The sequence below is a fragment of the Rufibacter ruber genome, from assembly GCF_001647275.1.
In the GTDB taxonomy this organism is placed as follows: domain Bacteria; phylum Bacteroidota; class Bacteroidia; order Cytophagales; family Hymenobacteraceae; genus Nibribacter; species Nibribacter ruber_C.
Genome location: NZ_LRMM01000031.1, coordinates 1 through 51594 on the forward strand (window position 1 = coordinate 1; position 51594 = coordinate 51594).

Consider the following 51594-nt stretch of genomic DNA (forward strand, 5'->3'; position numbering starts at 1 on the left):
GCTTATCGCTTCCATTGAGTTAGGGCTTGGTGAGAAATGTTGTCGCAAACACTTTTACCTCCCTAATTCTTTGGAAGTTATTAAACTCTAAACAGCTTCTTTGATAACAATGAGCAGAACTACTCGGTTGATGATATTGCTAAAGCGCTAAGTAGAAAAGTAATTGGTAAGTGGACCGTCTTTCAATTCACTGATGAGCTGGTTCAGCGGCATAAGGATGTAGGCAAAGTAGGTACTGCAGATGCTTTTCAAAATGCTAAACGCATAGTGTCGCGGTTCACTAAGGAGAAAGACATTACCTTTAAAGAGTTAGATTACATTTTCCTGACCCGATTAGAGGATGATCTTTTAAAGCGGAAGGTGACGGAGAATTCCATAGCGGTTTATATGCGTACCCTTCGCTCAATATATAATAAAGCTATTGCAGAGGGGCATGCTAGGGGAAATGATTACCCATTCAAAGCATATAAACTGACAAAGCTTAACACAAAGACAAAAAAGAGAGCGCTTACCAAGGAGCAGGTAAAGAGTATCGCAGACCATAAACTAGAGCTTGGCAGTAAGCTTTGGGTAGCAAGAAGTATTTTCCTTTTTTCTTACTATTGTAGAGGTGTCAATTTTATAGACGTTGCGCAACTTAAGTGGAGTAATGTGGAGAATGGAAGGGTGCATTATACAAGAGCAAAGACCGGCCATCAATTTAACATCGCATTGCTTCCACCGGCCTTAGAAATTTTAGAATACTATAATGCCCACCAGGATGAATCAGGTTATATTTTTCCTATCCTTGGAAATTACCATGACACGGAGCAGAAGATAAAGAATCGTGTGAAAAAGATTATGAAGGAAGTGAATAGTAATTTGCGGACTGTGGCAAAAGCGGTTAAGATAGATTTTAACATTACCACTTATGTGGCTAGGCACAGCTATGCTACAGTGCTCAAGAGACAAAACGTTTCCACTTCCCAAATCAGTGAGGCATTGGGCCATAGCAGTGAGAAAATAACACAGGTTTATCTAGACAGCTTTGAGAATACTGTTCTGGATGAAGCTGACAAGTTTCTACTGTAATTCTGAAAGATTTCTGCTATATATAAATATGGGTAATAATTTTATTGAATCAAATATTCAAGCAATAGAGAGGGTTGCGAGAAATAAGGATGTCCTTAAAGAGATAGCCTTAAGTAATTTTGAAATCAAGCGAAGAGAGCTTGTGGCAAAGTTGGAGGACAAAGAAAGTATCTATGAGCAATTAGAAGTGGTGCAATCTGAGCTTATAGCTACTAAGGCCATTATAGAGCTGCCTCTTTCACAGGAGTATATACAGTTTGGCTTAAACGAAGTCACGGAGGTGCATTTGCAGCAGTTAAGAGAGTATTACTTAAATGTATCTGAGGAAATTGAGAAACTAAAAATCCTGAGTGCTTATAAAACTTTTCTTGGGTTGTCTCGGGAACAAGGTATTAAGCATCTGGAGACTATAGTTGGTATGGGTGCTGACGCACATGCGGAGGAGCTCCAGCTTTTAATGATGAATGTGTGGACCTGGAAGTACTATTATGGGTGCTTAATAGAAGCAAGAAAATATTTAGGAGATCAACTACTAGCTCAAAATGATTCTGGATCTGAAAGCCCTATCCTTGAAAATACTAAAAGTATTGAGAGCAATGGCAACCTCCTCTCTAGCCCAAATAGCAAGAAACAGTACACAGCAATGCAACAAGCACTAGCCATATCCTTGCTTGATAAATTCACTAAAATAAATAGAAGTCAAGACAAAAAGAGTCTGACATCGTTTATCGGGGCTTTGACAAATTCTAGTGAAGGCGAGACTGGTAAGAAAGTAAGCCAGATTACAAATAGTAATTACGAACCTCACAAAACACCAAAACAAAATTTAATTGATTACCAAGCTATTGAGCCATTGTTTGAAGCTCTAGAACAAAGAAATATAAGTGAGTTTATCGCTCAGAAAATCAAGCAACTGCAAAAAATGAATAATAAGTAGAAAAAAGTTGGGTCCCCTAGTAGGGGACCCTCCGGTTTATCATTACTCTACATTTGGGTCAGAACTTAATAAATGATCCAAATGAATAACCCAACATTGTCAGACCTCCTAAATATTGCTTTAGGAGGCATAGTAAAACAGTCGCTTCTAGAGGTATTAGGAGATACCGGTTTATTAGCACCTACGTCAAATGCAGAGGAGCGCTACTTTGATGTCTCCCAAGCAGCTAAATTCCTAAAAATTCCAAAGTCAACGTTATACAGCTATACAAGCGGTAGACTTATTCCTCATTATAAGAGGGGCAAGCGGCTGGTATTTAAACAATCTGATCTGGAGCAATGGTTAACCGATAGCAAAAAGAAGACTATCTCTGAAATTGAGGCTGAGGTATACAGCTCTAGAAGCAAGAAGGGGGGCAAAAAATAATGATAATCCAATCAGAGGATGCCTGCTTTTATGCAACACAAGGTTTGCAACAGTTGGCAACAATTATCAACAAAGAACGCAACGTGCTTGTTGAGTATGCCGCCAAGCCAAGCCTCAACAAGATTCACCTTGAAAGAAGGAATATCTTTCTTCAATCCTTAGCCAATACATACAACACACTTTACAAGGAGCTGCAGGCGGCATCTAAACTGCGCATGATGGATACATGGGTATTATTGGAGCAGGAACTCAACCTGTTGTTGATGGATACAAACCTAAATGGTGTGTACATAATGCTGAGAGTCTCTGATGGTAACAATTATGGGTTTATTAAATTATAGAATTATGCTTGATTTTAAGCCTGTAGTGCCTCCAAGTATTAATAACCCTTTGCAACATCATCATGCAACAGAAAAGCAGCTGATGCAACAACATGTTGCGGCTGACAAGCAACTACATCAACAACACGTTGCAACAATAAAGCAACAGCTCAGCAACGCATTAGCAACAACAGAGCAACGCATGGCAACCTATGTTGCGAATAATATTTGGGCTGAAAAGTTTAAGCCAATAATAGATACCATCAATCAGAACTCATCTAAAAAGATAGTTAGAACACCTCCAATTGTTAAACTAAACGGGGAAGGATTGATATGGCAAAGAACAATAAATATTATTCAAGGTAAGTTCGGCTCACACAAGAGCAGGCTTGCCGAGTTGATTTGCAGTCTGCTAATAAGAAGTAATTATTGTACTACTGACTTTTGTGGACTTACAAAAGAAGAGTTCAAGGAGTTTTCCGTCGCCTATGTAGATACTGAGCGAAACACTACCGAACAGTTTCCTTTGGCCATCCAGCAAGTGAGGAAGCTTGCGGGGCGAGATCAGTACCAGCCATATGATCACCTTATTCCTTTTAGCCTTATACACTACAATAGAACGGAAAGGCTGCCTGCCATAAAAGAGTTTATTGAGCAACTGATGCACCAATGTGTCCGCCACAAATTTGTGTTGTTAGACGTGGTAACTGATTGCATCAAAGATTTCAATAACTCCTCCGAATCCCTGGAACTCTTCGATTTCTTAAACCAGTTAATCAACGACCATGATATTACGCTTTTACTCATAATACATGAGAACCCTGGTACAGATAAAGCGAGAGGGCATATAGGCACAGAGGCAGCAAACAAAGCCTCTACCATTATGCAGATTGGATTCGAAAAAGGCCCTAATAATAGAGATAGCGATGTGATTGCGATGAAGCTTCTAAAGCTAAGAAACGGTAAAAAACCAGATCCAACATATTTGTATTTTGATGCGGCTACTCATGCGTTAGCTCCTGCCAGTTTAGAAATGGTAGGTGAGATGATAGAAGATAGAAGAAAAAAGCTTGATGTTAGGTTGCTAACCGATTGCTTGGGAAATTACCTGTTGGAGCCAAAGCCGCAGCGAGAACTGATTTTAGAACTGACTGAGAAGTTTTCTACTCATGCCAATACTGTGAAGGGGCGGCTCAAGGAGATAGCAGCCAATGATTTGTTAATCTACAGTTGTGCTGGCTTGCCATGTTATTTAAGAATAAACAGTAGGCCAGGTATTACAACGACTTATGAGTTGTTAGAAGTTGAAAAAGCAAGTTGATTATATCCAAATAGAGAAAACACCCAAACACAAACAATCCACTATATATGGTAATGTTTGTGTTTGGGTGCCATTTACGGATTATTCAAAAAACACCAGCAAAGTCCATCAAGGCAAGTTCTCTTATAGTTGAAAGGAAATTACCATCCATAATGTGTAGATTTATTTTTTAAAGTTAGAGTGGTTTTGTCTACACCATTTAGTAAATCATCAATGCAGGGCATTGTGGGATCATACCAATCTGCCTTTTGATTTGCCCAGTTAATCCATTCAGTTAAGTCTACAGTATTATTTTTGTTGTTCATGGCGTGTGAGGCTCTGTCAGTGATAAACTCCCTTAAAATTTTAGCTTGTTTCCATTGTTGGGCCTGTTGCAAGAGGTTTTTGAAACGAAGTAACTCTTTTTCCTGTAACTGCTCATACTCTCTTTGAATTCTATCCCTCTCCTGCCTTTCCTTCTCTTTAAATTGCCTTTGTATCCTAGCCTCCTTCTCTTTCTGGCCCTTAAGCTCTAGGGTGGCAATAATGTCAGTAAGGTAATTCTCAAGCAGTTGTTTGCCATCTCTCCATTCCTTAGACCTATAGTTAGGTCCTATTTTAAAGATTAATATGCCACTTGGCGCATAACTATGACTGCCCCATCTAGTTGTTTTTTCTATTATTCTAGTAAGCTTTTCTCGCAGGCTAATCTCAAACTCTTCTCCTTCAACAACTGCAAGCGTAGAGTAACGTGTGATTCTGATTTGATAGCCTCTAAGTTTCAGGCTTTTTACCAAGGCATCCATAAAGCGCAAGGCCCTATTTATGTTTGCAGGTGATATTCTGATGTTTAGATATTCACCATAAATACTCAATAGGCCGTCACGTAGATAAGTATCCTTCTTTTCAAGTTGCACTTTTGCAGCTATTATTAGCTTATCTGGGTCGGTAAGTCTAGTCGGGACTTTTAACGCAGATTTGTGATCAGCCTCGGCTTCCTTTTGGATGGAGCTTATTAAGGATGCCTTTTGTTTTTTAAGAACTGGTTGTATGATGGTCTCGCTGGGCCCGGAGTAGTCAGTTGGTAAAGCTACCATAGGGCTTTCTTTGCCTGCACGTACTTTTGACCAATGCCCGGAACCAGGGAGGGGAATAGCCAACGCATCACAAATCTTCTTGAAATCATGATAAGGAATTCCGTAACGGAGTGCAAGTTGCGTTGCAGGTTCTTGCCATACCATGTGATATAGTTCTTCTCTATTAAGTATGTGAGAAAGCTGGTTTTCCATGTCGTAGCTTTAGCAAACCAGTAAGTTACCACTTTTGCCTTGAGCACCTACAATCTTAAAGCGCGTTTCTGCAAACAAGAATGAGGCAGAATATTATGTAGTTTGTGGGCGTTGTAACCAATTCGTCAATTCCTGGCCTATTACACTCTGCCATTCTTTAAGGGAATTTGCCGTGCATAAAGTAATAACAGAGCACTCTTTGTTAGTTGCTTTCCCTTCTTTTGGGTGCAAATACCAACCACTTAAACTAATTGACTTTTCTCCTGGATATACTAAGCCTACTTTGTTAGCAGTATAGTATTCGTTGTACACGTATAACTGCCGCAGGTCATCAGGGGAAGGGTTATAACCGTTCAGGTTTTTCCATTTGGTATCCAAAACCGCATAGTTCTCACCATCTCGTTTAATTAAAATATCAGGCCTGATGGCAGACCTGTTGCCTTTCTGAGGCTTCCAGAAGTATTTGGTTGTTTGGGCCGTGGCTGTAAAAGAAGGCTGATTTTTATAAAAATGTTTTTTAAGAGTAACGTAAATAAACGTTTCCCAAAGCAGATTCATATCAAAGAGGAGTGCCAATACATGGTTTTTGCCTCTGGCTACATCGGGGTGGTAGTTTAAAAGTAGCAGACGAGCAATTTCTATGGCTTTGCGGTAAGGCTCGGTCTTACGGTTATAGACTAGTTTATTAAATGTAGCCTCATTAACATTTAACTCTGGCGCTTCTGGGAAGTTCAATAGCAAGGTCCCAATTCTGCTGTGCAGGCTGACATTGTTGTTAATTTGCTCAAGTAACTTTATTGTCTTGTAAAGAATGGAATGCCATTGGTGTACTACATCATAGGTGGTATACTGCACATAAAACCGTTCTTGGTGCGTAAGGTTCTGCTGTAGGTGCTTGCCAAATTTGAGGTTGCCTTTCAGAGCGGTGGTGTTGCCTTCTACTTTTCTATATTTCTTAATCAAACCCCGGTGAAGGAGATACTCAACTTCTTTCAGGAAGAGCTCGAAATAGAGGTCTAGAATAGAATTGCTTTTCAAATTTAGGGAGGAGCTTGTAGGGGCAGATACCTCAAACATGCCCACAGCTTTTAGCATGTCTAAAAGCATTTTCCGCCAAAGATCTTGTGTGGTAGCACTTTCACTATTCTTCTTATCTGCTTTTGGTAAGATTTCAATGGTAGTATCCCCCACTTGAATGACCCCTACATGCTCATTAAACTTAACCCCTTGATGAATGAGTGAATAATAAGGCACACCCTGCTCTCCATAAAAGACTTGAAGTGCTTTCAGTTGAGTAGTAGTCAAAGATGAGCGGCCTTTGCCTACCCTCAAACTTTCATGTTCAAAGACAATGATAGGAGGAAGAGTAGCCATTTTACTTTCTTAATAAAGTGTTGATGGCAGTATTAAAATCATTATCTGAAAGTACGCAGACGTTTTTAAGCCTGTAGATTGGGCGGGTGCTGAAATCACTGCTTTGATAATCATCAAAATCAGCGAAAAGAGTATCTGTGTCTTGGTCCTGCAAACCTTCTTTTTCAAAGAACTCTTTTCCCAGCACTAGGCCAATCTTACCAAAGTCACCGAAGAAGTATTCTTGTAGTAGAGGGTTTATCTTATTTTGGAAAACTGCTTTAAGACCTGCTATATCAGCCACGCCCATAAAATAACTGTGCCCAATTAAATGGTCCTTGTTCAGTAGCTTTTCTATGCGATTATTGATAATGCTTAGAAGTTCTTCCAAATCAATGCCAGCTAAAAGGCCGCCTTCTGCACTTAACCTGCCTTCAGTTTTAATGAGTTCTGGACGAGGTGGCATTTCCTCAAAGCTAAACCTGCGGCGCAGGGCTGTGTCTAAAGCCTCAACGCTACGGTCTGCGGTGTTCATAGTGCCAAGGATGTAAAGGTTTGCAGGAACTCCAAATTTTTCTTTGCTGTAAGGTAAGGTTACCTCCAGTTGTTCTTCGCGGCCAAGGCGTTTGTCTTCTTCTATGAGCGTAATGAGTTCCCCAAAGATTTGAGATACGTTGCCGCGGTTTATTTCATCAATGATTAGAATATAGGGTTTCTGCTGGTCATCCCTTCTTTTTTCTAAGCCTCTATTCTGAACCAAGAAGGCGATTATCTCCCTTACGTAGGTGGTGTTGTACACACCTTCATACGAATTCGACTCAAATGCTTTTCTTATATGTAAAATATTGACGGGGTACCAAGGTTTATCCTTAGTGGTAATGTGCGGCTGTATATAAAAAACATTTGTGCCGCGGTAGGTGACATCAAAAGTAGTTGCCTTGGATTTTATAGTTATTGGTGTCTTCCCATCTGATTCTGATATCTCATTTTTAAATATTTCAATAACTTCCTCAAAGTTGCCAGTAGAAGGGCGAGCTTTATTGCAAATAGACTTAAAGATACCCTCCTCCACTTCGTAAATGATTTTTTCGTTAGAGGTTTTGGGCTTTATGCCTTCAATAAAATCTTCATAGCTCATGCTTTGATGGAAGGTGGTGAAGACAATTTGCCCTGCTGCTACTTTCTCATCAAACAAGGATTTCAATTCTTTACGTGGAATGCCTTCTGTGGCTTCTCCACAAATGTCTAGCGCCCGGTTAATGGTGTGATAGGTTTTACCAGTACCTGGCGGGCCAAAGAGGATTTGATTTAAAGGAGAAGACATAATTTTTTGGTAGGATACTTTTAGACTTGTATCAGAAATATTTTGGGAAGATTCAGTTCTTTGTGGAATTCTTGGTTCTGCTTTTAGAGGAGATATATTATCGTGAATAGGGGCGGATGCCTTATAAAATTTAAAAGAAGATACTGGGATAGGATTTACTTTTTCAAATGAATCCACGAGGAAAACAATCTTAGCACTTTTATTGTTATCTGAATATTGGTTAAAATCTGATTGAAAATATATAACTTTTTTAGAACTCCATTTCTTTTTATTATACTCATCAACTCCTTTGGCAAAGTCAACTATAGTAGCTTTATAATTCACATTTCCCCCTGAAGAATAATAAAAATTAAAATATCCTTTATCCCCAATAGCTTTTCTTAACTGCTCTAGTATAGCATTTCCTCCTGTTGGCGATTTGCTATTCCATGTTATAGAGAATTCGTAATTATTTCTTGCTTCTATGTGGTCATCTTGCCAACCAGTACCATCAGAAGCCATTAAGCCCACTACTTCCTCTTTCCATTCATCCTCCAGATCATAAACAATCCTTGATAAAAAATGGGTGTAATTATCTGCATCTAATGTAGTTAGATTGTACTTGCTAAAATATGATTGAAGCTCATCAACAAAGGCTTCTGATATATATGGTTTTGCGAATAAATTTTCAGAAACTAATTTTCTGTGGTTTAGACTAAGAATAGTGGCATTTTTTCGTGGGTCTAATAAATAATTGAAAGCATTCTTAGGAGATCCTTCTTGAACAGAAGTTGGTGATAATTTAAAATTAAGTAGTTTTTCAACCCAATGGTTCATTCTAACAGCAGCTTCTGCCAGTACCCTATTTGGGTTATATTTATTAAATTTAATTTTATCTTTAGCTTTAGTGTCACAATAAGAAATGATTTCAAACAAAAGTTCTAATATGCTTTTTAACTCTTGATTTGATTTGGCTTCTTCTTGCAACCTTACGTAATTGTTAGATAAGCTAGAAAGTATTTGCTTTACTGCCTCATCTAAATCCATTTCTAGCCACTTTTTTAAAGCATCCTGACCATGTTGGAAAAAGAATCCGTTCTCATTGGAGATTTCCTTTGCCCAATCTTTATTAAGGATAAATTGTAAATCTTTCATTGTTTAATCTTTACTTTTAAATTATACATTTCACTTTTAGTTATTTAAACATGACTATAAAGGTGATATAGATCTAGTCTATAGTATAAATTTGCTATATAATGTTGAGGTTTTGATTGAGAAGGTGTAGGTCGTCCAGTAAGTTAAAGTTTGTAATTAAGTTGGGTTCTGAAAGAGATCCTATTCTGGTAGGTTAAACCGTATATTGACAGCCACGAGTGAGAGAACAAGTAAATAAAGAGAAAAAATTAAAATTCTAGGGTTTCTTTTTAATATTTAAATTTCTATTGAATTTTAGAAATGCCTTATTTACAACTTTATCAACTGAAGCTAAATGCTTATTCTTAAAGGTAGAAATCTTTGATACGTCAAATCCTACCTCTGACATTATTTTTTCAGCACGGTTCGCATAGGTCAAAAAATTAGTCTTTTCTCTTCTTTTGAGAGTATACCCTTCAAATAGACGTCTTCTTATATAACCTTTTAAGGGAGGGTCATTTTTTTTCTTACATCCTTTTGCAATAGCAAATGCAGCTTTATTTAACTTGGTTGTGTACCTTCCAATGCTATTTCTGCGAATATTTACTTTTGTTCCGTCAAAAGTAAAGCCTAAATATTGAACTTTACTTTTAACTCCTGTAGCTAAGTTAGTACAATCTAACTCACTTAGATTGTTAGGGTTTGGATTGAAGCTTAACCTTTCTGTCTTGTCAGGATTTATTTTTAAATTTCTTTCGGCAATTAACTCATTTACCTTTTCCTCTACAGTACTTACTTGCTCTGGGTCGCAAACTACAAGTATATCATCACTATACCTCCTATATAGTATTTCCTTATCATTGCAAAAGTCTTTCATAGCTATATCAAATGGTAACATATAGATATTAGCTAAAACTGCACTAAGAGAAGAGCCTTGAGGTATGCCATATTCTTTGTTATTTCTTGAAAGGCATCTTTTTTTCCTAAGTGCTCGCAAATCCTCCGCACTACAAATTTGTTTTCCAGACCTTTCTGTGAAAGGCTGGGAATAAAATGATTTAAAGTTTTTCTTTAGTTGTCCTTCTGGAATGTAAGAGAATTTTGTTAAGGACTTATATATGTTGAACACATCTGGTCCCAATGTGTAATCACTGCTAGGGAAATTTTGAACTTGCCCCCATGTGCTTTTTAATTTTTCATGGTTTAAAGTGTCGAAGAATTTTTCAACATCGAAGAGTAGGGCTACACAATGTTGTTTTTGCTTTATAAAGCTAAACACATCTCTAGCATAATGAATATTGCAAAATCCTTTCTTTACTGGTCTATAAGCAATCACGCATTCTTGAATATCCTCTTTTTCTAACACTTTTTCATAGGGTTCTTTTAGCTTATAGGCATAGAAAGAGTAAATATGAGCGTCAGTGTGAGAGGCAAAGCAGATTGATCGCTTTTTGCGCTTGAGAATCCGCTTTTTACCAGATGCGTGGCCAACAGGAGCTTTCTTTCTTTTCCAAGTGACAACTTCTCGTTTGATAAGAGGTAAAAATTGTCTTTTGGCTACCCAATCAACGTTTTCTACTTGTCTTCTTATTTCGGCCTTAGCCCAATAAGAAGTATACTCTGAATCGAAATGAGGATAAAGCCTTGATCGTTGCCAGTCAGTTTCAAGAGAGGTGGGAGAACTGGGGGTTAGCATAAGTGGCTATATTTTAAAAGCTTACGTCAGGCTAAGGATTGCAGGTACCCTTGCTTTTAAAAGCCAACCTTGACGTGGACGCGTAAGCGAGTAACACCCTTACCTTCTACACGAGAAAGTAAGCAGCCCTGCAAAGGGTAACTTAGCCACCGAATCAACAGTTAAAGATATGATAACCTCATCGGAGAACCTCGTACTCTTCCTTCTGGAAGCAACCTGCCCATGGTACCTACCAGTAATCTTTCAGATTATTCTCTGGAGCATTGACTTGTTTCTTACAAAGAAAGAGCGTAACGCCCTTCCCCAGACAGCACGAACTTTTGGATAAAGCTCGTCTACTAGGCATTGCAATATATGAAGAAAAAAATATACTTCGTAAGAATTTATATAGGAATTATATATATACCTAATTAATTAAGGGCTTGTACTCATATAGATATTGAATATAAGGCCTTAAACATTCAAAAGTTTTGCACAACCCTGACAATGAACATTAGAATGGTCTACTTGAGATTAATACTAAAGTGTTGATTTTGTGATAGTAGGTTTTGTAAAGCTTTTTATCCAAAAGCTTACGTATCTATATTGCTTCTCTTTGTCAGTTTCATCCTCTAACTTGTAAGGTTTATTTGGTATCAAGTACTACAATACCTCTCATTACCCATCAGCAGCATGTCTGACAACAACAAGAAACAACTAGAACAACAACTCTGGAACATCGCCAATACGCTGAGAGGCAAAATGGACGCCGATGAGTTCCGGGACTATATCTTAGGCTTTATCTTCTACAAGTACCTGTCTGAGAAGATGGAGCTGTACGCAAACAAAATCCTGACCGAGGACGGCCTTACCTACCATGATATAGACGAGAGCACCGAAGAAGGGCAGGAGTACCTGGAGGCCATTAAGGAAGAGGCGGTGCATAGCCTGGGCTACTTCCTGAAGCCATCTGAGCTGTTCAGTGAAATGGCGAAAAAAGGCAACTCTGATAACAAAGAGGAAGGCACCAGCAACTTTATCCTGGACGAACTCACGCAGGTGCTCCAACACATTGAGCAGAGCACCATGGGCACCGAGAGCGAGGACGACTTCAACAAGCTGTTCGAGGATTTAGACCTGACCTCTACCAAACTGGGCCGTACCGAAGCTGCCAAGAATGACCTTATTGCCAAAGTGCTGGGTCACCTGGACAAGATTGACTTTAAGCTGGAAGACACCGAGGCCGATGTGCTGGGCGATGCCTATGAGTACCTGATAGGGCAGTTCGCGAGTGGGGCGGGCAAGAAGGCCGGGGAGTTCTACACGCCGCAGGAAGTGTCTAAGGTGCTGGCCAAGCTGGTGACCACGGGAAAGACCAAGCTGAAATCTGTGTATGACCCCACCTGCGGCTCGGGCTCGCTCTTGCTGCGCGTGGCCAAAGAGGTGCAGGAAGTTTCCAAGTTCTACGGACAGGAGCTGAACCGCACCACCTACAACCTGGCCCGCATGAACATGATTCTGCATGATGTGCACTTCCAGAAGTTCGACATTAGGCAGGACGATACGCTGGAGCACCCGCAGCACCTGGGGCAGGAGTTTGAAGCCATTGTGGCCAATCCGCCATTCTCGGCGCAATGGAGTGCCAACCCTTTGCACATGTCTGACGACCGCTTCAGCCAATACGGCAAGCTGGCACCTTCCTCTAAAGCAGATTTTGCCTTTGTGCAGCACATGGTGCACCACTTGGCTGAGAACGGATCCATGGCAGTGGTATTGCCACATGGCGTGCTGTTCAGGGGCGGGGCCGAAGGGCACATCCGGCAGTATCTCATTGAAGACCGCAACTACTTAGATGCTGTGATTGGCCTGCCTGCCAACATTTTCTATGGCACGTCTATTCCTACCTGTATTCTGGTGTTTAAGAAATGCCGCGAGCAGGCCGATAATATTCTTTTCATAGATGCCAGTCAGCAATACGGCAAGGAGAAAACGCAGAATTACTTGCGGACAGAGGATATTGAGAAGATTATCTCTACTTACCGTGAGCGCAAACCAGAACACAAGTACAGCTATGTGGCTCATTTGAGCGAGGTGAAGGAGAACGACTTTAATCTGAACATACCGCGATATGTGGACACCTTCACTGAAGAAGAGGCAATAGACTTGCAGGAAGTTTCATCCGCACTTATTGGGTTGGAAGAAGAAATGCATGAAACAGACATCGTTATTGCGGGTTTTTGTGAAGAGTTGAGAATTGCTAAACCTTTTTAACCCATGGAAGTGGAATTAGAAGAAATAACAACTGAGGTGAAGAATGTGCCTGCCTTGCGGTTTCCTGAGTTTGGAGGGGAGTGGCATGAAAAAAGGTTTGGCAACTTGTATTCTTTCAAAACAACGAATTCCTTGTCTAGAGATAAACTCAACTATGATAATGGGGAAGTAAAGAATATACATTACGGAGATATTCACACTAAATTCAAATCTAAATTTGATATTACTAAGGAAAATGTTCCTTTCATAAATTCGGATATTAATCTTCAAAAGACTAGTGAAGAATGTTATCTGAAAGAAGGTGATTTAGTTATAGCTGATGCATCTGAAGATTATAATGATATTGGGAAATGTATTGAGGTTGCCTACTTGAATGGAGAGAAAGTTCTAGCAGGTCTACACACATTTTTGGCTCGTAGGGAAGTTGACCTAGTGGCAGATGGCTTTGCTTCTTTATTGATGCAAAGTAGAAAGGTGCGATTAGGAATCATGTTAATAGCTCAAGGAACAAAGGTCTTGAGTATTTCTACTAAAAGATTAGCTGAAATTCCGGTGTTCCTTCCTAGTACAAAGGAACAAAAGAAAATAGCTTCTTTTCTTAATGCAATTGATGATAAAATTCAGCAGCTTACCAAGAAGATAGACCTGTTAGAAAGGTATAAAAAAGGAGTTATTCAGCAAATTTTTACTCATCGAATTCGGTTTAAAGGTGAAAATGGGCAGGAATACCCAGAATGGCAAGAGAAGAAGCTAGTCGAACTATTAACTGAGAGTAGAATAAAAGGAAGTACAGGAGATAAAGCAAAAAAGCTTACAGTTAAGCTCTGGGGCAATGGAGTTTTTGAAAAAAATGAAGCAATAAGTGGTAGTGCAAATACCCAGTACTATATCAGGAAATCTGGACAATTTATTTATAGTAAACTAGATTTTCTTAATTGCGCTTTTGGTATTATTCCTAACGAACTAGATGCCTTCGAGTCTACAGTTGATTTGCCTTGTTTTGATATTAGTACTAATCTTAATAGTAAATTTTTGCTTGAGTATGTAAAGCAGAAGAGCTTTTACAAAAAGTTTGGGGATACCGCTGATGGTAGCCGTAAAGCCAAAAGAATTCATGCAGATGTATTCTTGCAGCTTTCAATACAATTACCATCAATTGAGGAGCAAAACAAGATTTCATGCTTTCTAAAATCTATCGAAAACAAAATAAATCTTGTTACTAATCAACTTGAACAAACCAAGCAATTCAAAAAAGGCTTGCTGCAGCAGATGTTTGTTTAAAACGCCACAAAAATTTAATGGGAACACAACCGGAACAGGTACTGGAAGATAATTTAGTAAAGCAGTTGCAGGAACTGGGCTATGCCTTTGTCGCCATCAAAGACGAGGCTGCTTTACTGAAGAATCTGAAGAGTCAACTGGAGAAGCACAACCAGGTCACCCTCACCGAAAAGGAGTTCGGGCGTGTGCTCAACCACCTGAACAAGGGCGGTGTGTTTGACCGGGCCAAAATCCTGCGAGACAAGATGCAGCTCACCAAAGACAACGGCGAGAGCATCTACCTGGAGTTTATCCAGCAGGAGCACTGGTGCCAGAACCAGTTCCAGGTAACGCAGCAGGTAAGCATAGAGGGCACGTACAAAAACCGCTATGACGTTACGCTGCTGGTGAACGGCCTGCCTTTGGTGCAAATAGAGCTCAAGCGGCGAGGCCTGGAACTGAAGGAAGCATTTAACCAGATAAACCGCTACCAGCGGCACTCGTTCGGGTCTAGTCATGCCCTGTTCCAGTACGTGCAGCTGTTTGTCATCAGCAACGGAGTCAATACCAAGTACTACGCCAATAACAAGCACCAGACCTTTAAGCAGACCTTCTATTGGGCAGACAAAGAAAACAAGCTCATAACCCAGCTGGAGGCTTTCACCAAAGCCTTCCTGGAGCCTTGCCACCTGTCTAAGATGGTAACCAAGTACATTGTGCTCAACGAGACGCACAAGGTGCTCATGGTGCTCAGGCCGTACCAGTACTACGCCACCGAGGCCATCATTGACCGCGTGAAGAACACCGACAAGAACGGCTACATCTGGCATACCACCGGCTCCGGCAAAACCCTTACCTCGTTCAAGGCCAGCCAGATTCTCATGCAGCTGCCAAAGGTGCACAAGGTGGTGTTTGTGGTAGACCGCAAAGACCTGGATTTCCAGACCAGCAAGGAGTTCAACAGCTTCTCGGCGGGCAGCGTGGACGGCACAGATGACACCAAGGCGCTGGTGAACCAGCTTTCGGGCAACACCAAGCTCATTGTCACCACCATCCAGAAGCTCAACACAGCCATCAGCAAACTGCGGTTTTTGCCTAAAATGGAAAAACTACAGCAAGAACGCATCGTCTTCATCTTTGACGAGTGCCACCGCAGCCAGTTTGGGGAGACCCACAACCGCATCAAGAAGTTCTTCCCCAAAGCGCAGCTATTCGGGTTCACAGGCACGCCCATCTTCGCCGAGAACGCCGTCAAGAACGAGCTGGGCAAGCGCACCACCAAAGAGCTCTTTGACGAGTGCCTGCACAAGTACCTCATCACCGATGCCATCAAAGACGAGAACGTGCTCAAGTTCAGCGTAGAGTACATTGGCCGCTACAAAGAAAAGGAAGGCAGTAATACCAACCTTGACATTGAGGTAGAGGACATAGACACCAAAGAGCTGCTGGAAAGTGAGCAGCGCCTGCAGAAGATTGCGGACTACATTCTGGAGAACCACGCCCGCAAAACCCACAGCCGAAGCTTAACCGGTATGTTCTGCGTGAGCAGTGTAGACGTGCTCATCCGTTACTACGAACTCTTCAAAAAGCGCAAAGACGAAGGCAAACACAACCTCAAAATTGCCACCATCTTCAGCTTCACAGACAACGAGGAAGACAAAGGAGCCAACGGCATCTTACCTACCTATGAAGACGATGAACTGCTGGTAGCCGCCGAGCCAACAGTAGCCTATACTGCCAACAGCCACACCCGCGAGAAGCTGGACGCGTTCATTGCAGATTACAACGCCCTGTTCAATACCAAGTTCTCCACCAAAGACAGCCAGAGTTTCTACAACTACTACAATGACATCTCCAAGCGGGTAAAGAACAAAGAGATTGACATTCTGCTGGTGGTGAACATGTACCTGACCGGCTTTGACAGTCCGCCGCTCAACACGCTCTACGTAGACAAGAACCTGAAATACCACGGACTCATTCAGGCCTTCAGTCGTACCAACCGCCTGTACACCGAGCAGAAGTCGCAGGGAAATATTGTAGTGTTCCGTAACCTCAAGCAAGCCACCGATGACGCTATTGCGCTCTTCTCCAACAAAGAAGCCAAGGACATTATCATCATGGAACCCTATGAAGACTACGTGACCAAGTTCAATGAGGCTTGTATTGAATTGCAGAAGATAGCACCCACAGTGAAAAGCGTAGATTCCCTTGTAGATGAAGAACAGGAACTGGCCTTTGTGAAAGCCTTCAGGGAGCTCATGCGCCTCAAGAACGTGCTCACCACCTTCGCAGACTTCACCTTTGAAGACCTGTCCATGGCCGAGCAGCGCTTTGAAGACTACAAGAGCAAGTACCTTGATCTGTATGACAAAGTGAAGACCGGTACCGGCAAAGAGAAGGAATCCATCCTGAATGATGTTGACTTTGAGCTGGAACTCATTCACCGCGACGAGATCAACGTTTCCTACATTCTCAAGCTACTAGCTAAACTGAACGGCGCCACGCCTGAGGACCAGAAGAAACAGAAAAAAGTCATTCTTGATATGCTCACCGGAGAGGCCACCCTCCGCAGCAAACGTGAACTTATTGAGAAGTTTATAGAAGAGAACCTGCCCCATATAGATGATGCAGATGATGTACCTGAAGCCTTTGAGAACTTCTGGGCGCAGGAGCAGCAAAAGGCATTAGCCGCCATTAGTCAGGAAGAAAAGCTGGACCCTGTGAAGTTGCAAGCTCTATTAGGTAATTACCTCTTTACAGAGCGGAAACCGCTGCGGGATGAGGTGATTGATATGGTAGAGGTGAAGCCCAAGATTTTAGAGAGGAAGGCTGTTTATGAAAGAGTGGTTGACAAAGTAGTGGGATTTGTAGACACGTTCATCAATGGAATGGGAGCGAGGGTATAGTGCGAAATTTTTAATAGAGTGATTTACCTAGCGAAATTAACTTTTAGCTTCTCATAGTATTCAGGGTCATCTAATAGCATTTCTAAATTATTACAGCAATCAATGATTGCCTCTATAAAGTAATTGAGCCTTGGAACTAGAATAGTTGTTTCATCATCCGTATGTTCCGGGTTCGCATTGCCTAAACGAACTTGATTTTCTTTCACAAATCCCCCAAAGTCTTAAAATTCAATAGCAAGGTGATGATTATGACAGTGCAATCCTGTGACTTTGTGCTTGCACACAGAATTAATGTAATCAGAGATATCTTGCAAATTGTGATTTAAGGATAAGCTCATTGCAAAGTCCTTGCCCGCACTTTTTTTGCTCCTTAGTTCCTTAATCTTTCTGTGCAGGTCTATAAAGTCTTCAATAACTTCGGAAACAACAAGGAACAATCTCGTGTAAAATCTAAAGATTGCTTCAGCATCTAACAGAAGATCATTTTCTGCATCACATTCATCTAATCTTGTATCAGTTAGTATGTCAGTAATATTATTTAGCCATTCAGCTAGGTTACATAAAAAGCTAATATGGAAATCTTCTCCTTGTAATCTGCATAAGAACGTGTCATTGTAACAATCACTTAACGATGTAGCACTTCTAGATCGATTTGAGTTTTTGAACCAATAAGTAAGGGTATCTACCCTGATTTTCTTAAATTTCATGCGTATAAAGTAACTTGTTAGTTGAGATACCTCTATACTCCAAAAATACTTTACCTTATTTAAAGCAGATAAATCTTACCTAACTAAGAAGATTTATCTGCTTTGCTATTTTCAATATACTGCTACAACTATCCATGAACCGATTTTGTTCTTATCCTTAATTTTGCTCATCGGTGCTCTTGGCTAGCTTCACCAATTTATCTTCATTATCCAGGTCGACATTGCTAGCGTACCTCTCATTGTCTGAAAGTACCTTATACTCTTTTAATACAATTGTGAAATGCAGAAACTTAATTAGAGTTATCTGCTTCATAGATGGCAACATAGAGCGAAACTTATCTTCCTTCTAGGCTAGTTAGACAAAATGAAGAAGTCACATGGGAGAAATAGGTAGCATTGCCGAGGCATTGGAAGGAAGATAAAGGTTATCTCCCCTTTCAGTTAGCGGGGAAGGATTTGCTCAGAAACTTTTATTTGAACCTGGGTGAGATAGTATCCTACCTCGTCGATAGCCTCCAAAACATCTTTAGGAAGGACACCTGAAATTAGGCGGGGGTCACTTGTAGCTATGCTTATAGTATCTATATAAACCCATTTCCCCCTACAATACTCATTGGGTAAGTTCGCGCCAGTTTTATCCAAAGTCATTCCATATAAGGAGTTATCTGTTGAGCAGTTAAAGATGTGGACAGTTCTTTTCATAGGTATTCTAATTTTATTTGAAGTTTTATCTGAAGAACTAGTTTATATACTCCTAAGTTATTATCAAAAATGGTTTGATTATTACTTAGGTAAAAGATTGATATGGTAAGGCAGGGCTATATTTCCGGTTATCTAAAAACATCATCAAGCCTCCATAATAAATCCAAAGCTTCAGGCCAACCTGATTCTACATAGATGTTCAATAGATCCAGCAGTTGGCCGAACGGTTCTGGTTTACTCAATAAATCCTTATGATCTGCCAACAAGGCCTCTGTGAGTTTCACTGCCTCTAAGATAGATTGCCTGTCAAAGGTATAGCCGGTAGCAACAGACATCCTTGTGACTTGGCTTGTAGTATCTAAGGCATATTCTGTGTCTGCATACAGGACACTGCCCATTATTTCAATAAAGTAATGCGCTGTATGTGCCAATACCAATCCGCCGTGGATCTCCCTTGAAACAGCCAAAATTTGGGTAAGAACCGGTTTCACAAACCAATAAAACCTAAGCCTTTCGTCCTCGGGCAAAAATGTGCGGTTTCTGCGATTGGAGCTTTTCGGCTCATCTTCCACCTGAAGTGAAAAAAAGATCCTTTGAACGATATTGTCAAGAATAGAGAAAGTCTCCCTAGCTTCCTCATCAGATGTCATATCTATTTGCTTCAGCCGGTCAGCACTCTGAGCAATTATATTTTGGATAACCTGTAGTACCCTCTCGTATAGCCGTACCTGTGTCTGGTCAGAGTAATCCTTGAGCGATGGGTTGAGTATCTTAAACGTAGCAAATACTAATTCTCTTGCTGCCAAGGGATTCAATATGGAACTCTCTACCATGGCAGTTGCTTGAGCATTTCCTGTGGTTGCAGTGAACCAGAGTAGCAGGAGGTAAAAATTATCCAAAAAGGAATTCTTCCCGGTACTGGTGGCTACATTTTGAAAGGCAATTTCTAGACACTCTACTATTCTTTCCTCAGCCAATGAGAAATCCATGTAATTTAGATGAGATACTAAAATACCTGCGGTAAACCAATCTTTCTCTTTCGCAAGCCTGTCTTTGAGGATTGACCAGAAGGTTTCCTCTAAGTCGGGAAGTAGCAGGCCTAAATTCTTTATCACCCGGAACCTGATGACCGCATTTTTATCAGCACTAAGCCCATGAATTAAAGGAAGGATTTCTTCCTGCGTTTCTTTCTTTAATAAAAAAAACAACCCTTCCGCTGCACTCATCCTTGGGGTAGTAGAGTAGACACTGCTAGGGGAATAGTTCTCTTCCGCGTAGCGGTCATTTTCAGTATAGGTGCCCAGGCAGAAAAGCAGGATAGCCTTTACCCGGACGAACTCTTCTTGTTCCAAGCTGGACACATGACGGCAAACGATGGAACAGGTTTCAGCAATTTTGTTAAGCGCAGAGTCTATTACCTCGTCTGACAGGCCATGGCCGGGTATTGTAGTCGTGACAGTATCAAACAACTGAAGGGCAGTTTGGAGAGGTTCCATATATGCCTCTCTAGAAGGGACATTGTTGAGGAAGCTCCTATTAAATGACTCTAACTCATTCTGACTGTCCAGTACCTGACGGTTTGCAGGATGCTGAAGGTTAACGCCATTATCACTCAACCACATCTCCTCTGTATAAGCACTGGAATAGCTTGTAATTTCAAATGGAGGAGCATTATGAGGCACCGAACCTTTATCCAGAAGTTCCCTAGATCTATCCTCCAGCAGGTTTTCCCTCGGAATTAGGTTAAGAAATCTTCTAGAAGTGGCTTCATTGCCTTCTTCCGAATTGCTTGACAGGTCTAGAATTGCATTCTCAATGGCATGGAGTTGTTCAGAGGAATACAGCCCAGCGCTCTTCCCTAGAAATAAACCCGCCTCGTACATGGTATCTATATTCAAAAGGATTTTCTGGTTAGTAAGAAGGGGGAACATTATCTCATACATGGCCTGTGGGTAGTTCGAGGCAAATTCCAGCAATTTCTTCCAAGTATAGGCAACTTGGGCATGGGATAAATAGATACGAAGCAGGGATTCGAGCCGTTTAAAATCTTGTGCCAGGATTAAATTCTGGAAATAGTCGAATACACGCCTCAAGATCTTGCTGGCTGAGTCATCATTATGACCGCTGGCCCAAACTGAAGACATATCAGGAATATAGGTTGCGAGGATGTCTCCTATTTCCATGGTATTTTCCGCAAGAGGGATTGAGGATAAAACATCTTGTAGGCGTTCTTTCCCAAACACGAATTCATTTGTGATCTCTACCCCAAGCGATACGCCTAGATCTGGATTAGAGGCCAGAAAAGAATTGAAATGTTGTTCTAACCGATAATGGCACATATCAAAATCCTGCCGACGGTTACTTTTGAACTGGGTGATCACGGAAGGAAACATGATTGTTTCTTCTTGACTAGTCTCTTGATAGGCGTAGACGGATCGATATACCTTTGCTACGAATTCTGGATCATCTTCTAAAAAATGCTTCAGGTTCTCACAAAGGGAAGAAATATACCTTATTTCAAAATCTGGCGTTTGAAGGAATCCTAAAATAGTATCTAAGAGGGTACGTGAACCAACTTTATTTGTCCTATAGGTTCTAGCGACAAGATCTATACTTCTGGTGCTTCCTAAGAGGTCAAGGTTATTTTTTTGTTCACCGTCCCTGTGAAGGAGGATAAACTTAAGAAGGTTTCGGGCTGCAACACCACATTTATCCCAATACTCTGAAGAAATTTTAGCTGGCCCCACATGTATTGCCTGTTCTAGGAGTATGGCAAAGTCCCATAGCAGGAGCATCGAAAGGTTTTTAGAAATCTCGGTAAGAAAATCAATCAAATACTTTTCTGGCTGGGGAGGCTTTTTGAACCGGATCGCCTGAAGAATATTCTGTATTAGGTTTTCCCTTTGTCCAGAGGTCTGGATTGGCGTAAGGATCTGGGATGCATCATCAAACTCCTGGGCTATAACAGTTGAAGGAATCAATTTGGCAAAAAGGAGGATCTGCCTATCAGTGGCTTTCATCAATTCCTCCAAAATCGCCCAGAACCTTTGCGGCTCATAGTGCCAGAGCCTGGAAAAGAAATAAATGAAACTCGGCCGTAGAAAATAGGGACGGGATTGTTCTTCTGAAATAAACGCACTCAGTTCGGAAGGGCTTTCAGGTATTGCTAACTTGCTGACGGCGAAATCAAATAAAATATTATGGGAAAAGCTTATCTTATTTGACGAAATCCCACATTCGGATAGGATATTATCACTCAGCAAGAGATTGAAGGTGCTAATGTCTTGAATATGGCTTCCCTCAAATTTAGAAACCGCCAATGTTCTGGAAGTTACCATCCGTATAGCGATACCTTCTAGCAAATGCTCTCTCTGAAAGGATTCCTCCGTGTTGGAAATTTTTTGTCTCCAGAATAACTCTAAGAGTTCTATCTCAGACTTCAATCCTTTGAGAAACAAATGATCGTGCTCATTCCCTTTTACGATCGTCTCAAACAATTCCAGAAAGAAAGGAATCCGTAATACTTCCTGAAGCTTAAGGTCACTTTCGTAAAACAGTTTACCAATAACTGGCTCCGCTTGAAAATATAGGGAGAGGTCTGCATCACTTAAGACAGGAACCTGAAAATTTCGGCAATTTATGGGGTCTTGGTATACTTGAGTCTTGGGGAACAGGCTTATAAGCCTAGGGGATTTGGCTGCGTCAAATGTTCTTACGCTCACGATAACATTCCAAGAGTTCTTAAGCCTTTCTTTGGCTTTTGTTATGAGAGACAGAAATTTTTTCCTCAATTCCTCTTCCCGAGCTGCGTCATATGCGTCAAATATAAGGACGCCCTTCGTGCCAGCAGGAGGGGTAAGGCTCTCCAAGTAAGTTATCCAATCTCCCTCTACTCCAACTACGGTTTGTATTTCTAGATCAGACCCATCTATCATTTGATCGACACTGATGATGATGGATGGGATGGCATTGGAAATACAGGAATCTGACATTTGACTGAGGCTATGGCTTTTCCCCACGCCAGGCCTACCAATGACTACTCCGCTCCCCGCTTGGGTAAAAGCGAACAAATCTTGAATTAAACCGTCTCTATTGATCTTCATTACGGATTCTTTTGTTGATTGCTGTTGCTTTCTGGAAGAAATGACTAATAGATTGAGTTTGATTTACAGTGGGATGCTTTTCGGCTGTTCTAGGTGGTTCAGTGCTGACTTTGCTTTCCGGTCCAGGCTCAGGGAAAACAGTTGTTTCTGCTCCAAGGGCTGTCGCAAAGCGTCCAAACCCCGTATATGATTTATCATCGGGATAGAAAACAGTTTCAATGCCGTATTGAAATTTAAGCATTTCTGCATGCTCTAATTCTGTGGCTTTGTTCTCTTGTGTTATGCGCATGATGGCAAAATGGACGTCATCATTGTACGTGTTCAAATCCTCCCTCACCGTTTTAAGCATCCTGATGAAATATGGATCTGTTACGCTGAAGCCCATGAACACCACCCGCCTAGTCGCTAATATCGCCCACAGCAGTTTTCGGTGCATTGTCCATTCCAAACCAAACCTGAGTTTTATGTTTTCCAAATAGGCTTGGTCAATAACGGTTGCCGTGCGAAGTTCCTCCAGTAAAGTAAGCTCTGCAGCACTCAGTACAAACCCATACTTTGTCTGATACTCCCCTTCAGTAAGAATGATGCTACCTGGTGCCGTGTAAGAACCATGTAGGTGAAGCACCTTTCTCGCTGAAGTATTATCATTTAGGGATTTCAAAAACTGGAGAATCACCTTCTTGTTGATCGATTCATCAATAAATAGGGTAGGTGAGGACGAGCCTTTTGACATACTGAACATGGCATTCTCAAGAACATGATCATAATTCGTAGTGGTAAACCCTTTGAAAGGCATGTTTACAATCACTTTATGGAATTCTTCGTAAGCTTCGTCTCTGTCGTTGAACTCTTCATGAATCAAACCTTCGTAGTGGTCGCGTCCTATTTTAGCTTTCACCCGCTCAAAAAAAGCGAGAAAATCTTCGCCAGGTTGGTGTGGAAGAAAAGTATGGTCTAGCTGTAGAGCTCTTTTTTCAAATTTTGTGACCAGCTGAGGCCAAGTGCAATATAAATTGGCTGTTACACCAGCACCAGCCATGAGAATTGCTTCGCCAGATTTTATCAGATTGGTAAGCTTGGACTTATTGGTCTCATTGGTGCTAAACTCCGAACCTGTCAATATTGTCTTTTCTTCCATTTATACGGACTATGCTTATGCCGTTGAAGTTATTTGTGTTGCTTAATAATAGCTAAATAACCTGGATTTGTTTTTTGTTTCAGGCCTTCGCTTCTCTTATGATGTGTCTCTGCTACCGTTTTGTAGTACCTAGCATTCTCATCCAGATACAATGTAATTCCTGTAGAAGCAAATGCATTTTTATCTCACTGCCTTTTGGTTGAGGATTGGTTATCCCTGTTGGTTATAGCCAATTCCCTGAAACCTTATCAAAAACTACTTGTCACTATCAATAGTGACAATGTACTACTACAAGATTGCTTCTAAAGTAAGTGTAGGCACTTTATGTTTCAAAGAAGGGAAACCTCTAGCTTGTTACAATGATAATAATTGGTAGGTAGATGGGGAATTCTAATCTTTAGGTAGATTTTGAAATGTTTTAGATTATTTTGGATTAACTGAAATAAGTAGCTCTATACTCAATAGTTTAAACCATGTTTAAACCAAAAAGAAGAGGGACTTACGAATTAACGTAAGTCCCTCATTTAGAAGCTCCCCCTCTTGGGCTTGAACCAAGGACCCCATGATTAACAGTCATGTGCTCTAACCGACTGAGCTAAGGAGGAGTTTAGTATTCGCTGCCGTAGCGTTGAATAGTGATGCAAAAGTAAGGGGTGAACGGTGATTACGCAAGTGTTGGCGAAGAAAAATTTTATAGTTTTTGGTAACTGGCTGAAAATGACAAGGGAAATTTTTCTGTTTTCGCCTGATTTCTGAAAAACAGGCCGAAAACAGAAATACTTATGCCTTGCCGGAGTAGTCATAGAACCCTTTCCCAGATTTTCGGCCGTGGTGGCCGGCGTCAACCTTCTGCTGCTGCCAGCGGCTGGGCCTGAATTTGGGGTCTTGGTGAAAGGCTTCATACATGGCGCTGGTCACTGAAAAATTAGTGTCTACCCCAATCAGGTCCATGAGCTGGAAAGGCCCCATTTTAAAGCCGCTGGCCTGCAGCAGACGGTCTATGCCCTCGTGGCTGGCTACGTTTTCCTCCAGCAGTTTCAGGCTTTCTACATAGAAATGGCGCGCCACCCGGTTCACAATAAAGCCGGGGGCGTCTTGGGCCAGAACCGGGGTTTTGCCCAGCGTCACCGCCAGCTCTTGCATAAGCGCCACCACCTCAGGCGCCGTGGCGGCCCCGGAGATCACCTCTACCAGTTGCATGATGGTGGCGGGGTTAAAGAAATGCAGCCCCACCACGCGCTCCGGCCCCTGCACTTTGGCCGCAATGCGGGTAATGGGCAGCGACGAAGTATTGGAGGCTAACACTGTCTCGGGCCGGTTCTGGTCAGCCACCTCGTTCAAAATGCTCTGCTTCACGTCTAGGCGCTCCACCACGGCCTCAATCACCACATTGGCAATGACCTGCAGAATGTCTGCGGTGAAGGTGAGCCGGTGAAGGGTTTCCTCCTGGGTGTGCACTGAAATTTTGCCTTTCTCCACCAGCCTCTGAAGCGATGCCTGGGCGGCGGCCTGGGCGTTAGCCAGCACGGTGGCGTTGATGTCGTACAGGATGGTGGTAAAACCCGCTTGTGCACAGAGTTGGGCAATGCTCTGGCCCATGGTTCCGGCCCCAATCACCGCAATGGTTTTAATGTCTTGTAACGTCATGTGGTATAGCGTTGTGTGAAATACTTGTGAAGTCCCAGGTGATTCTCTCTCCAATCTTCGGGAGCCGCTCTCACGGGATCTGCGTAACCTTTGAGAACTCTACGGTGGTGACCTTTCTGTTCCCGTCTACCTGCTCTTCTGCGCGTAAAGTCAAGTGGCTCTGGGTGACAGAAAGTACTTTTATCTCACAGAGGCCAGATGTGATGATCACCGCTCCCTGATTCTCCGTCAGGGTAAAAGTACCTATAAAGGGATCCTGCAGAGGGAACCCCTGCAAGGTGGAAATTAGGTTGTCTGAGATATCTAAGGTGCCCTGTAAAGACGGTGCCCGCCCCGCCTGCAGGAGTTGCCCGTTCTGATTGTATAAGGGGGCCGTTGCCCTCTCCGGGTACCATTTCCCTTCCAGTTGGGTACGCGTCTCCTCCAGAAGCGTATTGGTTTCAGGCTCATGGGCGCAGGCAACCGCTGCAAATAAACAGAAGCAAAAGAATAGAAGATGGTAGAAGTTTTTCATGTACAGGGGGAAATCTAAAGTATCAGTGCCCCGTCATGCTTTATTGAAATACGTTCAGGGCTATAAACGTTTTCGGCCTGTTTTTCAGAAAACAGCAAAGGGAATCTATGTAGGCGGAACTTGGGGAGTAGGGGCAACCGTAGAAAATAACCTTTCCAACCATGGCACTCCCAGATGCTGGATCTTAAACTGATTCAAACTGCCGCAGGAAACGGGCGTCATTCTCAGTGAACAGGCGCAGGTCCTTGATCTGGTACTTGAGAATGGTGATGCGCTCAATGCCCATGCCAAACGCGAAGCCCGAGAACTCTTTGGTGTCAATGCCGCAGTTTTCCAGCACCTGCGGGTCTACCATGCCGCTGCCGCCAATCTCTACCCAGCCGCTGCCTTTGCAGATGTTGCAGCCTTGGCCTTTGCAGATGTGGCAGGTGATGTCAATCTCTGCGCTGGGCTCAGTGAACGGGAAGAACGACGGCCGGAACCGGATCTGGGTGTCTGGCCCAAACAATTCCTTCACGAAGTAGTACAGCGTATCTTTCAGGTCTTTGAAGCTCACCCCCCGGTCCACAAACAGGCCTTCCACCTGGTGGAAAACACAGTGTGCCCGCGCTGAAATAGCCTCGTTCCTAAACACCCGCCCCGGCGACAGCGTGCGGATGGGCGGCTTCTGGTGCTCCATCACCCGTACCTGCACGCTGCTGGTATGCGTGCGCAGCAGCATGTCTGGGTTCTTGCTCAGAAAGAAAGTGTCCTGCATGTCGCGCGCCGGGTGGTTCTCCGGAAAGTTCAGGGCCGAGAAGTTGTGCCAGTCATCCTCCATCTCCGGCCCCTCAGACACGTTGAACCCAATGCGTTCAAAAATCCTGATGATCTCTTCCCGCACCTTAGACAAGGGGTGACGGGTCCCTAATAAGTTGGGCACCGGCGGCAGGGTGAAGTCCAGGCCGGCTAGCGCGTCTGGCGTGGCGTTCTGCTCCAGCGCCTCCTGGGCGGCATCAAATTTCTGCTGGGCCAGCTGCTTGAGTTGGTTCAGTTCCTGGCCCACCTGTTTGCGCTGCTCCGGCGCCACCGTCTTCATTTCGTCAAAAAGCGCGGCAATCTGGCCTTTGCGGCTCACATAGGTGTTCTTGAAAGCCTCCAGCTGCTCCTTGTTGTCTATGGGATAAGACTCAACCTCCTGCGTCAGTCTCTTGATGTTCTCGAATAGCATACTGCAAAGATAAAGAAGTAAAGCTGATTGCGTAAGGATTTCTAAGGCTCCTTTTTCAGCTCCCCAATGAGCTGGTGAAACTTCTGTTTTCCGGCTAATTTCTGAAAAACAGGCCGAAAACAGAATAAGCCATGCCTGCACCAGCTGATTTCTGCTTCCCCTTCAGTCATTCTCTTTTGATATTTTGATCGAAAAGGAAGAGCAGCATCTTTCCATTTAAGGTGAACGAAGAAGTAAAGCCAGACGCCCGCAGGCCCCCGGATGGGATGGGTGTTGGGGCAGGCGGTACAGCGGCGGCAGGCGTACTGAAACCCACCCCTGCCCCACCCGGGAGGGGAGTGATCTGGCATGCGTGGGGCAGGTGCCAGATACCAGTACTTTGCAATGCGTGCTCTCCTGTGTTAACATCCCCCTTCGCCCCCTTCCAAGGGGGAGTATCGAAGTGAGTCCTGATTCCTGAGTCTTGAGTTCTTTCTTTTCATCTTAGACAATTCAGCACAGATGAAGTAGCAATGCATACTCGTACCTGTGCATGATAGGGGAAACAATTCGCAACAGGCAATCATCCATCAATTATTCCACCGACTGATGTGCGCAGCACGGGCTCGTCTCAGGCTAGCGGGGCAGCAGCAGCTACCTGCAGAGGCAGACATAACAGCACAAGCAGTTACAGGAGAGGAACCTGAACCAGTCGTGGGGGTGAGCGCCTCTGTTAATACGGTGCCGAAGGCAACGCCAAAGGCGTAGTTTTAACAGCAGTGCTCACCGCCACGACGGGGCCCCGCGGCCGTGAGCGCTTACCGGTAAAGATGAAACAACGCAGTGAGTAAGGCATTGCGTCAACCGCCAAAGCCAAGGGAACAGCAGACCACGCATTCCTAAATCAACGGCACTGCAGCAAACGGCACAGCCAAGGGAACAGCAGACCACACATTCCAGCATCTGCAAAAGCGGCAAAATGAAACAATTGCTCCATTGAGGCACAGCATCCAACTGCCCAGCCAACACACCCGTCAGTCATATAAAGCAACAGCAGTCTCCCTTAGAAATAGAGAAACCTGTTTTGGCTGTTTTTACAAAAACAGCCCCAAAACAGGTTTCTCCCTGCGTTCACCTACGCAAACCCGCCGTTTACCTACTTTTCTTCTGCTTAGCCTATTTCCCGTTGTACCGCGCGGCCAGACCTTCTACTTTTGGAACATCAACCAACACAGATATGGAAAACCAAGAGATAAATAAGACAGAAAACCTGACTGGCTGGGACAGGTCCCAGGGCCGGGGCGGTAGAATGCTGGGCGGCTTGCTGGTAGTAGCCGTGGGGGCGGTATTGCTGGCGTATCAACTAGACGTGCTGGTGCTGCCGCGGTGGGTGTTCTCCTGGGAGGTCATCCTGATTCTCATTGGGGTGTTCACCGGTATCCGGCACTCGTTCCGGAACCCGGGCTGGATCATTATGGTGCTCATTGGGGGCATTTTTCTGGCAGATGACATTGTGCCCAACGTTAACTTCAGGCCTTTCCTGTGGCCGGTGCTGATCATTATCTTCGGGTTGTTCATCATGTTCAAGCCCCGCCACCAGTGCAAGCACCAGTTCCGCCACAAAAAGCGGCCGGGAGGCGGCGTGCAGGGGCCGGGGCAGCCGCTGGAGGAGACAGAGCCCGGCGGGAGTGCCGGCACCAAAGAAGACTACATCAACGGCACGGCCGTATTTGGAGGCATAAAAAAAAACATCATTTCTAAAGACTTCAAAGGCGGGAGCATTGTGACGTTCTGCGGCGGCACCGAGTACAACCTGAGCCACGCAGACATGCACGGCGAGGTGGTCATTGAGGTAACCCAGATCTTTGGGGGCACCAGCCTGGTGATCCCGTCTAACTGGAAGGTGCGGTCTGAGGTGGCGGCCGTCTTTGGCGGGGTAGATGAGAAAAGGTCCTTCACAGAGGCCATGGCCAACACAGACAAAATATTGGTCCTGAAAGGCACGCTCCTGTTTGGGGGCATTGAAATCAAGAGTTATTAACCCGCTGCCGCACGTTACATGCCTCCTTTCAGAATCATAGCGCTATATGTAGGGTGGGGCCTGCTGTGGGCCGGGGTGCAGGGGTGGGTCCTGTGCACAACGGGCTTTCCGGTGAACCTGGCCTTTACAGACGCCCTGCTTACCAATGTACTGGTGATAACCGGAGGCTGTGCCATGTCTATCACCCTTCGGTTTTACCGGCCGGGGGTGCGGCAGGTGGTGTATTTGATGTGCTGGAGTCTGGGGCTGGCAGGGGTTTGCCTGTTGATGTATACCACCGCCATTGAGCAGCTGCTGAAGCCGGAGACTGACTACCTGGCCTTTATAGACCAGACGCTACCCGTGCGGCTGGCTTTTAACTGGCTCATGATTCTGTTCATTGTGCTGCAGAACTGGCTCTGGCTCTACATCAAAGAGAAGCAGCAGGCCGAGGAGCGCAAGGCCGCCACTGAAAAGCTGGCCCGGGAGGCCGAACTGTTCACCTTGCGCCAGCAGTTGCAGCCGCACTTTCTCTTTAACAGCCTCAATTCCATCAGTGCGCTGGTGAACACAAGGCCAGAGCAGGCCAGGAAGATGGTGCAACAGCTGTCAGAATTTCTGAGGGGCACGCTGCGCAGAGACAACCAGTCTATGGTGCCGCTGGCAGATGAGCTGCAGCACCTGCAGTTCTACCTGGAAATTGAGAAAGTACGGTTTGGGCACCGGTTGCAGACTGAGATTATCTGTGAAGAGGAGGCGCTGCCCCTGCAGTTGCCTTACCTGTTGCTGCAGCCTATTGTGGAGAATGCCATCAAGTTTGGCTTGTATGACACCCTGGATGATATTCTCATCAGAATCAGCGCCCATGTGCAGGATTCACTCCTGGTCATCTCTACCCAGAACCCGTTTGACGGAGAGCTGCTGCAGCACAAGCAGGGCACCGGTTTCGGGCTGGACTCGCTGAGGAGACGCCTCTATTTGTTATATGCCCGCCATGATCTGCTCACCACAGAACACCAGGGGCAGGTTTTTTCTACTACTGTTAAAATTCCGCAGAAGCTATGATCAAGTGTTTGGTAATTGATGATGAACCGCTGGCCCGCAGCATTGTCTGTGACTACCTGCAGCAGTACCCTCAGGTGCAGCTGGTGCAGGAGTGCAACAACGGCTTTGAAGGCGTGAAAGCCATTATGCAGCACCAGCCCGACCTCATTTTCCTGGACATCCAGATGCCCAAGATTAACGGTTTTGAGATGCTGGAACTGGTGGAGCAGGTGCCGGGCGTGATCTTTACCACCGCCTTTGACGAGTACGCCATCAAAGCCTTTGAGACCAACGCGGTAGACTACCTGCTCAAGCCCTTCACCCAGGAACGGTTTGACGCCGCCATGAAAAAGTGGCTGCAGAAGCAGGCGCAACCGGTGAAAGAAGCGCCCGCCAAAGCCCTGGAGCAAGTGCCCGCCAAGCAGCCTGAGGAGCAGGTGCGGGTGGTGGTGAAGGTGAACAATGACATCAGGATCATTCCTGTGCAGGACATCCTGTACCTGGAGGCCTATGATGACTACGTGAAGATCTATACCAGCACCGGCTGTTTCCTGAAGAAGAAGACCATGGGCTACTATGAGAAGACCCTGGAGGAAAAGCAGTTTGTGCGGGTGCACCGCTCGTACATCATTGCCCTGTCACAGCTCACCCGCATTGAGCCGCTGGAGAAAGAGACCCATGTGGCCCTGCTGAAGAACGGCACCAGAATTCCGCTGAGCAAAAGCGGCTACAGCAGATTGAAGGCGGTGCTGGGGATTTGACTGAACAAAGAAGCACCGCTTCCGCACCGCGGAACCTGGGATAGAAATTTCTGTTTTCGGCCTGTTTTGGCCAAAACAGCCCAAAAACAGAAAGCGGCTGCGCATGGGAAGTGCCTATTCAACCTGAGGTAACTGCCGTTGCCGGTAAAGATGCCTAATGGCTTTGCCGGTGCCTGTTTGTTGGCAAAGCCTTCAGGTGCACTATTTACGTTGATTGGAATTTGACGAGGAAAAATATTTACTTTTTCTAATGGAAACTTTGGGAACAAAAAAAAGTTTCCATTAGGTTTGTCGCCACAATCAACGGTAGGTATGGAGTTACGTGAAAGAATATTACAGACTGCTTTGGAGCTGTTTTTCCAGAAGGGGATCAAGGCCGTGTCAATGGATGATGTGGCTACGCGCCTGGCAGTGTCAAAGAAAACCATCTACAAATGCTTCACCAACAAAGACGAACTGGTGTTTGAGGCAATGAAGCCCTATATCAAAAGCCTTGAGCAAAGTTGCTTTACGTCTATTGAAAATTCTGAAAATGCCATGGAGGGGCTCTTTAGAATGGTGGAAATGGTGAAAGAGATTATGCGCCAGGTACACCCCAGCATTTTCTTTGATCTGCAAAAGTACCACCCCAGCGCCTGGAACCTCTGGGTGGAGCACAGGAACAGTTTTTTCCTGGCGCAGGTGAAGGAGAACATTCAGCGGGGAATTGAGGAGAAGCTGTTCAGGAAAGATATAGATGTGGAGATCATGAGCAGGCTGAGGCTGGCAGAGACAGAATTGGCCTTTAACTCAGACTTTTACCCTGCCACACAATTTGACCTTCAGAAAGTGCAGCTAACCCTGCTGGAGCACTACATGCTGGGGCTGTCTACTTTAAAAGGGCATCAACTGATTAATCAATACAAACAGATTACCGAAGAAGAATAAACACTATGAAAAAGTTTAAAAAAGTCAGCGGGAGTATGGCCGGCTGGCTTCTAATGGTGCTGCTCACCGCATTGCCCGCCTGGGCGCAAGAGCAGGCGTTCACGTTAAGGCAAGCCATTGACTATGCCTTACAGAACCGGGTGAGCCTAAAAGTGCTTCGCAACCAGGAGCAGATAGATAAAGCCAAAGTAGGAGAAATCAGGGCAGCTGGTTTGCCTCAGGTTAACGCGAATGTTGATGTGACCAACAACTTTGTTCAACAGAAATCAATTGTTGACTTCAGTAGCTTTGCCGGTAACGGGCCACTGCAAAATTTCACCATTACCAGAGAGCAGATTAACGGGACCGGTGACATTATACTCCAGCCAGCCTACGCGGCCCCTGAGGTGCCTCCAGGGCCACAGGCCATCTCCTTTGTGCAACCTTGGACAGGGTCAGGGGTTCTTTCTGCCTCACAGCTCCTCTTTGATGGGTCTTATTTGATTGGTCTGAAGGCAGCCGCTACTTACACAGAGTTATCCAGAAAAAATACGCAACAGGGTGAAATTGAGGTGGCTGAGCAGGTAAGCAAGGCTTATTATGGCGTGTTGGTAGCCAGTGAGCAAATTCAGCTGTTAGACCAGAATCTTACCAGATTAGACACCCTGCTGCGCCAAACCTCCATCATGAACCAGAACGGATTTGTAGAAAAATTAGACGTAGACCGGTTGAGGGTAAGCTTGAACAACCTGAAGATTGACCGTGACAAAGCTCAGCGTTTGCTGGAGCTAAGCGAGCAACTCCTCAAGTTTCAAATGGGTTTGCCACAAAATCAGCCAGTTATGTTAGTTGATAAGTTGAATGAGAGCGCACTGGCCAATGCAGACGCCCAGACAAATGCTAACGGTTTCAACTATGCTAACAGAGTGGAATATTCTATTCTAGAAACGCAGCGGGCCTTAGCTAATCTGAACCAGCGAAATATCAAAGCCGGCTATTTGCCAAGACTGGTGTTGACCGGCAACTATGGGTACAACGGGGCAACAAGAACTTTCTCTGAATTGGCAAAACTCAGAGCCAGTTCCAGTGATGGTTTTAATCAAAGGTGGTTCAACTTTGGAGCAGTGGGGGTGGGTTTGCAGATTCCTATTTTTGACGGCCTCCGCAAGAGCTATCAAGTGCAGCAGTCCAGAATTGAGCTGGAGAATGTACGGTTGGGCTTTGAGCAGCTGCAGCAGTCTATTGACCTGCAGCTCAGACAGTCTGACGCCACAGTGGCCAACACCTTAAGTGTCCTCCGCGCCCAGCGGCAGAACCTGGAACTGGCCGAAGAGATTGCCCGCGTGAGCCGCATAAAATATCAGGAGGGGGTAGGTTCTAACCTGGAGGTGATTACCGCTGAGACAGATCTCAGGGCCGCCCAGACCAATTATTACAGCGCCTTGTATGATGCGCTCATTGCCCAGGTAGAGGCAGACAGAGCCACCGGGGCCTTATTAGTTAAATAGTATTTAAAGAAAAGAACATACGTTCAGACATTCTATGAAAAAGCAAATACTCGCTTCTTTTTTAGCCATGGCTGTGGTTACAGCCTGTACCAACCAACCCCAAGACAAAGAAACCCAGTTAGCCAGCCTTAAAAAGCAGCAAGCTGAATTGACCAGCCAAATCACCAAGCTGGAAGGTGAACTGCAGAAAGAGGGCAAAGGCGCCAAAGTGGTGGCCGTTCCGGTTTCTGCGGTAACGGTGCAGCCAGAAACCTTCCGGCACTACCTGGAGGTGCAGGGCAGGGTAGATTTTGACCAGAACGTGATGGTGAGCGCAAAAGTACCGGGCGTGCTGACCAGTGTGCGGGTTAAACGTGGTGATCGCGTGAGCAAAGGCCAAGTGTTGGCTACCATTGACGCCGCCTTGGTAGACCAGCAGATTGCCGCCCTCCGGCCTAATTTAGACCTGGCCCGCACCGTGTTTCAGAAGCAGAAAAACCTCTGGGACCAGAAGATTGGTACCGAGATCCAGTATCTGCAAGCCAAAAACAATGTGGAGAGCCTGGAGCGCCAGATTGCTACTCTAAGGGAGACCAAAGCCCAGTATACCATCACCGCTCCCATTTCTGGGGAGGTAGATGAGGTGATCCCGAATTCCGGTGAGTCAGTGGCGCCTGGGGTGGGGATTATCAGGGTAGTGAACACCAGCGGTGGCAAGATCCTGGCCGAAGTCTCAGAAGCCTACGCCAGCAAAATCAAGAAAGGCGATGATGCGTTGGTGCTGATCCCAGACCTGAACCAGGAAATCATGACTACCGTGCGGGTAGTGGGCAGCAACATTAACCCTACCAACCGCTCCTTTACCGTGGAACTGGGCGTGAAGCCTTCTGAGCAGGGCAAAGTGCAGCTGCGCCCTAACATGGTGGCCGTGGTACGCATTCAGGACTACATAAAAGAGAATGCCTTGACCATTCCGTTAGAGGTGGTGCAGAAAGACGAGCAGGGCAACTTTGTGTATGTGGTGGAGCAGAAAGGCGGTCAGAAAATAGCTGCCAAACGCACTATCACCACCGGTACCTCTTATAACGGGAAAATTGAAGTGGTGGCAGGCTTAAAGGCCAACAACCAGGTGATCAGTGCCGGTGCCCAAAACCTGAATGAAGGCCAGGCGGTGCGTCTCTAATAAATCAAAAGGTGGGCTTCGCCCGATGAAGGAACAGTGCTAAAATCGGGCGGAGCCCTAACTTCCAAAGTATATGGAAAACTCAAATAACGTAAAAGAATTCAAGCCCACCAGCTGGTCTATAGATAACCGCACCAGTATCTATATCATCACCTTGCTGATCACCATTGCGGGTGTTCTGGCCTATAACCGGTTGCAGAAAGAAAACTTCCCAGACATTGTGATCCCTACCATGATTGTGACCACGGTGTACCCGGGTACGTCCCCGTCTGACATGGAGAACCTGATCACGCGGCCCATTGAAAAGCAGATCAAGTCATTGAACGGCGTGAAGAAGGTGACGTCTACCTCTATGCAGGACTTTGCCATGATCAACGTAGAGTTCAACACAGATGTAGACGTGGAGGTGGGCAAGCAGCGGGTGAAAGATGCCGTTGATAAAGCCAAAACCGACCTCCCCACTGACTTGGACCAAGCGCCTAACGTGCAGGAGATCAGTTTCTCTGAGATGCCCATCATGTACGTAAACCTCTCTGGTAATTTCAGCGCAGAGAAGCTCAAACAGTTTGCTGAGGACCTGCAGGACCGGATTGAGGCGCTGCCAGAGATCACCCGGGTAGACATTGTAGGGGCACTGGAGCAGGAGGTACAGGTAAACATTGACATGTACAAGATGCAGGTGGCCGGAGTCACCTTTGCTGATATTGAACGCGCCATTGCCACTGAGAACATGACCATCTCAGGCGGTACGGTGCGCGTGGGTGACATGAAAAGGGCCGTGCGCGTGGTAGGCCAGTACACAGACCCTACCGCCATTGGCGACATTGTGGTGAAATCCCTGAACGGAGGGAACATCTACCTGCGGGACATTGCCCAGGTCATTGACACCTTTGAAGAGCGGGAGAGCTTTGCGCGCTTAGAAAATGAGCCGGTGATTACCTTAAACGTGGTGAAACGGTCTGGCGAGAACCTGATTGAGGCCTCTGATAAAATTAATGCCATCATTAAAGAAGTACACGGGAAGCAGTTGCCTGAAACCTTGAAAATCACGGTAACCGGTGACCAGTCAACCCAGACCCGCCATACCCTGAATGACCTGATCAACACCATCATCATCGGGTTTATTCTGGTAACGTTGATCTTGATGTTCTTCATGGGTACCACCAACGCCTTGTTTGTGGGGCTGTCAGTGCCCATCTCTATGTGCATTGCGTTCCTGATCATGCCAATGCTGGGCTTCTCCCTGAACATGATTGTGCTGTTCGCGTTCCTGCTGGCGCTGGGGATTGTGGTAGATGATGCCATTGTGGTGATTGAGAACACCCACCGCATTTTCCATGACACCAACTACAGCGTCACCAAGGCGGCTAAACTAGCGGCAGGTGAAGTGTTCCTGCCTGTGTTGGCGGGTACGTTGACCACCGTGGCCCCGTTCATGCCGCTGGCTTTCTGGCCGGGTATTATTGGGGAGTTCATGTTCTACTTGCCCATAACGCTGATTCTCACGCTAATGGCGTCTTTGTTGGTGGCGTTCATCATCAACCCAGTGTTTGCGGTGTCTTTCATGGGTAAGGGCGGTGACCCTGCCAGAGGCCGTAAGAACTTCAGGCTCACCATGATCATCATGGCGGGGGTGGCTGTCTTGAGCTATCTGGCGGGCTGGTTCGGCCTGGGCAACCTGATTCTGGTGCTCATGGTGTTTGTGGCCCTGAACAAATTTGTATTCACCGGCTGGATCAACGGTTTCCAGAACAAAGTGCTGCCTGCCTTTATGCGCCGCTATGAGCGTATGCTGCGCTGGATGATGCTGGGCAAGAGGCCGTACGTGGTGCTGGGGTCTATTGTGGCCTTATTGTTCCTGTCTATCTTCGCCACGGCCTTGCGGTCACCCAAGGTGGTGCTGTTCCCAGAGGGGGATCCCAACTTTATCTATACCTACATTACCATGCCGGTGGGCACGGATCAAACCGTGACAGACTCTATCACGAAAGTAGTGGAGAAACGTGTCTACAGCGTGATAGGTGAAAATAACCCGAACGTGGAGTCTGTGATTTCAAATGTGGCGGTGGGTGCGGGAGATCCGCAATCAGGCAGCCAGCAGGCCGAGTCAAACAAAGGCCGCGTCACAGTGGCGTTTGTGGAGTACCAGTACCGCGAGTCAGGCCTGAGTACCGCCACCTACAAAGACAAGATCCGCGAAGCGGTGAAAGGAATCCCCGGTGCTGAAATTACCGTGGAGCAGGAGCAGAACGGTCCGCCAACCGGTAAACCCATCCTGGTGGAGATTGCCGGGGAGGATTTTGATGGCCTGGTGCGGCTTTCTAAGCAGGTGCAACGGTACCTTGACTCGGCCCAGATTGCCGGGGTTGAAGATTTGCGTACTGATCTGGAAGACCAGAACCCGGAGATCACCGTTGAGATTGACCGCGTGCGGGCCAACCGTGAAGGGCTTAGTACCGCCCAGATAGGTTCTGAGCTGCGTACGGCCATCTTCGGGAAAGAGGCCTCTAAGTTTAAGCAGGACGAGGAGGAGTACCCTATCCAGATACGGCTGGCCGAGCAGTACCGCAAGAACATTGACCAGCTCATGGGCATGGTACTCACGTTCAGAGACCCGTCTGGGCAGGTGCGGCAGGTTCCGGTTTCGGCGGTGGCAAATATCAAGTACTCTACCACCTACGGCGGCATCAAGCGCAAGAACCTGAAACGGGTGGTCTCCCTTTCCTCAAACGTGTTGGGCGGCTATAACCCTAACGAGGTGGTGGGCAACATCCAGACCGTGTTGGAGCGTTTCCCTACCCCAGAGGGCTATGAGATCAGAATGGGCGGTGAGCAGGAAGATATCAAAGAGACCATGGATTTTCTTTCTCTGGCGGCGGTGGCTTCTATTAGCCTGATTTTCTTGATCTTAGTGATTCAGTTCAACTCGGTTTCCAAGACGTTGATAATTTTATCAGAAGTTTTATTTTCCATCATAGGGGTATTGATCGGGTTCACTGTCTTTAATATGGACATGTCTATTGTGATGACCGGAATTGGGATCATTGCTTTGGCAGGGATTGTGGTGAAGAACGGGATCTTGATTGTGGAGTTCACAGATGTACTCTACGAGAAAGAGGGAATGGAACTAAGGGAAGCCATCATCATAGCCGGGAAAACACGTTTGAGCCCGGTATTGCTGACCGCTACGGCAACCATCTTAGGTTTGATTCCGCTGGCCATAGGCCTGAACCTGGACTTCTTCACGCTCTTCACCGAGTTGGACCCGCACTTTTTCCTGGGCGGTGAAAACGTGACGTTCTGGGGCCCGCTGGCCTGGACCATCATCTTTGGGTTGAGCTTTGCCACCTTCCTGACCCTGGTAGTGGTGCCCATGATGTACCTGATCAATGAGAAGATCAAAGACAGGGTGTTGCCTGCCCGCAGGCAGAAGAAGGAATATGTATTAGTGAGCTAGAACCCGAAAAAACAGATTTATAGTCTTTACCCATATGATGACCGCACAAGTACCCTCTATCACCCGCGAGGTTGTTAAAATTATCAGTAAAACCAAGGAGATCAAGCCTTCCCGGCTACGGGTGTCTTCTAACCTGAGCAAAGAGTTTGGGTTTGATACCGTAGACGTGGTAGATATCATTCTGGAGCTGGAGAAAAGCTTTCAAATTGTGATTCCAGATGAGGTGCCGTTGAACACCGTTGGTGATTTTGTTGATTTTGTGTCTGCGCATACCCTAAAGCAGGCCAGCTAATATTTAAGTTGCTCATTTTTGACCTGGAAAGGCGGGGGAATTTTTCCTTCGCCTTTCTTTTTTGCCTGTTTGGGAAGTTGTTTTAGGCTTGTTTTCTGGAAAACAGGTCAAAAACAGACGTGCTTCAGGGCATTTGACTGTACTGGGGTACCGCCCAATATAGCTGAGAATCTATTGGAGATGAATGTGGGTGCAGCTATGCGTGGTCTGCCATTGCTGGAATGCGTGATTTTTGTTCCCTTGGCTTGGCCGTTTGCTGGAATGTGTAGTTCGCTGTTGCCATGGCTGGGGTGGTTGACAACGGAATGTGTAGTCTGTAGTTGCTGTTGGCTAGCTGCTGCTGGAATGTGTTGCCTGCTGCTGCTGCAGTTGCGGCAGGAATGCGTAGTCTGCTGTTCCCTTGGCTCTCCCGTTTGCTCCAGTGCTTCACTTATTAAGTTGTTTCATCTTTTCCGGTAAGCGCTCACCGCCAGGACTGGTTTAGGTTCCTCTCCTGATCAGCTTCCCTTGTTTTGTCTGCCTCTGCAGGTAACCGCTGCTGATCCGCTAGCCTGAGATGAGCCCGTGCTGCGCACATCAGCCAGGGGCAGAAGTGTTGTTTATTTATTGCTGCTTGTTTGCCGCTTTCTCTGGTTCAAGTTTCCAACTTGGACCTATAATGGCGGAAGCTTTCAGCTTCCATGAGGCGGCAGCCTCACATTACCTCTGCCCTCTATAGCTTCTTCTTCTGCCCTTTATGGCTCGGAAGTTACTTCCGTGCCTTCTAACGCCAGCTGATACTCCCGCTGATACTCCGCTGGCGCGGGTCCCCAGACTCGTGCCTACTGATGACGGGCGGTCTCTGGCTGCCCCCGCGGTGCGGCTGCGAGACCAGGCATTGCTACTTCGTTCGTACTGAATTGCCTAAGGAAAAGAGGAAGGACTCAAGACTCAAGACTCAGGACTCAGGACTCACTCTGATACTCCCCCTTTGAAGGGGGCAAGGGGGATGTTTACATGTACAGATCCACGCATGGCAGATGAAGGGGCATGCATCTCATACTTGCCCCACGCATGCCAGATAACTACCCTCCCGGGAGGGGCAGGGGTGGGTTCAGGTACGCTTCTTGAAACACGCTCCCGCTGACCAGGGCATGTCTTGGTGCTACCAAAGGCTCGGTGCTTAGGGGCGTTTCTGGGCTGTTTTTCTGAAAACAGGCGTAAAACAGGAAGCGTCTCCTGCGTAGTACCTGCTACCATGTGCAGTGCCAAAGATGCTTTTCTGCCATAGGTGGGGCTGGCGGGCAGCGTGGCGAATGAACGCACTTTCGCCCTACCTAAAAGAAACCAACCGCCAGGGAATCAAGTAAAAAGAAACGCAAAAGAAAATACCACCGGCAGAAGGAGCACTCACCCTGGTTCCTGCTCCCGCACCACCAACCCCACCCACATGGCAACTACCAAGAAGAGCACAAAAAAGAAGCAAGACACCTTGCGCGACATTGTGGTGATAGGCGCCTCGGCGGGGGGCATTCTGGCGTTGCCGGAAATAACCAAGCACCTGCCGGCCAATTTCCCGGGAAGCATCTTTGTGGTGCAGCACCTGGGCCCGTACTCTGAAAGCGTTTTGCCCCAGATCATCAATTTAAACAGTGCGTTGCCCGCCCAGTTTGCCAAAGACGGGGAGAAGTTCCTGCCCGGAAACATCTATGTGGCACCGCCAGACCACCACCTGATCCTGGAGAAGGGCACCATGGTGGTGTCTAAAGGGCCGAAGGAAAACCGGTTCAGGCCGTCTATTGACGCGCTGTTCCGGTCGGCGGCGTATGTGTACGGGAACCGGGTGGTGGGGGTGGTGCTCACCGGGTACCTGGACGATGGCACCTCGGGCCTGTGGTCCGTGCAGCGGCTGGGCGGCGTGACGGTGGTGCAGGACCCCTCTGATGCGGCCGTGCCCGACATGCCCGCCAACGCCCTGCAGTTTGTGGAGGCCGACCACGTGGTGCCGCTCGCGCAGCTGGCGTCTTTACTCACCCACCTCACCACCGAAGAGGCCCCCGCCCCGCCCAAGGTCCCGCAGGACGACCTGAACCGGCTGGAAATTGAAATTGCCATTGCCCGCCATGACAATGCCTTTGAGATGGGCATCATAGACAAAGGCGAACTCACGGCCTTTACCTGCCCAGACTGCCACGGCGCGCTCACCAAGCTCATCGAGGGCAACCTCATCCGGTTCCGGTGCCATACCGGCCACGCCTACACCATCAGTTCGCTCTTAGCCGAGGTCACCGAGTCGGTGGAGAGTCTGCTCTACCAGGCCATGCGCGGGCTGGAGGAAACCAAGATGCTGCTGGAGAACATGGGCACGTACTTCACCCAGACCAAACAACCCGACGTGGCCGCCCTGTTCCAGCAGAAAGCCGAGGAGACAGGCCAGCAGGCCCGCGTGGTGCATGACTCTATCTTTGTGCACGAGAAGCTGAGCGGCGATTTGCAGTTCCAGAAAAAGAAACTCCGGTAAGCGTGGGGTACGCAGGGCGTTTTCGGGCTGTTTTTCAGAAAAAAGGCCGAAAACGCCTTTGAGGTTTGGGCTGGTCCGCTTCCTCCGGGGCCGTCACCAGGCCCTGAGTTTCCCGCCGGGGAAGACAGGCAAGAGGTTGTCTGTGCAGTTCGCTGCCCCTTCCTTTCAAGGCATGTTTCCCCGCACTTGCTGGTCCGGCTCCGCCGAGGGGAAGAACTGTTTCTTTTTGGGCGCTGCCCCAGCGATAGAACGGGAAACTCCTCTGTGTTCTTATCTTGCCGCCCAATTTACCGGTACCCAAACCGCCCGTTTTTACACACTACCCAACCCCTTATGAAACTACTCCTGACCCTGGAAGACCTGGCCAAACTGGCCGCCGCGTATCTGTGCACCCTGTACCTGGGCTATAGCTGGTGGACCTTCTTCGCGCTGCTGCTCCTGCCCGATGTGAGCATGCTGGGCTACCTGGCGGGCCCTCGGGTAGGAGCCTATGCCTATAACCTGTTCCACCACCAGGGCCTAGCGCTGCTCACGGGCGCGGCTGGGTTTGCGTTAGGGCAGCCCGAACTGCAACTGGCCGGGCTGGTGCTCTTCGGGCATAGCGCCATGGACCGCGCCCTGGGTTATGGTTTGAAGTTCTCTGACAGTTTCCAGCACACGCATTTGGGGTGGATTGGTAAGAGAAAGCTAGATAACTGATTTAGTTGAAGTTGATGGAGTAAGTGTCTGCTTAAAGCAAAGGAAGAATGGGTTTTTGACCTATTCACTGAAAGGAGGTCATAAATGAATAAGTTTTAGTTTAAGATTCAAATGTAAATTTTGCTTTATGTTATGTTTTAGTATATTTAAAATCTCTAATATTAAATTGGTTATCTCATAATTAACTTCAAAAGTAATACCATGTCAGGAGAAGCTTCAGTTCGGTCAGGGAACGATGGTCAAAAGATTTGTAGAGAAATCCTAAATTTAATTGGTTGGAAAAGCCCAGCAGAAAATTTTGATTTCGATTGTGCTCTTAGAGCTAAGCATAAAAAGAAAGATGCAGCAGGAAACAGAGAATCACATGGGGTAGATTTTTTGTACTATTATGAAAGTCCACTTATTCATCAACGACAAGATGTTGTAATTTCTTCTGCAAAGCATTCACAGAAAAAGTATCCTGCTGCTTTAAAAAGTACCTTATACTCTTACCTTAAAGATTTAGCCCAAGATATAGAATGCTCACATAGAAGTGATGATATTTATGAAAGGGCTCCGACTCCAACAGGATTTAAGAACTCTTATAAAGGTATTTTATTCTGGTTAGGCTCTGAAGAAGTTAAAGATTATGACATTATTGAAAGATTAGAAATTGACCTTGACCTAAAAGGAATCAACTTTGATGAAATCTATATAGTCGATAATAGGAAAGCTACATTTCTAGTTAGTTGTATAAATACCGCTAAAGCATATAGGCCTGAACAAAAGGTGAAGTTTCTTTATCCTCATACAGGTAGAAATATGGGATTGGAGGATTTACTCGTGACTGGTGAAATATTGCCTATTCAATTAATTAATTCAGAGTTAATTCCTATTATTAAAGAAAGTTCTGAAAAAGTTACATGTTTCTTCTTTTGTGCAAATCCATTTTCAAAAGAAAATTTATCAAGGTTGATTTGGCTATCCCACAAAATGAGTGGGCTTGTTAATGAGATTAGGATATATTTTCCTGATTATGATAGTACGAACCTGCATGTTGTTAATTCAGTTAAACAAACATTTAAAGATGAAAATTTAACTAGTAAAGTATCTGTACATAGATTAGGGATTTCTGATTTTGTTTCTTTAAAGGAAGAACAAGACACTAATGTTACAGACCTTAGTATGGTCTTACCTGATAAAAGAGAAATTAAAAAATCTTTATTATCAACTATTCCTGATGATATTGATAAGATTTTGCCATATGGAGAAATGCTTTTGCCTAAACTAAGGTCTGCAAATTTGCTATCAGAGTTTAATCTTAGAAATTTCTTGTTACTGAAAGGCATTGTCACAAATAGAGAGACAAAAGATGACTTATTACCTATTTTCGCTACTTTACTACTTAGTCCTAAGGAATTAGATTTCTTGAAGAATATTTATAGAGAAAAAGAAGATAAACCAAAAGCAATTAAAAGGAAGGTAAAGTGGGATAACGAAAACTACTCATTATGGGAAGCAATAAATGAAATGCCAGATTTAATAAGCTTGGAGAGTATTTCTTTACCTAAGAACTGCACTATTATTAACAATCCTAGAATATCTAGAGTTAATTCTAATCCAAACCATCTTGAAGTTTCTTATCAAATTGAAAAGGAAAATACTTCTAAGGACTTTCTAACTGGTAAGACTTACCATCCTTCTAAAATTGAAATTTTAATGAAGGATGCCCAATTAGAATTTAGAATGGAGCATACATCTGGTGATACTTATAAAACTAATGTAAAATATTTTGATAAATTTGAAAAGCAAGCTAGAGTAAAAAAGTTTATCTCAGAGGATTTTCAGATAATAAAATTTAAGTATTTTACAAATAGGGGTAGAATTCAATTTCTTTTGAACTTTTTCGATTTACGGAATTCACAATCAATCAAGATTTATGATGCAGACTTAGAGGGTATTAAATTTAAACCTGATGATAATTGCGAAGACCTTCCTGAAGATTTAGAATCTATGAAAGGGAAAGTAAGCAATTTGAATCTTAATGGGAAAGAACTTAATGATACTGTTTATATCTCACAAGAAAAGTATAAAAATGCCATTCTTTGTGAAAAAATGAAATTTAAATTAAAATTTGATTATATGAATAGTAAGGGTATGTGCTTTGTGGAATTATCCTTTCCAAATGCGACTTATTCTTCTCTATATAATCCTGAACTTCAAATCTCTATTACTCCCTATAGTAAGAATAATTTATCTGTTTCTTTTAATACTATTAAAACCAAGATTGAGGCTGAAGTTGAGAAACTGAAGGATACTAATTATTCTAAATTCAAAACTCTGATTAGTGATTAATCTACTTCATGGATTAGCAGTAAATGTCTATCAAAGATAGATATTTACTGTTTCCCGCCTCTTTTCCCAAAAACAGCCCAAAAACCCACCTCACCCCAACAACGCCAGCAACTCCTGCTTGCTCATGGCCTTCAGCATGCCACCGTCAGTCTTGACCAAATCGTTGACCAATTCCTTTTTGCTGGCCTGTAGTTTCTGCATCTTTTCTTCCACGGTGTTGGGGCAGATGAGCCGAACCGCCACCACGTGCTTGTCCTGCCCGATACGGTAGGTGCGGTCAATGGCCTGGTTTTCCACGGCGGGGTTCCACCACGGGTCTACCAGGTACACATAGTCGGCGCGGGTGAGGTTGAGGCCGGTGCCGCCCGCCTTGAGGCTGATGAGGAACACCCGCACGTTTTCCTGCTCCTGGAACCGCGCCACCGCACCCTGCCGGTCTTTGGTTTGGCCAGTGAGCAGGGCGTAGTCAATGCCGCGGGCTTTGAGTGCCTGTTCAATAAGCTGCAGCATAGACACAAACTGGCTGAACACCAGAATTTTGTGGTGCGGTGCCTTGCTTTCAATCTGCTCCAGCAGCACCTCCAACTTGGCCGAGGGTTCGCCCACGCCCGCATCGTCGGGCAGCAGGGCGGGGGAGTTGCAGATTTGCCGCAGGCGCGTTAGGCCGCGCAGCACGTGCATGGGGTGTTTCTGCATTTCCTCTTCGGCCTGGGCCGAGATAAACTCCCTGATTTCGCGCTCATGCGCCGCATAAAGTTCCCGCTGCGCCGCGCCCATCTCGCAGTACAGCACCATCTCGGTCTTGGGCGGAAGCTCCTGCGCTACCTGCTCTTTGGTGCGCCTGAGCAGAAACGGACTGATTTTGCGCTGTAGTTCTTTGGCCCGCCTGAAGTCTTTGAACTGGTCAATGGGTTTGGCGTAAATGTCCCGGAAATAGCGCTGGTTGCCCAGCAATCCGGGGCACGCGAAACTCAGCTGCCCGTACAGGTCATAGGTGTTGTTTTCCAGCGGCGTGCCCGTGAGCACCAGTCGGTTGCGGGCCTGCAAGAGCCGCACGGCGCGGTACCGTTGGCTCTGCGGGTTCTTGATGTTCTGGCTCTCGTCCAGCACCACGTAGTTGAAGCGGTAGTTCTTGAGCAGGGCAATGTCTGAGAGCAGCGTGCCGTAGGTGGTGAGCACCAGTTCATAACTATTTAGCTGCGGCAGGTGCTGCACCCGTTGGTTCCCGTAGAGCGTGAGCACCCTCAGGCTGGGCGCGAATTTGGCCACCTCATTTTGCCAGTTGAACAGCAGCGAGGTGGGCACTACCACCAGATTGGTGTTGCGGTCTACTTTGCCGCGCTGCCCCAGCAGGAACGCCAGCACCTGCACCGTCTTGCCAAGCCCCATGTCATCTGCCAGGCAGCCCCCGAAGTTGAATTGGTCCAGGAAGTTCAGCCAGTTGAGGCCCTGCCGCTGGTACGGCCTGAGGGTGGCCCGCAGTTCTTCGGGCACGGGTACTTCCTCAATGGCTTCAAAGTGGGTGAGTTTCTGGCGGTAGAGCGCTAGTTCGCCGCGCACCTCCTGGCTCAGCACCTCTTCCTCGAAGAGTTCCTCAATGAGGGGGAAGTTCATCTTGGGCGTGCGCAGGCGTTCGCCCGCCACCTCGCCCGCGCTGAAGTAGCGTTGCAGCCGCTCCAGCCACTCCTGCGGCAGAATGCCCTGGCTGCCATCGTCCAGCGTCACGAACCGCTGCTTGTTACGAAGGGCTTTGTGCAGCGCCTTGAGCCCTGCCTTCTGCTGCCCGAACTGCACATCTACAGAGGTGTCAAACCAGTTGATGCCGCTGGTCACCAGAATAGAAATTTTGGCTTTGTATGGGTTCAGTTTCAGGCTTTGCAGTTCCTTGAAGCCTAGCAGCGTGATGCCCTGCCCGCGCCAACTCTCAAACGCCTCCAGAAACCAATCGTCCAGCAGAAAACGGCTTTTGTGCAGGTAAAAACTATCCAGGTGCAGCTGTTCGTTGAACAGCGGGTGTTCCCGCAGTACCTGTGAGGTGAATGTATGTTCGGCTTCGCGGTCGCGCACCACGGTAAAGCTCTGGCCCAGCGCGTCTTTGGCGTAAATCTGCTTCTGCGTGAACACCGGCACCTCCACGTGCCCGTACCGCATCACGGGCGTAAACAAAATGAAATCCTGCGACTCTGAAAGGTACAGCAGCCGCTCCAGGTCCAAATCGAAGCCCTGTTCTTCCAGCTGCTGCGGCGTGGCTGGTTTTAAAAAGGAATAGGAGATTTTGAGCCGCGTCTCCAGGTTGGCCAGAATGGTCTCCCGGAACTCGTCAAACTTAGAGGCGTGAATGAGCAGCCGCTGCCCCCGCTTCCGGAAGAACTCCACCACCCGCCGCAAATCTGGGTTATACAGCAGGTACAGCTTTTTCTGCACCTCCAGAAAATGCCCGTACCGCAACGGCAACTGGTGCAGGGGGTACGGCTGTCCGTCAATGGTGAACTGGGGCAGCACGAAGTAGAAATTCTCCTGCGCCTGCACTTCCAGCGTCAAATCCAGCGGCGCGTTTCTCAGCTCCACGGGCTCCAGCGCGTTGGCGCTCAGTTTTCCCTGGTTTTCAGATTTCTGGGCGAAAAACGGAAGCCCCAGCGGGTTCTGCACCAGCGCCTTGAGCGCCTCTAAATCGGCGGCCGTGGTCTCGTTGTCATAGTTGTTCTGGAAACGGGAGAGGCCCGTGTAGAACTTGAGCACCTCGGGGGCATTGCTCTGCCAGATAAAGTCCAGCGGGTTCAGTTGCTTGAGCGGGTTCTTGATGTTGCCCGTCTGCGCCACCGCCGCCTCCAGCAGCTCTATGTGCAGGTGCTTGTAATATTTGTGCTCGCCCAGCACCACTAGGCGCTGCGTGTTCTGGTTCGGCTGCGCCGAAGTGGGCGTGGTTTGAAATGGCAGTTTAGGTTGCTCCGGCGCCAGCTTCTCCTTCAAAAACGCCTGCGTCTCGGGGGTGATGGGCAGCAGTTCCGGCAGCTTCGGTTTTATCTGCAGCCCCTGGGGTGTGTACTCCAGCGCGAAGTATTTGTCTAAGTCGGGTTCCTCCTCCAGCCCGTATTCCTCGGCCTTGGCCTGGAGCTTTTGCCTTCTGAGCTGCGCATCAAAGAACACCCGCCACTCCGGCCGGTGCTGGAGCGCCTGCACCACCTGCACCATGTGCCCGCACAGCTGCTTCTTGGGCGTCTCGCACCCGCACGACAGCAGTAACGAGTCTGCCTGCTGCACCACCGCTACCCCCGGGAACTGCCCGTATAGGTAGGTGCCCTCAAACGAAGCCGCATTCAGTTCTAGCTGTATCGGCTGAATCTGGAACCCCGGCGTCTTGCCGTTCAAAACTTCCGCCGGCGCATGCCGCGCCAGCACCGCGTACGTCAGCGTAGCAATGGTCTCGGGCAGGCGGTAGTCGGTGGGGTGCACAGGTTTGGCAGGGTTTGATGTTTGGTGCGGGACGTTCATGGTGTTGGGAGGGTGAAGGTACGGAAAAAAGGGAGACCTCACCCCCGGCCCCTCTCCCACGGAGAGGGGGGATTTTTGCTTTTCTGTTTTGGGGCTGTTTTCGTGAAAACGGCGCCAAAAACGCAATTCACCTTTTCTTACTTCCTTTACATAAGGAGATACTCCCCCTTGAAGGGGGCGGAGGCGGATGTTGACACCTGCCGGTTTACGCATTTCAGATATTCCTCCTGTAGAGACCAGGCACTACCTGGTCTCTGACGCATTGCCGATATTCCCCTCCCTGGAGGGGTAGGAGTGGGTTCAGGAGGGCCCACAATGCTTCTTTGCTTGAACGTAAGTAACAGAGTGTTTGGCGGCAGCTATTGGCACAGACACTCGCAGGTCTGGGAGACACTGCGAGGTCATAGGGGCAGGTGGTGGCTTAGGGCTTTCAGGCTTACAGGATAGGCTCCCACTGGGGAATGGATATGAGCTATGCGTAGGAGACAAGGCGATGCCGGGTCTCTACAGGTGGCTTTAAAAGACTGCTTTGCCTAAAACTTCCCGTTTCCCTTTTTCTTTATACCTTACTCCTTCAAACCTTTCAAAAACTACTACTTCCATGAAGAAATGGCACTCCCTCTGCCTGGCCGCTGTCCTTACCGTTGGCTTTGGTGCCATCACTGGCTTGGCGCAGGCGCAGAAGAAGACTGCGCAACCAACCGCTGGCAACCCCATCTTTTCCGGTTGGTACGCTGACCCCGAGGGCATCATTTACGGCAAGCAGTACTGGGTTTTCCCCACGTATTCAGACCGGTACCAGAAGCAGGTTTTCTTTGACGCGTTCTCTTCAAAAGACCTCACCAGCTGGACCAAACATAGCCGTATTCTGGATACGGCTGCGGTGAAATGGGCCAAGAAAGCCATGTGGGCGCCGGCGGTGATTCAGAAAGGGAAGCAGTATTTCCTGTTCTTCGGGGCGAATGATATCCAGAGCGACCAGGAACTGGGCGGCATTGGCGTGGCCGTGGCCGATAAACCAGAAGGGCCTTACAAAGATTACCTGGGCAAGCCGCTGGTTGACAAGTTCCATAACGGCGCCCAACCCATTGACCAGTTTGTGTTCAAAGACAAAGACGGCCAGTACTACCTGATCTACGGCGGCTGGCGGCACTGCAACATTGCCAGACTTAAAGATGATTTTACCGGTTTTGTTCCGTTTGCAGACGGCACCACCTTCAAGGAAATCACCCCCCAGAACTATGTGGAAGGCCCCATGATGTTCATCCGGAACGGGAAGTACTATTTTATGTGGTCAGAAGGCGGCTGGACCGGACCAGATTATTCGGTGGCCTACGCCGTGGCCGACTCTCCGTTTGGGCCGTTTGAGCGGGTGGGCAAGGTTCTGCAGCAGGACCCCAACATCGCCACTGGCGCGGGGCACCACTCGGTGATGCAGGTGCCGGGCAAGGACCAGTGGTACATTGTCTACCACCGCCGCCCACTGGGAGAAACCGACCGCGACCACCGCGTGACCTGCATAGAGGAAATGCACTTTGATGAGAAGGGCATGATCAAGCCCGTCAAATTGACGCATGAAGGGGTGAAGCGGAGCAAGCTGTAAATCTTATATTCTCTTACTGATATTATTACCTGTTTTCAGCCTGTTTTGAGAAAAATAGGTAGAAAATGCAGAAACTATACTTCTACTCGTGCAGATACTCCCCTCCTTGGGGGGATAGGTGAATGTGCCTGCCACCGCTTCACCGCTTCCTCAAAAGGCCTTGTAGCGTCTGCAAGACCTGCGAGCGTCTGTGCCAACGAAATCCTTTCACGCAATAATTTCTTACCTTAGAGGTTCTAACAAACAACCGTTTCTGTAAAAGAAACGAACTTGAAGTATATTATCTATGACCAAAAAAAAGAAGATAAAGGCTAAAAAGCCTTCTTTGCTTTTCCTATTGGCGGTGATGGGCTGTACGTCTACCCAGCCGCAGCAGCCTGCCTCAACTGAATCTGCCACGCCTCCACCAACTGCCCAGATGAAACTTCCCGCGTTTGACAATTACCTCCTCAAAGAGTGGCTGGGGCCGTACGGCGGCGTGCCGGCCTTTGACAAAATGGACCTGGCGCTCCTGAAACCGGCCATGGAGCGGGGCATGGAACTGCAGTTGGCTGAGATTGACCGCATCACCAACAACCCCGAAGCGCCCACCTTTGAGAATACCATTGAAGCGTATGAGCAGGCGGGCTCGGCGCTGGGCCGGGCCATGACCTATTACAGCATCTGGAGCAGCAATTTGTCCACGCCCGAGTTCCGGAAGATTCAGGCCGAGCTGGCACCGAAGCTGTCTGAGTTCCGGTCTAAGATTTCGCAGAACCCTAAGCTGTTTGCCCGCATCAAGGCCGTGTATGACCAGTCGCAGAAAACGCCGTTGCCCGCAGACCAGCAGCGGGTGGTGCAGCTCATTTATGAAGACTTCGCCATGGAAGGCGCGGGGTTGAGCGCAGAGGCGAAGCAACGGTATGCCGCTATCAACAAAGAACTGTCCAGCCTGTACACCTCGTTTGCGAACAATACGCTGGCCGATGAGGAGAAATACGTGACCTACTTCACCAAAGACCAGCTGGGCGGTTTGCCCGAAAGTTTTGTGAAGGCCGCCGCCAAAGCCGCCGCTGACCGCGGAAAACCGGGCCAGTACGCCGTCACCAACACCCGCTCCAGCATGGACCAGTTCCTGACGTATTCAGACAACCGCGCCCTGCGCGAAAAAGTCTGGAACACCTACTACTCCCGCGGCGACAACGGCGATGCTACAGACAACAACCAGAACATCACCAAGATTCTGCAACTACGTGACGAGCGGGTAAAACTGCTGGGCTATGACACCTACGCCGATTGGCGCTTGCAGAACCGCATGGCCAAGAACCCCAAGAACGCCATGGCCCTGATGGAGGCCGTATGGCCCGCTGCCCTGGCCCGCGTAAAAGAGGAAGTGCGGGATATGCAGGCCGTCGCCAACAAAACCGGCGCAAAGATTACCATTGCCCCCTGGGATTACCGCTACTACGCTGAGAAAGTGCGCAAACAGAAATATGACCTGGATTCTGAGGAAGTGAAGCAGTACCTGGAGCTGGGCAACCTCACACAAGCCATTTTCTATACCGCCGGCGAGCTGTTCAATTACAACTTCACTCCGGTGCCCGAAGGATCGGTGCCGGTGTTCCATGAAGACGTGAAGGTCTGGGAAGTCACTGATAAAACCACCGGCGAGCATATTGGCCTCTGGTATCTGGACCCGTTCGCGCGGCCGGGCAAGCGGTCGGGGGCGTGGGCCTCGCCGTACCGCAGCCACACCACCTACAAGGGCAAAGAGACTGTGCTGGCATCTAACAACTCCAACTTCGTGAAACCCGCACCCGGTGACCCGGTGCTAGTTTCCTGGGATGATGCTACCACGTTTTTCCATGAGTTCGGCCACGCGCTGCACTTCCTGTCTTCTAACGTGAAATACCCCACCCTGAACGGTGGCGTGCGCGACTATACCGAGTTCCAGAGCCAGCTGCTGGAGCGTTGGTTGTCTACAGATAGGGTGATTAACCAGTTCCTGAAGCACCACAAAACCGGGCAGGTGATGCCCCCGGCGCTGGTGGCCAAAATCAAGAAAGCGTCCACCTTCAACCAGGGCTTCGCGACCACTGAGTTCCTGGCTTCGGCGCTGATGGACCTGAAGTACCACACGCTGTCTGACCCCACTGGCCTGGACCCAGATAAATTTGAGCGCGAAACCTTGGCGGCCCTGAACATGCCCAAAGAAATTGTGATGCGCCACCGTTCGCCGCACTTCACGCACGTATTCTCCGGGGAAGGCTACGCCGCCGGTTACTACGGCTACCTTTGGGCAGACGTGCTCACTTCAGATGCCGCCGAGGCCTTTGCCGAAGCGCCGGGCGGGTTCTATGACAAAGACGTGGCCGCCAAACTGGTGAAATACCTCTTCGCGCCGCGCAACTCCATGGATCCCGCAGAGGCCTACCGCCTGTTCAGGGGCCGTGACGCCAGGATAGACGCCCTCATGCGTGACCGCGGCTTTCCGGTGCCAGGCGAGAAGGCGAAGAAAAAGTAAGTAGATTTCTGGCTTCGCCTGATGTTTTACTGCTGCGTCGCTGTTTTCTCAAAACATGGCCGAAAAAC

The 51594-nt window shown here is 46.9% G+C and carries 32 protein-coding genes and 1 tRNA gene; 21 read left to right on the top strand and 12 right to left on the bottom strand.

Annotation, left to right across the window (positions count from 1 at the left end):
- Nucleotides 1–162: 162 nt before the first annotated feature.
- The 5 genes from A8O25_RS12930 (at nucleotide 163) to A8O25_RS12950 (ending at nucleotide 4075) form a co-directional block, all read left to right on the top strand.
- Entirely contained in the window at nucleotides 163–1071 is a 909-nt protein-coding gene (locus A8O25_RS12930; RefSeq protein WP_277620015.1) for a tyrosine-type recombinase/integrase, read from the top strand.
- Nucleotides 1072–1099: 28 nt separating this feature from the next.
- Nucleotides 1100–2008, top strand: a complete 909-nt coding sequence (locus tag A8O25_RS12935) for a hypothetical protein (protein ID WP_153042736.1) — start codon at nucleotides 1100–1102, stop codon at nucleotides 2006–2008.
- Nucleotides 2009–2080: 72 nt separating this feature from the next.
- Nucleotides 2081–2434 (top strand): helix-turn-helix domain-containing protein, encoded by a 354-nt coding sequence (locus A8O25_RS12940; protein WP_066835534.1) that lies wholly within the window; start codon nucleotides 2081–2083, stop codon nucleotides 2432–2434.
- Entirely contained in the window at nucleotides 2434–2775 is a 342-nt protein-coding gene (locus tag A8O25_RS12945; RefSeq protein WP_066835536.1) for a hypothetical protein, read from the top strand. Before A8O25_RS12940 ends, A8O25_RS12945 begins: the two co-directional genes overlap by 1 nt.
- The gene (locus A8O25_RS12950; RefSeq protein ID WP_153042737.1) at nucleotides 2756–4075 is read left to right on the top strand and encodes a hypothetical protein; all 1320 of its coding nucleotides are present in this window, start codon (nucleotides 2756–2758) and stop codon (nucleotides 4073–4075) included. Before A8O25_RS12945 ends, A8O25_RS12950 begins: the two co-directional genes overlap by 20 nt.
- Before the next feature lie 140 nt (nucleotides 4076–4215).
- Here A8O25_RS12950 and A8O25_RS12955 read toward each other — a convergent pair whose 3' ends face one another.
- The 4 genes from A8O25_RS12955 to A8O25_RS12975 form a co-directional block, all read right to left on the bottom strand.
- Nucleotides 4216–5343, bottom strand: a complete 1128-nt coding sequence (locus A8O25_RS12955) for a hypothetical protein (protein WP_153042738.1) — start codon at nucleotides 5341–5343, stop codon at nucleotides 4216–4218.
- 93 nt (nucleotides 5344–5436) lie between these two features.
- Entirely contained in the window at nucleotides 5437–6717 is a 1281-nt protein-coding gene (locus tag A8O25_RS12965) for an McrC family protein (RefSeq protein WP_066835543.1), read from the bottom strand.
- A 1-nt stretch (nucleotide 6718) separates the two neighbouring features.
- The gene (locus A8O25_RS23835) at nucleotides 6719–9154 is read right to left on the bottom strand and encodes an McrB family protein (protein WP_066835544.1); all 2436 of its coding nucleotides are present in this window, start codon (nucleotides 9152–9154) and stop codon (nucleotides 6719–6721) included.
- A 256-nt stretch (nucleotides 9155–9410) separates the two neighbouring features.
- Nucleotides 9411–10829, bottom strand: coding sequence for a reverse transcriptase domain-containing protein (locus A8O25_RS12975; protein WP_066835545.1), 1419 nt, complete (start codon nucleotides 10827–10829; stop codon nucleotides 9411–9413).
- A 672-nt stretch (nucleotides 10830–11501) separates the two neighbouring features.
- On the opposite strand from A8O25_RS12975, the gene A8O25_RS12980 reads away from it, so the two are divergent.
- Genes A8O25_RS12980 through A8O25_RS12990 form a run of 3 tightly spaced genes read left to right on the top strand, consistent with a single transcriptional unit; the run spans nucleotide 11502 to nucleotide 17245 of the window.
- Entirely contained in the window at nucleotides 11502–13079 is a 1578-nt protein-coding gene (locus tag A8O25_RS12980) for a type I restriction-modification system subunit M (protein WP_066835546.1), read from the top strand.
- Nucleotides 13080–13082: 3 nt separating this feature from the next.
- Complete coding sequence (locus A8O25_RS12985) at nucleotides 13083–14360, top strand: restriction endonuclease subunit S (RefSeq protein WP_066835547.1); 1278 nt, start codon at nucleotides 13083–13085, stop codon at nucleotides 14358–14360.
- A 17-nt stretch (nucleotides 14361–14377) separates the two neighbouring features.
- Nucleotides 14378–17245: a type I restriction endonuclease subunit R gene (locus tag A8O25_RS12990; RefSeq protein WP_066835548.1), complete on the top strand. Its 2868-nt coding sequence runs from the start codon at nucleotides 14378–14380 to the stop codon at nucleotides 17243–17245.
- A gap of 221 nt (nucleotides 17246–17466) precedes the next feature.
- Here A8O25_RS12990 and A8O25_RS12995 read toward each other — a convergent pair whose 3' ends face one another.
- From A8O25_RS12995 to pheS, 7 genes are all read right to left on the bottom strand, one after another.
- Nucleotides 17467–17952, bottom strand: coding sequence for a hypothetical protein (locus A8O25_RS12995; RefSeq protein WP_066835549.1), 486 nt, complete (start codon nucleotides 17950–17952; stop codon nucleotides 17467–17469).
- 830 nt (nucleotides 17953–18782) lie between these two features.
- Entirely contained in the window at nucleotides 18783–22757 is a 3975-nt protein-coding gene (locus A8O25_RS13000) for an NACHT domain-containing protein (RefSeq protein WP_066835551.1), read from the bottom strand.
- Nucleotides 22744–23895, bottom strand: coding sequence for an SIR2 family protein (locus A8O25_RS13005; protein ID WP_066835552.1), 1152 nt, complete (start codon nucleotides 23893–23895; stop codon nucleotides 22744–22746). Before A8O25_RS13005 ends, A8O25_RS13000 begins: the two co-directional genes overlap by 14 nt.
- Nucleotides 23896–24426: 531 nt before the next feature.
- Nucleotides 24427–24500, bottom strand: a tRNA-Asn gene (locus tag A8O25_RS13010).
- 175 nt (nucleotides 24501–24675) lie between these two features.
- The gene (locus tag A8O25_RS13015; protein WP_066835553.1) at nucleotides 24676–25542 is read right to left on the bottom strand and encodes a 3-hydroxyacyl-CoA dehydrogenase NAD-binding domain-containing protein; all 867 of its coding nucleotides are present in this window, start codon (nucleotides 25540–25542) and stop codon (nucleotides 24676–24678) included.
- Nucleotides 25543–25612: 70 nt separating this feature from the next.
- Nucleotides 25613–26056, bottom strand: coding sequence for a hypothetical protein (locus A8O25_RS13020; protein WP_066835554.1), 444 nt, complete (start codon nucleotides 26054–26056; stop codon nucleotides 25613–25615).
- Nucleotides 26057–26240: 184 nt separating this feature from the next.
- Nucleotides 26241–27266, bottom strand: a complete 1026-nt coding sequence (pheS, locus tag A8O25_RS13025) for a phenylalanine--tRNA ligase subunit alpha (protein WP_066835555.1) — start codon at nucleotides 27264–27266, stop codon at nucleotides 26241–26243.
- Nucleotides 27267–28482: 1216 nt separating this feature from the next.
- Between pheS and A8O25_RS13030 the strand changes: the two genes are divergently transcribed.
- The 11 genes from A8O25_RS13030 to A8O25_RS13085 all read left to right on the top strand — a co-directional run bounded on the left by A8O25_RS13030 (nucleotide 28483) and on the right by A8O25_RS13085 (nucleotide 43928).
- Nucleotides 28483–29286, top strand: coding sequence for a LiaF transmembrane domain-containing protein (locus A8O25_RS13030; protein ID WP_066835556.1), 804 nt, complete (start codon nucleotides 28483–28485; stop codon nucleotides 29284–29286).
- An 18-nt stretch (nucleotides 29287–29304) separates the two neighbouring features.
- Nucleotides 29305–30330 carry a sensor histidine kinase gene (locus A8O25_RS13035; RefSeq protein ID WP_066835558.1) on the top strand — a complete coding sequence of 342 codons (1026 nt, stop codon included), beginning with the start codon at nucleotides 29305–29307 and terminating at the stop codon, nucleotides 30328–30330.
- Complete coding sequence (locus A8O25_RS13040; protein WP_066835560.1) at nucleotides 30327–31070, top strand: LytR/AlgR family response regulator transcription factor; 744 nt, start codon at nucleotides 30327–30329, stop codon at nucleotides 31068–31070. Before A8O25_RS13035 ends, A8O25_RS13040 begins: the two co-directional genes overlap by 4 nt.
- 312 nt (nucleotides 31071–31382) lie before the next feature.
- Entirely contained in the window at nucleotides 31383–31997 is a 615-nt protein-coding gene (locus A8O25_RS13045; RefSeq protein WP_066835562.1) for a TetR/AcrR family transcriptional regulator, read from the top strand.
- Nucleotides 31998–32002: 5 nt separating this feature from the next.
- On the top strand, nucleotides 32003–33484 hold the full coding sequence (locus tag A8O25_RS13050; RefSeq protein ID WP_082893619.1) for a TolC family protein: 1482 nt from the start codon (nucleotides 32003–32005) through the stop codon (nucleotides 33482–33484).
- Between the two features lie 34 nt (nucleotides 33485–33518).
- Nucleotides 33519–34646: an efflux RND transporter periplasmic adaptor subunit gene (locus tag A8O25_RS13055; protein ID WP_066835564.1), complete on the top strand. Its 1128-nt coding sequence runs from the start codon at nucleotides 33519–33521 to the stop codon at nucleotides 34644–34646.
- Nucleotides 34647–34719: 73 nt separating this feature from the next.
- Nucleotides 34720–38103: an efflux RND transporter permease subunit gene (locus tag A8O25_RS13060; protein WP_066835566.1), complete on the top strand. Its 3384-nt coding sequence runs from the start codon at nucleotides 34720–34722 to the stop codon at nucleotides 38101–38103.
- Between the two features lie 34 nt (nucleotides 38104–38137).
- Complete coding sequence (locus tag A8O25_RS13065; protein WP_066835568.1) at nucleotides 38138–38395, top strand: acyl carrier protein; 258 nt, start codon at nucleotides 38138–38140, stop codon at nucleotides 38393–38395.
- Between the two features lie 1429 nt (nucleotides 38396–39824).
- Nucleotides 39825–40895: a chemotaxis protein CheB gene (locus A8O25_RS13070; protein ID WP_066835580.1), complete on the top strand. Its 1071-nt coding sequence runs from the start codon at nucleotides 39825–39827 to the stop codon at nucleotides 40893–40895.
- 333 nt (nucleotides 40896–41228) lie between these two features.
- Nucleotides 41229–41594, top strand: coding sequence for a DUF4260 domain-containing protein (locus A8O25_RS13080; RefSeq protein ID WP_066835572.1), 366 nt, complete (start codon nucleotides 41229–41231; stop codon nucleotides 41592–41594).
- Between the two features lie 201 nt (nucleotides 41595–41795).
- On the top strand, nucleotides 41796–43928 hold the full coding sequence (locus A8O25_RS13085) for a PD-(D/E)XK nuclease domain-containing protein (RefSeq protein WP_066835574.1): 2133 nt from the start codon (nucleotides 41796–41798) through the stop codon (nucleotides 43926–43928).
- Nucleotides 43929–44018: 90 nt separating this feature from the next.
- On the opposite strand, the gene A8O25_RS13090 is transcribed toward A8O25_RS13085, so the two are convergent.
- Entirely contained in the window at nucleotides 44019–47420 is a 3402-nt protein-coding gene (locus A8O25_RS13090; protein ID WP_066835582.1) for a DEAD/DEAH box helicase, read from the bottom strand.
- A 601-nt stretch (nucleotides 47421–48021) separates the two neighbouring features.
- Between A8O25_RS13090 and A8O25_RS13095 the strand changes: the two genes are divergently transcribed.
- Nucleotides 48022–49023 carry a glycoside hydrolase family 43 protein gene (locus A8O25_RS13095; protein ID WP_082893620.1) on the top strand — a complete coding sequence of 334 codons (1002 nt, stop codon included), beginning with the start codon at nucleotides 48022–48024 and terminating at the stop codon, nucleotides 49021–49023.
- 286 nt (nucleotides 49024–49309) lie between these two features.
- A complete protein-coding gene (locus A8O25_RS13100; RefSeq protein WP_066835576.1) occupies nucleotides 49310–51526 on the top strand; it encodes a M3 family metallopeptidase in 2217 nt (738 codons plus the stop codon).
- Nucleotides 51527–51594: the final 68 nt, after the last annotated feature.

Bases quoted from the DNA above. Each gene is read 5' to 3' on its own strand.
- A8O25_RS12980 (WP_066835546.1), top strand. From the start codon at position 11,502: ATGTCTGACAACAACAAGAAACAACTAGAACAACAACTCTGGAACATC.
- A8O25_RS13050 (WP_082893619.1), top strand. From the start codon at position 32,003: ATGAAAAAGTTTAAAAAAGTCAGCGGGAGTATGGCCGGCTGGCTTCTA.
- A8O25_RS13000 (WP_066835551.1), bottom strand. From the start codon at position 22,757: ATGAAGATCAATAGAGACGGTTTAATTCAAGATTTGTTCGCTTTTACC.
- A8O25_RS13020 (WP_066835554.1), bottom strand. From the start codon at position 26,056: ATGAAAAACTTCTACCATCTTCTATTCTTTTGCTTCTGTTTATTTGCA.
- A8O25_RS13060 (WP_066835566.1), top strand. From the start codon at position 34,720: ATGGAAAACTCAAATAACGTAAAAGAATTCAAGCCCACCAGCTGGTCT.
- A8O25_RS12955 (WP_153042738.1), bottom strand. From the start codon at position 5,343: ATGGAAAACCAGCTTTCTCACATACTTAATAGAGAAGAACTATATCAC.
- A8O25_RS12965 (WP_066835543.1), bottom strand. From the start codon at position 6,717: ATGGCTACTCTTCCTCCTATCATTGTCTTTGAACATGAAAGTTTGAGG.
- A8O25_RS12985 (WP_066835547.1), top strand. From the start codon at position 13,083: ATGGAAGTGGAATTAGAAGAAATAACAACTGAGGTGAAGAATGTGCCT.
- A8O25_RS12940 (WP_066835534.1), top strand. From the start codon at position 2,081: ATGATCCAAATGAATAACCCAACATTGTCAGACCTCCTAAATATTGCT.
- pheS (WP_066835555.1), bottom strand. From the start codon at position 27,266: ATGCTATTCGAGAACATCAAGAGACTGACGCAGGAGGTTGAGTCTTAT.
- A8O25_RS13095 (WP_082893620.1), top strand. From the start codon at position 48,022: ATGAAGAAATGGCACTCCCTCTGCCTGGCCGCTGTCCTTACCGTTGGC.
- A8O25_RS13030 (WP_066835556.1), top strand. From the start codon at position 28,483: ATGGAAAACCAAGAGATAAATAAGACAGAAAACCTGACTGGCTGGGAC.
- A8O25_RS12950 (WP_153042737.1), top strand. From the start codon at position 2,756: ATGGGTTTATTAAATTATAGAATTATGCTTGATTTTAAGCCTGTAGTG.
- A8O25_RS12975 (WP_066835545.1), bottom strand. From the start codon at position 10,829: ATGCTAACCCCCAGTTCTCCCACCTCTCTTGAAACTGACTGGCAACGA.
- A8O25_RS23835 (WP_066835544.1), bottom strand. From the start codon at position 9,154: ATGAAAGATTTACAATTTATCCTTAATAAAGATTGGGCAAAGGAAATC.
- A8O25_RS12995 (WP_066835549.1), bottom strand. From the start codon at position 17,952: ATGAAATTTAAGAAAATCAGGGTAGATACCCTTACTTATTGGTTCAAA.
- A8O25_RS13055 (WP_066835564.1), top strand. From the start codon at position 33,519: ATGAAAAAGCAAATACTCGCTTCTTTTTTAGCCATGGCTGTGGTTACA.
- A8O25_RS13100 (WP_066835576.1), top strand. From the start codon at position 49,310: ATGACCAAAAAAAAGAAGATAAAGGCTAAAAAGCCTTCTTTGCTTTTC.
- A8O25_RS13035 (WP_066835558.1), top strand. From the start codon at position 29,305: ATGCCTCCTTTCAGAATCATAGCGCTATATGTAGGGTGGGGCCTGCTG.
- A8O25_RS12990 (WP_066835548.1), top strand. From the start codon at position 14,378: ATGGGAACACAACCGGAACAGGTACTGGAAGATAATTTAGTAAAGCAG.
- A8O25_RS13090 (WP_066835582.1), bottom strand. From the start codon at position 47,420: ATGAACGTCCCGCACCAAACATCAAACCCTGCCAAACCTGTGCACCCC.
- A8O25_RS13040 (WP_066835560.1), top strand. From the start codon at position 30,327: ATGATCAAGTGTTTGGTAATTGATGATGAACCGCTGGCCCGCAGCATT.
- A8O25_RS13080 (WP_066835572.1), top strand. From the start codon at position 41,229: ATGAAACTACTCCTGACCCTGGAAGACCTGGCCAAACTGGCCGCCGCG.
- A8O25_RS13085 (WP_066835574.1), top strand. From the start codon at position 41,796: ATGTCAGGAGAAGCTTCAGTTCGGTCAGGGAACGATGGTCAAAAGATT.
- A8O25_RS12945 (WP_066835536.1), top strand. From the start codon at position 2,434: ATGATAATCCAATCAGAGGATGCCTGCTTTTATGCAACACAAGGTTTG.
- A8O25_RS13070 (WP_066835580.1), top strand. From the start codon at position 39,825: ATGGCAACTACCAAGAAGAGCACAAAAAAGAAGCAAGACACCTTGCGC.
- A8O25_RS13065 (WP_066835568.1), top strand. From the start codon at position 38,138: ATGATGACCGCACAAGTACCCTCTATCACCCGCGAGGTTGTTAAAATT.
- A8O25_RS12935 (WP_153042736.1), top strand. From the start codon at position 1,100: ATGGGTAATAATTTTATTGAATCAAATATTCAAGCAATAGAGAGGGTT.
- A8O25_RS13015 (WP_066835553.1), bottom strand. From the start codon at position 25,542: ATGACGTTACAAGACATTAAAACCATTGCGGTGATTGGGGCCGGAACC.
- A8O25_RS13005 (WP_066835552.1), bottom strand. From the start codon at position 23,895: ATGGAAGAAAAGACAATATTGACAGGTTCGGAGTTTAGCACCAATGAG.
- A8O25_RS13045 (WP_066835562.1), top strand. From the start codon at position 31,383: ATGGAGTTACGTGAAAGAATATTACAGACTGCTTTGGAGCTGTTTTTC.